Raw genomic sequence first — 54676 nt, forward strand, 5'->3', positions numbered from 1 at the left:
GGTCCAGTTCAGTGCGGCGGCGGTCCGCCGCGTCCCGTGCGGAGGCCGCCTCGCGCAGCCGCCGTGCCGCCTCGGCCGCCGTCCGCTCCGCGGCGTCCGGGTCGGCGGGGGGCTGTTGGGCGGCGGCAGCGGTGCCGGCCTCGGCCAGCACGGCGCGTACCGCCGCTTCCTCGGTCTGCCGGGCGTCCAGGCGGTGCTGGAGTTGGCGGTGGGCCGCGTCGTCGAGGAGGGCGGCGGCCGCGGCACGAGGGGTCTCGAAGCCGGCGCGGTAGGCGGCGTCGGCGAGGCGGGCGTCGGCGTCCTTGAGCCGCTGGGCGGCGTCCTCGGCCGCGCGGGCGGCGTCGGCGGCCTCGGTCAGCCGGGCCGTCAGCCGCTCCAGCTCAGCGGCCCGGGCGGACACGCTGGAGGCGGACCCGCGCGCCTGGATCAACTCCTTTTCCAGGGCGGCCTGTTCGCGTTCCAGGACCTCGCGCCGGGTCAGGCGTGCGGCGGTGCGTACGGCGGCCCGCTGGCGCTCGTCGAGGCGCCGCTCGCGCTCCTGCTCGGCCCGGCGCAGCTCCTCGTGGGCGGCGTGCAGGACGGAGGCGTCCCGGCGGGCACTCGTGTGCTCGCGCTCCAGGTCGTCGGCCTCGGCGGCGAGCCGCTCCGTGGGCGTGTCGCCGGCCTCGGCGGTGGCGGCGGCCAGCGCCTCGCGGACGGCGCCGAGGCGCCGCTCGTCCTCGGCGTGCCGCTCCTCGGCCCGCCGGGAGTCGGTGAGGGCGCGCTCCTCGGTCTCGCGGTCGACATGTCCGGCGACCTTGCCGGCGGGCGCGGGATGCTCGGTGGCTCCGCAGACGGCGCAGGGCTCGCCGTCGGTGAGCTGCGCGGCCAGCTCGGCGGCGATGCCGTTGAGGCGCTGTTCCTTGAGGTCGAGCCAGTGGGCGCGGGCGTCCCCGGCCTGCTGCCGTGAGGCCAGTGCCCGGTCCCGGGCCCGCTCCAGCTCGGAGGCGAGTTCGTCCCGGGTGCGGGCCGCGGCGAGGCACCGCTGCGCGGGTTCGCGCCGGACGGCGAGCTGTTCGGCACGGGTGGCCGCCTCCTGGGCGGACTCGACGCGGGACCGCAGGGCCGCGCGGGTGGTGTCCCAGTCGGCGAGCCAGGCGTCGGCCTCGCGCAGCACGTCCTCGTCGGCGCGCTCCTGCTGGTCGAGACCGGCCCGCTCCTCGGCGGCCTCGGTGAGCCGCCGTTCGGCGCGCCGCGCCGACTCCAGGCCGCCGAGTTCCTCGCTGGCCCGGCGGGCGGCGGCCGCGAGGCCCGCGGGTCCGTCGCCGGCGTGCGAGCCGGGCAGGCCGACACGCGCGCGTGCCTCGATTCCGGCGGCCTCGCGGTGCTCGTCCTCGGCCGCGTTCCGCAGGTCCAGCGCGGGCGCCACCGTCTCGGCCTTGCGCGCACGCGCCATCCGTTCCTGTGCCTCCAGGTGCGCGTCGGCCCCCTCCTGGAGGCGTTCCGCCCGCTGCCGGGCCTCGGCGAACCGGCTCTGCAGCCGGGCGAGTTCACGTGCCTCGTCCAGGGCGTGCCGGGCCGCGTCGTGGGCGGACTCGGCGGCGGTGAGGCGGCACCGGGCGACGGTGAGGCGCTCGCGCGCGGTGCTGCGGGCCAGGGCGGCGGCTTCGAGCACGGCCTCGGCGAGACCCGGATCCCCGGGGCTCAGCTCGGGCAGCTCCATGGCGTCGCCGGCCTCCTGCTGCATGCGGTGGGCGCCGGCGAGCAGCGCGGCGTCGCCGTCGCGCACCCGGGCCTCGCTCGCTCGCCGGCGCTCCGCGAGCCGCTTCTCCACGTCGGCGAAGCGCTGGGTGTCGAAGAGCCGGCCGAGCAGCCGGCCCCGGGCCTCGGCGTCGGCGCGCAGGAAGCGCGCGAAGTCGCCCTGGGGCAGCAGGACCACCTGGCAGAACTGCTCGCGGCTCATGCCGAGGAGCTGGGTGATCTCCTCGCCGATCTCCTGGTGGGAGCGGCTGAGGTCCTTCCATGTGCCGGCCGGGGCGTCGTACTCGCGCAGCCAGGTCTGCGCCTTGTCGACGGTCGTGCCGGTGCCGCGCAGCTTGGGCCGCTCCCACGGCGGCTGCCGGGTGATCTCCAGCCGCCGTCCGGCGACGGTGAGTTCGAGGCGGATCCCGGTGCGCGTGCCGGGTTCGGCGTGGTCGCTGCGCAGGTTCATGCCCTGGCCGGTCTGCCGGGCGCCGGGCACGGTGCCGTAGAGGGCGTAGCAGACGGCGTCCAGGACGGAGGTCTTGCCCGCGCCGGTGGGGCCGTGCAGCAGGAACAGCCCGGCGGCGGAGAGCGCGTCGAAATCGACGCTCTGGGAGCCGCCGAAGGGCCCGAAGGCGGTGATGTCGAGCCGGTGCAGCCTCACCGCGCCACCTCCCGCACGGCGTCGTGGGCGCGCGCCGCGTCGAAGGCGTCGCGGAGCACGGCCGCCTCCCGCTCGTCGGGTCCGGCGCCGCGCACATGGGCGACGAAGTCCTCGGCGATCTCCTGGTCGCCGCGGCCGGCGAGCCGCCGGGCGTACGACACCCGCGGGTCGTCGGCCTCCCGGTCCGGGGCGAAGACCAGGCTGAGGGTGTGCGGGAAGCGCTCGGCGAGGCGGGCCATGGGGTCGGCCGGGCGGACCGGGTCGGTGAGGGTGGCCTCGATCCAGGCGTCCTCGTGGCGGGTGAGGCCGGGGTCGGCGAGCAGTTCCTCCAGGGTGCCCCGGATACGGGCCAGCGGGCGCGGGACCGGGCAGTCGAGGCGCTCGGCGGTGACGGAGCCGTCGGCGGCCAGGTCGACGAGCCACATGCTCTTGCGGTGGCCGGCCTCGGAGAAGGAGTAGGCGAGCGGGGAGCCCGAGTAGCGCACGCGCTCGATGAGGGTCTGGCAGCCGTGCAGGTGCCCGAGCGCCACGTAGTCGACGCCGTCGAAGACCCCGGCCGGCACGGCGGCCACCCCGCCGACGGTGATGTCCCGTTCGCTGTCGCTGGCCCGGCCGCCGGTCACAAAGGCGTGGGCGAGGACGACGGAACGCGTGCCCGGCGCGCGGCCGGCGAGGTCGGCGCGGACCCGCTCCATGGCGGCGGCCAGCACGGCCTCGTGGCCCGCCTTCTCCACCGCGAACTCCTCCTTCACCAGGGCGGGTTCGAGATAGGGCAGGCCGTAGAAGGCGACGTCCCCGTGGGCGTCCCGCAGCACCACCGGGGTGCCGACGGCGGACGGCTCGGTGCGCAGGTGGATGCCCGCTCGGTCGATGAGACCGGCGCCGACGCCGAGGCGGCGGGCCGAGTCGTGGTTGCCGGAGATCATCACCGTGGGCACCCCGAGCTCCGCGAGGCGGTGCAGGGCGTCGTCGAAGAGCTCGACCGCGGCGAGCGGGGGCACCGCGCGGTCGTACACGTCACCGGACACGACCACCGCGTCCACCGCGTGCTCACGCACGGTGTCGACGAGGTGCCCGATGAACCCGGCCTGGGCGCCGAGCATGTTCACCCGGTGGAAGGCCCGGCCCAGGTGCCAGTCGGACGTGTGCAGGAGTCTCATGATCCCCGAGACTAACGGCCGGGTCTGACATCACGGGCGGTTACTCCCGTATCGGCCCGTCACGACCCGCCCCACCGGCGGGCGTTATGTCCGATTAAGACTGAACTTCCGTTATGAGGGCGGTGAACGTCACGCGTCCCCGTAGGCCTCCCCGCCCAGTTCGAGGACGGCCGTGCCCGCCGTCGCGTCGGCCAGCCAGGCGCGGAACGCGTCGACATCGGCGTCCGGCAGACCGATCTCGATGGTGACGGCCTCGCCGTAGCGGACGTCCCGGACCTCGCGTCCGGTGGCGCGCAGGTCGTTCTGGACCTTGCCCGCGCGCTGGTGGTCGACGGTCACCGTGGCGAGCCGGAACCGGCGCCGGGTGATCGTGCCGAGCGCGTCCAGGGCCTCGCCGACGGCACCGCCGTAGGCCCGGATGAGACCGCCGGCGCCGAGTTTGACGCCGCCGTAGTAGCGGGTGACGACGGCGACCACGTACCGCATGTCGCGGCGCAGCAGCATCTGCAGCATCGGGACGCCGGCCGTGCCGCCCGGTTCGCCGTCGTCACTCGCCTTCTGGACGGCCGCGTCGGCGCCGATGACGTACGCCCAGCAGTTGTGCGTGGCGTCGGCGTGCTCCTTGCGGACGGCGGCGAGGAATTCCTGGGCCTCCCGTTCGCCGGCCGCCGGGGCGAGGGCGCACAGGAAGCGGGAGCGGTTGACCTCGGTCTCGTGCACGCCCGCGCGGGCGACTGTGCGGTACTCGTCCTGCATCCCGCCAGCCTATGTGAGCACCGCCGCGGCCCGGCTCGCGGTGTCCGGCCGCGCGCTCCGGGCTACCGCTTCCTCCCCTTCTTCTTCCCGCGCGGCACGGTGTACGACGTCAGCAGGGCCGCGCCCGGGGCGAGGGCCGGCCAGCCGGTGCCGCGCCAGGCCAGCACGGCGATCGCGGAGGTCGGGAACTTGGCGCGCACCCGCTCGAGGGTGTCGTCGAGACCGTCCCCGGCCAGTGCGAGGACCAGTTCCTCCAGTCCCGGGTTGTGCCCGACCAGCAGCAGGGTCTCCACCTCGCGCGGCGTCTCGCGCACGGCCTCCAGCAGGTCCGGTACGGCGGCGCCGTACAGCCTCGGGTCATGGCGGACCGGCGGCGGGGTGCCCCACTGGGCGGAGGCCAGCTCCCAGGTGCGGCGGGCCCGCAGGGCGGTGGAGCACAGGGCGAGGTCGGGCAGGCAGTCGGCCTCGGCGAGCGCGCGGCCGGCGGCCGGGGCGTCCCTCAGACCGCGCGGCGCCAGCGGACGCCGGTGGTCCGCGACCCCCTCCGGCCAGGCGGACTTGGCGTGCCGCAGCACGACCAGCCGCCGCAGCGGGCCCGCGCCCGCCCGCTCGATCACCCGAGGCTCCCGAGGTCCCGCGGGAGATCGAGGGCGAGCAGGCGGTCGGCGTACGCGTACGTCTCGAAACGGGCGCCGTCCGGGATGTCCGGGGCCTGCTCCACATCGCGCAGCACGGCCAGCACACCGGGCAGATCGAGATCGTCCTCCCAGGCGGCCCGCAACCGGGTCCGCACCTCCTCCGGCACCGGCCGCGAGGGCTGCCGCGCCCACCCGGCCACGGCCCGCCGCCACCGGGCGAGCGTCCGCGCGGCCTCACCCAGCCGTTCGGCGTCCAGCGACGCGTGCGCGCGGCGCGGGACGGAGAGGAGGGCCAGGCGGAGGGCGCCGGAGTCGGCGTCGGCGGAGAGCAGGGCACCCAGCGCCGCGTCGGAAACCGAAGCGTCGGACGGCGCCGTCACGGCCCGCCCCGGCGGCTCCCCCGTCCAGGTCACCGGAGCGACGGCCACCACCGTTCCCCCGCCCGGCGTCCCGTCCCGCTCCCCCGTCACATGCAGGACCTGGGACTCCCCCAGGCCCGACGCCAGGTCCCGGCCGTCCTCGAAGGGGCGGATGGACAGGGTGGTGGCGGCCGCGCGGAGTTCGGCGAGCCGGTGGGGCGCGGTGAGGATCGTCCAGACGGGGGTGCCGCCGAGTTCCAGGGCGCGGACGAGGACATCGGCGGTGAGCAGGACCCGCAGGGCCGTCAGGTCCATGCCGGAGGCGTAGGCCTCGATCCGGGTCAGGCCCCGGCGGGCGGGCGCGGCGGAGACGGACTCACCGGTTCGGGCGTCGAGGATGCGCAGCACGGCCCGAGCGTAGGCGCGCCGACGGCCGTACGCGGGCACCTTGCGCCGATTCCGGACACCGTGGCGGGGAACCGGGGGGAATCAGCACCCGGTGGGTGCTGTTGCCCCGACGACAGTTCCCCGCGGCCCGAGGAGGCGGCCTTGTACGGCGACGAAGCGACGATCCGCAGGATCCTGACCGGACTGGGAGACACCTGGGCCGTGGTCGGCCTGTCCGCGAACCAGCGGCGGGCCGCCTACGGGGTGGCCCAGGTGCTGCAGCGGTTCGGCAAGCGGATCGTGCCGGTGCATCCGAAGGCGGAGACGGTGCACGGCGAGCCGGGCTACGCCTCCCTCGCGGAGATCCCCTTCGAGGTCGACGTCGTGGACGTGTTCGTCAACAGCGAGCTGGCCGGCGCGGTCGCCGACGAGGCGGTGAAGAAGGGCGCGAAGGCGGTGTGGTTCCAGCTCGGCGTCGTCGACGAGAACGCCGGGGAGCGGGTCCGGGCCGCTGGGCTGGACATGGTGATGGACCGCTGCCCGGCGATCGAGATTCCCCGCCTGCATTGAGCTGTCTCACCTTCTTCTCACAATTCACCGCTGAATATTGACATTCCACCTGAGCCTTGACCTGCGGGAAGACTCTTGTCAAGACAGTCAAGATCCCGGGTCAAGTTTTGGGAAACAGTCTTTTGCGGCGACGGAACGCGTTCCTAGCCTGTGGCCTCCTTGCTCGTTAATTTCCACGTTCACGATCTGAGAGGCCACCAGACATGGTGAAAGTCGACCATGCCGTGCCACAGGCCACGACGGACTCCGGCGGCGGTCTGCGCCGGGACGTCGGGCTGATCGGACTGATGTGGGCCTCGGTGGGCTCCATCATCGGGTCCGGCTGGCTGTACGGAGCCGAGAAGGCGGTGGTCGTGGCCGGCCCCGCGGCGATCGTCTCGTGGGTGATCGGCGCGGTCGCCATCGTCCTGCTGGCGCTCGTGCACGCCGAACTCGGCGGCATGTTCCCGGTCGCCGGCGGCACCGCCCGCTACCCGCACTACGCCTTCGGCGGCCTGGCGGGCATGTCGTTCGGCTGGTTCGCCTGGCTCCAGGCGGCCACCGTGGCCCCGATCGAGGTCGAGGCCATGATCGGTTACGCCGGTCACTGGGGCTGGGCCCAGGGCCTGCAGCACGCCGACGGCACGCTGACGACCGGCGGTCTCGTCACCGCCGTCGTCCTCATGGCCGTCTTCGTCGGCGTCAACTTCTTCGGCGTCCGGGCCCTGGCGCACACCAACAGCGCCGCGACCTGGTGGAAGATCGCGGTCCCGCTCGGGGCGATCTTCATCATCGCCGTGGGCAACTTCCACCCCGGCAACTTCACCTCGGAGGGCTTCGCTCCCTTCGGCGCCAAGGGTGTGCTGGGCGCGATCAGCTCCAGCGGCATCATCTTCGCGCTGCTCGGCTTCGAGCAGGCGATCCAGCTCGCGGGCGAGAGCCGCAACCCCAAGCGCGACCTGCCGCGGGCGACGCTCGGCTCGGTGGCGATCGGCGCCGTGATCTACATCCTGCTGCAGGTCGTGTTCATCGGCGCGCTGCCGCACACCTCCTTCGCGCACGGCTGGGCCAAGCTGGACTTCGCCGGCATCAGCGGCCCGTGGGCGGGTCTGGCGACCCTGGTGGGCCTGGGCTGGCTGGGCTGGGTGCTCTACGTCGACGCGATCATCTCCCCCGGCGGCACCGGCCTGATCTACACGACCGCCACCTCGCGCGTCTCCTACGGCCTGGCCAAGAACGGCTACGCGCCGAAGGCGTTCGCGAAGACCGACGCGCGCGGCGTGCCGTGGTTCGGTCTCATCATGTCCTTCGTGACCGGCGTGGTCTGCTTCCTGCCGTTCCCGAGCTGGCAGGAGCTGGTCGGCTTCATCACCTCGGCGAGCGTGCTGATGTACGCGGGCGCGCCCCTGGCGTACGGCGTCTTCGCCGACCGGCTGCCGCACCACGAGCGCCCCTACCGGCTGCCCTTCGGCAAGGTGATCTCGCCGCTGTCGTTCGTGGTCGCCAACCTCATCATCTACTGGGCCGGCTGGGACACCCTGTGGCGGCTGGGCTTCGCGATCCTGCTCGGCTACGTGCTGCTCGGCTCCTACGCCTGGTACGCCGTCCGCAAGAACCTGCCCGACGCGCCCCGGCTGGACTTCAAGGCCGCGCAGTGGCTCCCCGGCTACCTGCTGGGCCTGGGTCTGATCTCCTGGCTGGGCGGCTTCGGCGGCCGTGGCTACATCGGCCTGTGGTGGGACATCGTGGTCGTCGCGGCGTTCTCGCTCGGCGTCTACTACTGGGCCAAGGCCACCGCGTCGAAGACCGAGGCGATCGAGCGCAGCATCGAGGAGGTCGTGGTCACGGACGCTCCGGCGCACTGACCCGCTCGCGGGGCACCGTCATAATGCGGAGGTGACAGACCCTTCCCCCCACCCCGACTCCGCGCCCGACGACGGCCGTACGGAACAGCGTACGGTCGTCGTCGTGGGTGCCGGGCCCGCCGGGCTCACCGTCGCCGCCCTGCTGCGGGCCGCCTCCGTCGACTGCGTGGTCCTGGAGACCGAGAGCAGACGGTTCATCGAGACCCGGCCGCGGGCGGGCGTCCTCGAGGAATGGGCGGTCCGCGAACTCGGGCGGCGGGGCCTGGCGGAACGCCTGCTGGAGCGCGCCGAGTCGCACGACGCCTGCGAGTTCCGCTTCGACGGCGAGCGGTACCGCTTCCCCTACGGCGAACTGACGGGCCATCACCACTACGTGTACCCGCAGCCGCTGCTGGTGACGGACCTGGTGCGGGAGTACGCCGACGTACGCGGCGGCGACATCCGCTTCGGAGTGAGCGACGTACGGCTGCACGACCTGGACTCGGACCGGCCCGCTGTGTCGTACCGGTGCCCGCGGACGGGTGAACGGCTGCTGCTGCGCTGCGACTTCGTCGCCGGCTGCGACGGTGCGCGCGGGGTGACGAGGGACGCGATACCCCCGGAGCGGGCCCGGATCGCCCGGCAGGACGACGGCATCGGCTGGCTTGCGCTGCTCGCCGAGACCCCGCCCTCCGCCGACTGCGTCGTGTTCGGCGTCCATCCGCGCGGTTTCGCCGGGCACATGCCCCGCGGTCCGGAGGTCACCCGCTACTACCTGCAGTGCCCGCCCGGGGACGATCCGGAGAACTGGCCGCACGACCGGGTCTGGGCCGAGCTGCGGACCCGGCTCGGCGCGGCCGGGGCGCCACCGCTCACCGAAGGGCGGCTGATCGAGAAGCGGGTGCTGGACATGCACCACTACGTCGTCGAACCCCTGGCCCACGGACGGCTGTTGCTGGCCGGTGACGCCGGTCATCTCACGGCGCCGATCGCCGCGAAGGGCATGAACCTGGCCCTGCACGACGCGTTCCTGCTGGGCGACGCGCTCGCCGCGTACGTCACCCGGAGCGACGGGAGCGGCCTGGCGGGCTACTCGGCGGCGGCGCTGCGCAGGGTGTGGGACTACCAGGAGTTCTCGCAGTGGCTGTCGGACATCTACCACGGGGTGGCGTCCGGCGATCCGTTCCGGGCCGGCACCACGCTGGCCCGGCTGCGCCGGCTGTTCGGCTCGCCCGCCGCCGCCGCGGCCTTCGCCGAGCAGTACCTGGGCTCGGCCGCTGTGTTCTGAACGGGCGGGAAGGGGTGCGGGGCCCGCGTCCGGCGCGGGCCCGCCGCCCTCCCGTTGTCAGGCGATGCCGAGCCCTTCGACCACCTCCGCGCCGGGCAGTTCGGCCAGCGCCTTGCCCGGCAGCAGCAGCTTGCCGCGCCGGCGTCCGCTGCCCACCAGGACGTACGGCAGGTCGGCCACGGCCGCGTCGATCAGGACCGGCCAGCCGGCGGGCAGTCCGACCGGGGTGATCCCGCCGTACTCCATGCCGGTCTCGCCGGTCGCGGTGTCCATCGAGGCGAAGGAAGCCTTGCGGGCGCCGAGCCGGCGGCGTACCACACCGTTGACGTCGACCCGGGTGGTGGAGAGCACCAGGCAGGCGGCGAGGGTCGTCCCACCGCCCCGCTTGCCCGCGACCACCACGCAGTTCGCCGACCGCTCCAGCAGGTCGCGCCCGTAGTGCTCCACGAAGACGGCCGTGTCGGCCCAGCGCGGGTCGGTGTCCACCCAGACGATCCGGTCGGCGGGGACGCTGCCCCGCCAGTGGCGTACGGCGTCGGCGACGGGCGCCGTGAGCTCGTCCAGGCAGTCCGGGGCGGGAACGGCGGTCTCGAAGTCTCCGATGGGTGCGCGCATGGCCGCACGCTAACAAGCCGCCCCCGGCCGGTGTGCCCGTGTCTCAGTGGACGGGCGGCACCGAGACGGCCATCATCATCTCCATCGGCACGTCGCCCCGGTTGACGTACAGGTGCGGCACATTGGCCTCGAAGGAGGCGCTCGCGCCGGCCGGGACGCGGTGCTCCTCGCCGTCCACGGTGAGCGTCAGCTCGCCCGCGGTGACATGGACCAGCTCCACGGTTCCGGCGGGGTGCGGCTCGGAGGGGCTGCTCTCGCCCGGCATCAGCCGCCAGTCCCAGATCTCCAGCGGCCCGGGCGCCTCGGTCCCGGCGAGCAGCCGGTTGTAGCCTCCGGCCTCGGTGTGCCACAGCCGTACGGCGCGCTCGGCGGGGACGACGCGCACCTTCGGGCCCCGCTCGTAGTCGAGGAGGGTGGTGACGCTCACGCCGAGCGCGTCGCCGATCTTGACGACGGTGCCGATGCTCGGGTTGGTGCGGGCCTGCTCGATCTGGATGAGCATGCCGCGGCTGACACCGGCCCGGGCGGCGAGGACGTCCAGTGTGAAGCCGCGCACGGCGCGCCAGTGCCGCACGTTGCGGGCCAGGGACTGGGTCAGGAGTTCGAGGTCCGACACGATCCGTCCAATGTCCGGGGTTCAGCAAACTGTACTGAGCAGTATCTCCCGGCGACCCGTCGCGTCAGCCCTCGGCCTCCAGCCGCGCCAGCTCCTCGACCCCTTCCTCGTCCAGGTCCGCGAGCACGCGCAGCTGCTGGGCGGTGATCCCCTCCGGAGGCGGCACCGGGGCCGGGGTCCGCAGCGGCGGCTGCCAGCCTCCGTCGGGCGTCCAGCGCCGTACGACGCGGGCGGGCGCCCCCGCCACCACGGCGTGGTCGGGCACCGTGCCGCGCACCACCGCGCCGGCAGCCACCACCACGTTCCGGCCGATCCGCGCGCCGGGCAGGATCACCGCGCCGGTGCCGATCCAGCAGCCCGGGCCGATCTCCACCGGCTCCATGCGCGGCCACTGCCTGCCGATGGGCTCGTGCGGGTCGTCGTAGGAGTGGTTGGTTGAGGTCACGTAGACGTACGGCCCGAAGTAGCAGTCGCTGCCGATGGTGACCGTCGTGTCGGCGATGACGTGGCTGCCGCGGCCGAGGACGACCCCGTCGCCGATGCGCAGGATCGGGTCGGGACCGAGGTCGAGGTCCGGCATCAGGCCGGCGGTCAGCGTGACCTGCTCGGCGATGATGCAGTGCGAGCCGATGTGGATCCAGGGCTCGCCGAAGACGGTGCCGAGCGGGAAGGCCAGCCTGGTGACCGGACCGAGCGAGCCGAAGCGGAACCGCCCGGGGTGCTCCGCGCTGACGGACCCCGCGCGCTGCGCCCACGCCCAGGCCGCGTGGACGGCGCGCTGGGCGAGGCCCCGCCGCCGGGATGAGAACGTGTTCTTGCGCTTCGGCACGGGCTCACGTTACTCAGCGGGGGCCCCGGGCGACGGCGTGGGCCGCTGTGATCTTTGCCCCAGTCCTGACGTACCGTGCGCAGTAGTACGGCGGACGAGGAGACGGTGATGACGCACAAGGCGCTGATCGTGGGCATCGCAGGGAAGGAACCGCAGGTCGACGCGGAGGCGTTCGTGGCGCCCACGGCCTCGGTGATCGGGGACGTCACGCTGCGCGCCGGGGCCAGCGTCTGGTACGGCGCCGTGGTCCGCGGGGACGTCGAGCGGATCACCGTGGGCGCCGACGCGAACGTGCAGGACAACGTCACGCTGCACGCCGACCCCGGCTTCCCGGTGACCGTCGGGGAGCGGGTCTCCATCGGGCACAACGCGGTGGTGCACGGGGCGACCGTGGAGGACGACTGCCTGGTCGGGATGGGGGCGACCGTGCTGAACGGAGCGGTGATCGGGGCGGGCTCGCTGGTCGCGGCCCAGGCGCTGGTCCCGCAGGGAATGGTCGTGCCGCCGGGGTCGCTGGTGGCGGGGGTGCCCGCCAAGGTGAGGCGGGAGCTGTCCGAGGAGGAACGGCAGGGGGTCACCCTCAACGGCACGCTGTACGCGGAGCTGGCGAAGACCCATCGTGGGGTGCACGAGTAGACGGGTCCCGGGCGGCTCAGTCCCCGGCGGGCACCGGCTCCGGCTCCTGCGCCTGGGCCTGGGCCTGGGCCTGGGCCTTCTTGGCGCGGCGCTTGATGACCAGCATCGACGCCAGCCCGATCAGGACCGCCGCGGCCAGGCCCACGTACGAGAAGCGCTTCAGCCAGTCCTCGGCGACGACGCCCACGTAGTAGATGACGGCGGTGGTGCCGCCGGCCCAGCAGATGCCGCCGAGGACGTTGGCGATCAGGAACTTCCAGTACGGCATGTGGAGCACGCCCGCGAGCGGTCCGGCGAAGATGCGCAGCAGGGCGATGAAGCGGCCGAAGAACACCGCCCACATGCCCCACTTCTCGAAGGACCGCTCGGCGGTGGCGACATGGCCCTCGCCGAAGTGCCTCGGGAACTTTCTCCCCAGCCAGGCCAGCAGCGGGCGTCCGCCCTTGCGGCCGATGGCGTAGCCGATGGAGTCGCCGATGACGGCGCCGGCGGTCGCGCAGGCGCCGAGCACGACCGGGTCGATGCCCGTGTGCTGGGAGGACATCAGCGCCGCCGAGACCAGGACGATCTCGCCCGGCAGCGGGATGCCCAGGCTCTCCAGACCGATCACCAGGGCCACCACGGCGTAGACGGCGGCCGCGGGCACCGTGTCGAGCCATTCCTGGACGTGCACCGCCGGTTCCTCCCGAGTCGCTTTCCCTGTCCGAGCGCGGGGCGTGGCTTGCGCAGCGTGCCCCATGGGAAGGCTACCTGGTCGGCGGTGAACGGCGGCCTGCGCGCAGGGGCCGCAGGGCACCACCGCGCCCTCGCCCCGTCACTTCCCGGCCACTGCGGTGTCACGCGGGAGGGAAAGGCTCCCCGAGGTTCTGCCGGTCCGCCTCCCCTGGCCCTCGCCGCTCTTCCGCCGGGCCCGATGCGGAAGGACGTCGTCCCCCGTGTCCTCACCGTCCCCGCTCCCGCCGCTCTCCCCGCCGTCCTGCCCACCGCCGCGCCCTCCCGCGCGCGGCGCCGGCCTGCTCGCGGCCCGGCCCGTCCGGCTCGCCCTGTGCCTGTCCCCCGTGCTGCTCGCCGGGTGCTGGGCGCTGGCCAACCGGCCGGTGGCGTCCGAGGGGGCCGCCCGGCTGGCCGCCGCCGACCCGGGATGGCTGCTGGCCGGGGCCGGTCTCACCTGCCTCACCTGGGTGGCGGCCGCCTGTGTACGGCAGGGCGCGCTGCCGGACCGGTTGCCACCCGGGCTGCTGCTGGCTTCGCAGTTCGCCGGGGGCGCGGCGAACCACGTGCTGCCCGGCGGCCTCGGCGCGCACGCCGTCACGCTGCGCTTCCTGCGCACCCGGGGTGTGCCGCTGGACCGGGCGACCGCGTCGATCGGCCTGTATTCGCTGGCGCGGTCCGTGGCGAGGACGCTGGTACTGCTGGCCTTCCTGGTGGCCTGCCCGGCCCGCCGCCGGCTCGGTGAGCTGGTCCCGGACGGGCCGGTGCCGGTGCCCGCCGCCGCGGCAGCCGGCGGCGCGCTCGCCGTCGCCGGCGTGCTGCTGACAGTCGTACGGCCGGTGCGGCGTCCGCTGTCGGGCCTGGTGCGGGCTGCCCTCGCCGATGTCCGGGCGGTGCACGGTCGGCCCTGCCGGGCGCTCGCCCTGTGGGGCGGGTCGGTGGCGATGCCGCTGGTCCAGGCGGGCACGCTGGTCTGTGTCGGAACCTCGCTGGGTTTGGGGCTGCCCTGGGAGCAGGTGGTGCTCGCCCATCTCGCGGCGGGCACCGCCGTGGGGGCCGTGCCGGCGCCGGGAGGCCTGGCGGTGGACGCGGCCCTGGTCTGGACGCTGGTGTCGTTCGGCGCCGTGCCGGCGGTGGCCGCCGCGAGCGTGATCGGTTACCGGGTGCTGAACGACTGGCTGCCGCTGCTGCCGGGCGCCCTGACGCTGTCGGCGCTGATCCGCGCCGAGGCTCTTTGAGTGCGGCACCGGCACGTCGCGAGCACGGCGGTTCTGGGCAGGTCCCGTACGCCGGCACCTGGCTGGACCCCGGTGGTCCCGCGTGTCCGCGGGCACGATCCGGTGGGGCGGTCGCGCAGGTTGCCGTGGGCGATCCGGACCGGGGCGGCGGCCGGGGGCGCGGCCGAGGGAATGACGCGTGGCCGTTTGCCGGCGGCGGCCGGGCTCCCCGGGCGCCCGGCGGGGGCGCCCAGGGTGGCCGCGCGGTGCGGGACACCGTTGTCGTCGGGCCGGCCCATGGCCACGAGGACGGAGGCGAGCAGCCCCAGCGAGGCGAGGCCGACACCGACCGCGAGGGTGGTACGGCGTCCGCTCTGCGGTGCGGCGCCGGGCCGGCCGATCGTCGCCGCCGGGCGCCGCGCCGGCGCCCGCGGCTCCTCGCGGGCGGCGCGGCCGGGACGGGAGTCGAGATAGCGCCGGGCGCCCCAGCCGAGCACGCTCTCGGCGATCAGGACGCCGGGTCCGCCCTCGAAACGGCTCAGTTGCTCGGCGGCGTGCCGGCAGTGCGAGCAGGCGGTGAGATGCCGCCGCGCATCCGGGAGCGGGGCTGCGCCCTCGTGAAGGGAACCGTCCAGCAGGTGGTTGTAGAAACGGCATTCCGCGGAGGGCGCGAGTTCCCGGTGGGCGCGCAGGCAGCCCGCCCGGAATTCCGCCCGGGCCCGGCGCAGTCCGGTCTCCGCGGTGGCCGTGTCCATACCCAGCAGACCAGCGGGTATGTTTATGCATTCCGCCTCGACCTCGGTATGCCACAGAAGGCATTGGGAAGCCACGGGAAGGGCGTGGAAAGCGCGTTCGGCGACTCGTCGCCTTTCGGGCGTGCGGGGCGCCGTCGCGCGCAGACCACGGCCACCGGCGGGCTTGCGCAGTTCCGGCAGGACCACGCACGCCGCCTCGTCGGCGGCCCAGGCGCGGACGGTGTCCCGGACGGCCGCCAGCAGTCGCGGGCGCAGGGCGCCGCCGGCCGCTCCGGTCACGGGCCGGCCGAGGACCTGCTGGAAGGCGGCGGAGGCCACCAGCCGCGCCGACGGGCCGGCGGCGGCCAGGCAGACGACGGCGTAGTCGAAGGTCGCCCGCCAGTGCCGCGCCAGCAGCAGGGCGACGGCATCGTGACGGCCGGCCGGGGGGCCGCCCAGCCGGGCGGCGAGGGTGTGGTCGGACTCCCCGGACGGGGAACCGGGGCGGGACGGGAACTGCGGGTGTGGGGGGTGGGGGGAGTGCACGGAACCCATTCCTTTCCAGCCGCGGGACGGCGGCATACGGATTGGCGTCCTGTCGGAAAGCGGCACCGTATCGGTGCGTACCTGGAGGGTCCGGCCGCGCCTCAGGCTCCGGCCCTTACCCCTCGAGGGAGGGCTCACCTTGGCACAATCGTCTCACAGGAAACAAGGAGTTCGAATGGACCCGACGGCAACGCCCGGGAAATGAACATTAGTTACCCGCGGTATCCACAGACATGGGTGAAGCCCGGGTCGCACAACGGTCAACTTCCGCGTGCCAAAGGGACGATGACACACCGAATCTCCGGCTCCCCGGCGGCCCGCGGACAGCCACCCACAGCGGGCTCCGAGGTTTCTCCGGGCGCGCTCTCATCCTCGTACCGCAGCCTGGCCGCATGATCGCCCCCCACCCCCCAGCCGACCCCGCCTCCCCCCGCCCGGTGCGCAAGGCGGTCGTCCCGGCCGCCGGGCTCGGCACCCGGTTCCTGCCCGCGACCAAGGCGACGCCGAAGGAGATGCTGCCGGTGGTCGACAAGCCGGCCATCCAGTACGTCGTCGAGGAGGCCGCCGCGGCCGGGCTCGACGACGTCCTGATGGTCACCGGCCGGCACAAGCGGGCCATCGAGGACCACTTCGACCACGCCTTCGAACTGGAACAGGCCCTGGCCGCGAAGGGCGACACCGTGCGCCCGGACGCCGTCCGCGACCCCGCGCGGCTCGCCGACATCCACCACATCCGGCAGGGCGACCCGCTCGGCCTCGGCCACGCGGTGCTGTGCGCCCGCCACCACGCCGGCGACCAGCCCTTCGCCGTGCTGCTCGGGGACGATCTGATCGACCCGAGCGAGACACTGCTCAGCCGGATGCTGGACGTCCGCGACCGGCACGCGGGCAGCGTGGTGGCGCTGATGGAGGTCGACCCGGCGCAGATCCACCTCTACGGCTGCGCGGCGGTCGAGGAGCCCGGTGAGGACGGCGTCGTGCGCGTCACCGGCCTGGTCGAGAAGCCGTCGCGCGAGGAGGCGCCGAGCCGGTACGCGGTCATCGGCCGCTACGTCCTCGACCCGGCCGTCTTCGGCGTCCTGGAGCGCACCCGGCCCGGCCGCGGCGGCGAGATCCAGCTCACCGACGCCCTGCGGGAGCTGGCGGCGGCCGGCACGGTGCGCGGAGTCGTCTTCGACGGCGCGCGCTACGACACCGGCGACAAGGCCGGCTATCTGCGTTCGGTGGTCCGCCTTGCCCGCGCCCGCCCCGACCTCGGTCCCGGATTCCGGTCCTGGCTCGGGAAGTTCGTGGCCGCGCTGGAGGACGGCGCGGACCAGGGGGCCGTCCGGGCCGGCGGCCGGGAGCGGCGCCGGGCGGCCTGAGACGACGCGGGAGGAGAGGGCTTCGGACCGACCGGGCGCGGCCGACGTCCAGGGCCCCTCCCCCAAGTGCCCGATCAGTCCTGCTGGTTGGGGCGCAGGGTCCACACGACCTGCATCTCGCCGGTCACGGCCCCGTCCGCGCGCCGGATCTCGATCGTCACCGGGAACTCGGGCCGCTTGCCCGCGTCCAGTTCGGCCACGACCTCGGCGGCCGGGCGGCCCAGGGTGGCGGTCGCGGTGACGGTGCCCATCGCCAGCTTCTTGTAGGCGATCTCGGCGCGGACGGCGAGCGGCACGGCGCGCGAGAGCTGGTCGCCGAACGCGGCCAGCACGATGGCGCCGCTGGCCGACTCCCCGAGCGTGAACATCGCGCCGGCGTGCGGGCCGCCCACGTGGTTGTGGTAATCACCCTGGTCCGGCAGGAGCACCACGGCCCGCTCCGGAGAGGTCTCCTGGAACTCCAGGTTCAGCGTCCGGGCCATCGGCACGGTGGCGGCGAGCATCTCGCCGATCGACATCTGGTCTGCGCTCATGCGGGCATGTTACTCACGAGTAGCAGTACTGGCCAGTGCCGTGGTGATCACCGCTGTATCGTTGCGGCCCATGTGGCCAGGGGAACAGCCGCCAGGAAGCGGCCAGCAGCACAACCCGTACCACCAGCCGGGATACCAGCAGTACCCGCAGGCGAACCCCTACGGGCAGCAGCCGCAGTGGGGACAGCCCGGGCCCGCCGGAGCACCGCAGCCGCAGCCCCCGCGGAGCGGCGGCGGTGGCGGTGGCGGTGGCGGCCGGACAAAACTGGTCGCGATCGTCGCGGCTACCGCCGTGGTCGTCGCGGCCGGCGTCACCGGATTCCTGCTGCTCGGCGGCGGTAAGGACGACGAGGCCCGCCCCGGCCCGACCGCGTCCTCCGCCTCTCCCACGGCCTCCGCCTCCGCCTCGCCCTCCGGGGAGGACGACCCGCGTTCGGCCGGCAGCGCCGAGAAGCCGGCCGTCGCCGGCTGGAAGGTCGTGGTGAACCCGGACACGGGCGTCGCCTTCGACGTTCCCCCCGAGTGGCAGGTGCGGGCCAAGACCTGGGTCACCTACGTCACCGACGACTCCGACCCCGACGAGAAGGTGCTGGCCGGAATGAAGGCCCCCGCCGTGCTCAAGGAGAAGTGGTGCGGTTCGGACGACGACAAGGACGGCCGGACCGACTACGACCCACTGGCAAACGTCGGCACGCGCGGCGACAAGGACGCCACGGGCACCGCGAAGATGGCCCGCGAGCAGTCGGCGAACTGGGTCTACGGCTGGTACACCCAGCCGGACCGCGAGACGGTGAGAACCGGTCCGGTCACCTCGTACACCACCGCGTCCGGCGTCACGGGCAGCGTCGCCACCTCACGCTCGTCCGGGGTGCCGAAGCACGGCAAGTGCGACTACGACGGCAAGGCGACCACGTTCGCCTTCAAGGACGCGGACGGCGCGTTCCTCGCGTGGTCCTTCGTCGGTGCGGCCGGCGTCTCGGAGGAGGTCCCGGACACGACCGTGCGCAAGATCATGGCGACGGTCCGGCTCTACAAGGAGTAGGGGCACCGCGGTTTCGGTACGTCCCTGACAAGGGCCGGTGACCGAATCGTTTCCGTCGGCCCACTAGGGTTACTGGCCATGTGGCCAGGAGAGCAGCCGCCCGGGGGCGCGCAGAACCCGCAGAACAACCCTTATCAGCAGCCGGGTTACCAGCAGCCGAATCCGTACCAGCAGCCCGGGTACCAGCAGTACCCGCAGGCGAACCCGTACGGGCAGCAGCCGCAGTGGGGACAGCCCGGGCCCGCCGGAGCACCGCAGCCGCAGCCCCCGCAGGGCGGCGGCGGTGGCGGCGGCCGGACGAAGCTGATCGCGATCGTCGCGGCCACCGCCGTGGTCGTCGCGGCCGGCGTCACCGGCTACCTGGTCCTCGGGGGCTCGAAGGACGACGAGGCCGGCAACGGCAAGGGCAAGCAGAAGACCAGCCAGTCACCGGCCCCCGAGCCGTCGGTGTCCTCGTCCGCGCCGGACGACAACCCGCGCGGCGACGCCACCGAGAAGCCCACCGTCGCGGGGTGGAAGGTCGTCGTCAATCCGAAGTTCGGCACGGCGTTCGACGTCCCGGCGGACTGGGAGCTCGAGTCCACAGACGTCTCCATCTTCATGGAGGACCACGCCGACGACGACAAGCTGATCACCTCCGTGTCCGCTCCGGCCTCGTACAAGTCGAAGTGGTGCACGACCGACAGCGACAAGGACGGCAAGACCGAGGACTCCGCGCTCGCGGTCGCCGGCACCCGCGGCGAGAGCGGCGCGAAGAGCCCGGAGCAGGCGGCGGTCACCCGGGTGCCCTGGTACGTCTACGGCGGCTACACCCAGCCGGACAAGAAGACCATCACCTACGACAAGAAGGCCACGGCGTACAAGACCGCGTCGGGGGTCGAGGGCGCCTACGCGTGGGCCCGCTCCAGCGGCAGTCCGCAGAAGGGCAAGTGCGCGAGCGACGGCAAGGCCCTGTCGTTCGCCTTCAAGAACTCGGCCGACGACATCGTGTCGTTCGACTTCTACGGCGCCAAGGGCGTGAACGACGAGGTCGACACCAAGACGATCATGAAGATCCTCAGCACGGTGCGGCTGCACGGCGACCCGACGGGGGGCTGAGCCGGCGGCCCCGGCGGCGGTCGGGGGCGGGGAATCCGTTTGGCAAGCCGGGGGGCGAGCGGCGATAGTCACCCGGTGAACTCCGCCGACGGCTCCAACACCCGCCCGCGCAGACCCGCCTGGGCCGGCCGCAACTACTCGCTGCTGACCACCGCGGCCATCGTGACGAGCCTCGGCGCCAACGGGTCGCTGATCGCTGCCGCGTTCGCGGTGCTGGACGCGGGCGGGGACGGGGGCGACGTCGGTCTGGTGGCCGCGTCCCGGACCCTGCCGCTGGTGGTGTTCCTGCTCATCGGCGGCGCGGTCGCGGACCGGCTGCCCCGGCACCGGGTGATGGTCGCCGCCAACGCGCTCAACTGCCTCTCCCAGACGGCCTTCGCGGTGCTGGTGCTGACCGGTGAGCCCCGGATGTGGCAGATGATGCTGCTCACCGCGCTCGGCGGCACCGGCCAGGCGTTCTTCGGCCCGGCGGCCGAGGGCATGCTGATGTCCTCCGTGGAAGGGGAACAGGCGGGCCGGGCCTTCGCCCTGTTCCGCATGGCCACCCAGGGTGCGGCCCTGGGCGGCGCGGCCCTCGGCGGCGCGCTGGTCGCGGCCGTCGGTCCCGGCTGGGTCCTCGCCATCGACGCGGCGGCCTTCGCCCTCGCCGGAGCGCTGCGCGCCTTCCTCGACGTCGGTCATATTCCGCCGCGCACGCCGGGCGAGGGCCTGCTGGCCGATCTCCGGGAGGGCTGGCGGGAGTTCGTCGGACGGCCCTGGCTGTGGGGCATCGTCGTGCAGTTCTCGATCGCCAACGCGGTCGTCGCCGCCGCCGACGCCGTCTACGGCCCGCTGGTCGCCCGCGACAGCCTGGGCGGGGCGGGACCCTGGGGACTCGCGCTGGCCACGTTCGGCGCCGGCACGGTGGCCGGCGCCCTGCTGATGACCCGCTGGAGACCGCGGCGCCTGCTGCTGGCCGGCACGCTGTGCGTGTTCCCGCTGGCCCTGCCCTCGGCCGCGCTGGCCGTACCGGTGCCGGTGGGCGTCCTGTTCGTCGTCATGTTCGTCGCGGGTGCGACGGTGGAGGTGTTCGGCGTCTCCTGGATGACCGCGCTGCACCAGGAGATCCCCGAGGACAAGCTCTCCCGGGTCTCGGCGTACGACTGGTTCGGCTCGGTGTCCCTGATGCCGCTGGCCACCGCGCTGGCCGGCCCGGCGGAGGCCGCCTTCGGCCGGACAGCCTCGCTGTGGGGCTGCGCGGGCCTGGTCGTCGTGGTCACCGCGCTGGTTCTGCTGGTCCCGGACGTGCGCACGCTTACCCGGCGCACCGCACGGACGAGCACGCCCCGACGTCCCTCAGCCGATGCCGAAAGCCCCGTCGGGGGGCTCGGGTGAGGCGACGGCCTCGGCGTCCCGGACCGGCCGCGCGCCACCGGTGAAGTCCCGCAGCGCCGCGCCGTGTTCGACGCGGGCCGGGAACGCGTCGGCGGCGGCCCGCCGGGCCAGGCCGGCCGTGTCGAAGGGCCGGTGCGAGGCCACGAGGACCGCGTTGCCGAACCGCCGCCCGCGCAGCACACCCGGCTCGGCGATCAGCGCGAGCTGCTCGAAGACGGCCGCGAACGTGGCCAGTTGGGACCGAAGGAAGGCGAACGGCGCCCCGTCGGCCAGGTTGGCCAGATAGACCCCGCCGGGCCGCAGCACCCGCTCGGCCTCGCGCGCGTAGGCGAGCGAGGTGAGGTGGGCCGGGACCCGGGAGCCCCCGAAGACGTCGGCGACCATCACGTCGGCCGAGTCGTCCGGCGCGGCCTCGAGCCAGGCCCGCGCGTCGGCGGCGTGCAGCGTGACCCCCGAGCCCTCGGGCAGCGGCAAGCGTTCGACGACCAGCTCCAGCAGCGCCCGGTCGGCCTCGACGACATGCTGCCGGGAGCCGGGCCGGGTGGCGGCGAGGTAGCGGGGCAGCGTGAGCGCTCCCCCGCCGAGGTGCACCGCGTCCACCGGGCGCCCGGGCCCGTCCACCAGGTCGAGGGTGAACCCGAGGCGCCGCGCGTACTCGAACTCCAGGTGACCGGGCTCGTCGAGATCGACGTACGACTGCGGCGCCCCGTCCACGGTCAGCAGCCAGGCCCGCTCCCGGTCGACGTCGGGCATCAGCTTGGCGGTGCCGTGATCGACGGTCCGGGTCACGGGTATGGCTTCACTCACGCCACCATTGTCACCGGCGCGGGGCACCCCCGGGCGCGAGGGGCCGCGAGGCCCGCGGACCGGCCACGACCGGTCCGCGGGCCCCGCGCCCCGTGACTCCTACCGGCCGACGGAGAGGACGGTACCGGCGCCCACCGTCCGGCCACCCTCACGGATGGCGAACCCGAGCCCGGGCTCCAACGGCACCTCCCGCCCCAGCTCCACGGTCATCTCGACCGTCTCCCCGGGCCGGGCGACCGCCGCCTCCCCGAGGTCGACGTCCCCGACCACGTCCGCGGTGCGGATGTAGAACTGCGGCCGGTAGCCCGTGGACAGCGCGGTCGTACGGCCGCCCTCCCGCGTCGACAGCACGTACACCCGCGCCACGAAGGCGCGCGCGGGCACCACGCTTCCCGGCGCCGCCACGACATGCCCCCGCCGCACCGCGTCCCGGGGCACGCCCCGCAGCAGCAGCGCCACGTTGTCCCCGGCCTGCGCCTCCTCCATCGGCCTGCCGAAGGTCTCCAGCCCGGTGACCACGCTCTCCACGTCCGCGCCGAGCACCGCGACCCGGTCCCCCAGGCGCACCGTCCCGCGTTCGACGGCTCCGGTGACGACCGTGCCCCGGCCGGTGATGGTGAGCACGTTCTCCACCGGCAGCAGGAACGGCGCGTCGAGATAGCGCTCGGGCATCGGCACATAGGTGTCCACCGCGTCGAGCAGCGCCTCGACGGACGCCGTCCAGCGCGGGTCGCCCTCCAGCGCCCGCAGTCCCGAGACCCGTACGACGGGTACCGAGTCACCCGGGTACCCCTGCGCGCTGAGCAGCTCGCGGACCTCCAGCTCGACCAGGTCGGTGAGCTCCTCGTCGCCGGCGTCGGCCTTGTTGAGGGCGACGACGATGTGGTCGACGCCCACCTGCCGGGCCAGCAGTACGTGTTCGGCGGTCTGCGGCATGATCCCGTCGAGCGCGGAGACGACGAGGATCGCCCCGTCGAGCTGCGCGGCGCCGGTGACCATGTTCTTGACGTAGTCGGCGTGGCCCGGCATGTCGACGTGGGCGTAGTGCCGGGTGTCGGTCTCGTACTCGACGTGCGCGATGTTGATGGTGATACCGCGGGCGGCCTCCTCCGGAGCGCGGTCGATGCGCTCGAAGGGGACGAACGTCCCGGTGCCGCGCCCGGCCAGGACCTTGGTGATGGCGGCGGTCAGGGTGGTCTTGCCGTGGTCGACGTGGCCCATCGTGCCGATGTTCAGGTGCGGCTTGGTGCGCACGTATGCCGTTTTGGACATGGCTGTACCTCGAAGCCTCTCAGCCGTAAAGGAGTCCGGGACCCCGAGGAACCGGCCGACCCTCCCCCTGCGGGGTCCGCCGGTCGATCCGGAGAGGGTCAGCTTCGGGCGCCGTCGGCAGCGGCCACGAGGAGCGGGACGGCAGCCTTCGGCGCATCCGCGACGGCGGATGCTGCGAGGAGGAAGGCGTACCGGAACATGACGACGATCATCGCCGACGGTTCGTCCGGCGTCGAATGGTTTTCCGTGCCGCGCGAACCTCGCCGCCGTCAGGGCGCGATGTCCGTCGGGGCACGATGTCTCGCGAGGCCCGGGGTCGTCAGGGCCCGATGTTCTTCAGCGCCTCACGGACCGTCAGCCGGGCGAACCGGCCCCGCTCCCGCGCCAGGAAGTCCCGTACGGCTGCGGGGTCGGTCTTGGCGTACTCGCGCAGCGCCCAGCCGATGGCCTTGCGGACGAAGAAGTCGGGGTGCCCGGACTGCAGCAGGCAGTGGGCGAACAGCCGGACGGCGTCGGTGCGCTCCTTGTACCGGAGCTGGTGCAGCAGGGCCGTGCGCACCACCCAGAGGTCGCCGTCGGCGATCCAGTCGTCCATGTCGGCGGTGAGCGCCGGCTCGGCCGCGACCAGGGCGCCGACGAGGTGCGCGGCGAGCGCGTCGACGGTGTCCCACCACGGGACGGTGGTGACCAGGTGCCGGGCCACGGGCAGGAACGCGGAGGAGCAGCGGGCCGCGTGCCGGCGCAGGTAGTCCGCCGCGAAGTAGTGGTACTCGCGCTCGGGCAGCCGCCAGCAGCGCAGGGCGATCGCGGCGCAGTCGGACTCGTCGGGACGGGGGGTGCCGGCCAGGACGGTGCGCGACAGCGCGCGGCGGTCCGGGGTGGGAATACCGAGGAAGGGCGCCACGTCCTTCATGTACGCCCGCATCGCCGCCGCCCGCTCCGGGTCGGCCGCGGCGGCGTAGGTGGCGGTCAGCCGCTCCAGCACGGCGTCGGCCAGGGCGCTGCGCGGCACGTGCGGCGGGGCGGGCGGGGCTGCGGTCATGGGCCGAACGATACGGCGGTCGCCGCGGCCGGGCGGGGCGGTGGTGACCGCGGGCGGGGGCGCGGCGCGTCGTGCGTGGAGGGTTCCGCCACCCGGCTGTCCCGCCGCCGGTGAGACGGACCATACGGCGATCACATGTGTCCGTCGGTTAGTGTCGCCGGATGCTCGATGCCACCAACCGCTCTGGGGGCACCGCCACGGTCTCTCCCCGGGCCGCCGCCACGGAGCTCGCCGTCCCCGCGGTCGCAGCCGTACCGTCCCTGTCCCACACGGGGTTCGCCGTCCGTTGCACCCGCGCGGCGCTGTCGCCGTACGCCCGCCTGTCCCTGCTGCTCGTGCTGCTCGCGGGCGCCGCGGCGGGGGTGCTGGCGTTCGAGCCGCAGCGGCTCCTGACGCACGGCTGGCCGCCGCACCTCGGCGGGGCGGCGGCGGCCGTGGCGTTCGCGGCGGCGTACGGGCTGTGCACGGTGGCGTTCGTGCCGCGGCCGCTGCTGAACCTCGCGGCGGGGGCGCTGTTCGGCTCCGGGCTGGGGGTGGCGACGGCGCTGGCGGGCACGGTGCTCGGGGCGGGGCTGGCCTTCGGGCTCGGCCGGCTGCTCGGGCAGGAGGCGCTGCGGCCGCTGCTGCGGGGGCGTTGGCTGAAGGCCGCCGACGGACAGCTCAGCCGGCACGGCTTCCGGTCCATGATGGTGGCCCGGCTCTTCCCGGGTGTGCCGTTCTGGGCGGCGAACTACTGTGCCGCCGTCTCCCGTATGGGCTGGCTGCCGTTCCTGCTGGCGACGGCGCTCGGCTCGATCCCGAACACCGCCGCCTACGCGGTGGCCGGCGCCCGTGCCTCGGCGCCGACCTCCCCGGCCTTCCTGATCGCGATGGCCTGCATCGCCTTCCCGGCGCTGGTGGGCACGGTGGTGGCCTGGCGCAAGCGCCACCAGCTGCGCGCCGGCTGACCCGCCGCGGGGACCGTCAGACGGCCTCCAGGATCATGGCGTTGGCGAGTCCGCCCGCCTCGCACATGGTCTGCAGGGCGTAGCGGGCGCCGCGCTCGCGCATGGCGTGGACCAGCGTCGTGGTGAGCCGGGTGCCGCTCGCGCCGAGCGGGTGGCCGAGGGCGATGGCGCCGCCGTGCACGTTGACCCTGGCGAGATCGGCGCCCGTCTCCTGCTGCCAGGCCAGGACCACGCTGGAGAAGGCCTCGTTGACCTCGAAGAGGTCGATGTCGTCCAGGCCGAGCCCCGCGCGGCGCAGCACCTTCTCGGTCGCCGGGACGACTCCGGTGAGCATCAGCAGCGGATCGGAGCCGGTGACGGCGAAGCTGTGCAGCCGGGCGAGCGGGCGCAGGCCGAGGCGGGCGGCGGTCTCACTGGAGGTGATCAGCACGGCCGAGGCGCCGTCGTTGACGGGGCTCGCGTTGCCCGCGGTGACGTTCCACTCGATCTGCGGGAAGCGCTCGGCGAAGGCGGCGTCGTAGTAGGCGGGCTTGAGACCGGCGAGGATCTCCGGGGTGCTGCCGGGCCGTACGCACTCGTCGCGGGCGACGCCGTCCAGGGGCGCCACCTCGGCGTCGAACAGGCCGGCCTGCCACGCGGCGGCGGCCTTGCGGTGCGAGGAGACCGCGAACTCGTCCATCCGCGCACGCGTGAGGGACCACTTGGCGGCGATGAGTTCAGCGCTGATGCCCTGCGGGACCAGGCCTTCCGGATAGCGCTCGGCGACACCCGGCCCGAACGGGTCCTTGCCGGCCGGCACGTTGGACCACATCGGCACCCGGCTCATCGACTCCACGCCGCAGGCGACGGCGAGGTCGTACGCGCCCGAGATGACGCCCTGCGCGGCGAAGTGCACGGCCTGCTGGGAGGAGCCGCACTGGCGGTCCACCGTGGTCGCCGGGACCGTCTCGGGCAGGCCGGCCGCGAGGACGGCGTACCGCGTGGTGTTCATGGCCTGCTCGCCGACCTGGTCGACGGTGCCGCCGATGACGTCGTCGATCAGGGCCGGGTCGACGCCGGAGCGCTCTACCAGGGTGCGCAGGGTGTGGGCGAGGAGCTGGACCGGGTGGACGTGGGCGAGGGAGCCGTTCGGCCTGCCCTTGCCGATGGGGGTGCGTACGGCTTCGACGATGACTGCGTCGCGCATGGTGCGGGCCTCCCGCGATGGCTGAGCGTTCGCACGCTCGACTACTGGTGAGTAGGAATTCCCAACTCACCATAGCCCAGCGAGTTGGAAAATCAAACCCTCCCCTAGACTGGGCCGCATGGCCGCCACGAAGGATCCGCGCCCCTGCTCCATCGCCGACGCCCTCGCGCTGGTCGGCGAGAAGTACTCGCTGCTCGTACTGCGGGAGGTGTGCCTGGGCAACGGCCGCTTCGACCAACTGGTGCGCAACATCGGCGCGCCGCGCGACATCCTCGCCACCCGGCTGCGCCGGCTCGTGGACGCCGGGATCCTCACCAAGCGCGTCTACAGCGAGCGCCCGCAGCGCTTCGAGTACCGGCCGACCCGGGCGGGGCTGGAGCTTGAACCGGTCCTGATGACCCTGAAGGAGTGGGGCGACCGCCATCTGCGCGACGGCGTCGACCTCCCCATGGTCGTCGAGCACAGCTGCGGCAGCGAACTGGTCCCCCAGGTGACGTGCCGGGCCTGCGGCGACCCGGTCCGGCACGAGGAACTGACGGCCCACCCGCAGTCCCCCGGCTGGACGGTCGCCGGACCGGTCACCGTGTGAGACACCCGGACCGGGCGGCGGCCGGGGCGCCTGGAGCGCCTGCCGGGTTCCGCCGGCGGGCCGGTCGTGGCCGCCGCGCGACGGCGGCCCCGCCCGGCAGACCCGTGAACTCCCCGGCGCTCACGACGGATGGGCCTCCAGGTACCGGGCCACGTCCTCCCGGTCCCAGGCGCCGTCGGCCACGACGACCCGGTAACGGCGCCGCAGCGTGGCGCCGGGGGGCGAGTTCCAGCTCGTCGAAGAAGGCCCAGGACGGGGCGACCGCGGCGAACGGCTCGGCACGGACGAACCAGTGGGCGGGGTGGCCGCCCCCGGTGCCCGCATGGTCGTTCTCCGGGGCGTGCGCGAAGACGAGGGTCGCGTGGCCGTCCCTGCCGACGTGCTCCCCGGAATAGGCGAGCCAGGGCGCCTTCGTGCCCATCAGTTCCGCCCCCTCCCCCTCGGGCCCGAGGATCCGGCCGCCGCGGAAGGACCTCGGCCCGCGCCAGAACAGCCCCGTGCAGCCCGCCAGTTCGCGCCCGGCGGTGGTGGGACTGCCGAGGCGCAGCGGCTCGGCGCGCCGGTTGGCGACGGCGCTGGTCCAGGTCAGCCCCCAGGTACCCGCCCCGGGGTCGACGTCGTGGACCTCGATCCGGCGCTCCTCGGCCGCCCACACCTCACCGTCGTACGGGGTGCCAGGTCAGCCGCTCGGCGATGACCGCGCGTCTCCACCGCGCTGGCCCGCTTCGCGGGCGGCGCGCTCGCGACCGTCGTCAACATCGAAGTCGGCCAGTGAGGGCACCGGCGGCTTCTCGCACCACACCCAGGCCCCGGCGCGCAGCGCGGCCACCGTCTGCGCGCGGTGCAGCGTCGGCGGGGTGGAGATGGTGACCAGGTCGGGCCGCCGCTCGGCCAGCATCAGGTCGAGGTCGGTGTAGGCGTGCGGGATCCGGGCGTCGGCGCAGAACGCCGCCACGGCGTCCGCGTCGATGTCGACGGCGGCGACCACCGCAGTGTCGCCCTCCTCAGCGAGGCGGGCCAGGGCGGGCAGATGGGAGCCGCGCGCGATGGCGCCGGTGCCGACTACGGCGGTCCGCAGGGGCCGGCCGGTGAACGGGGCCGTCGGGCGAGAAGAGCGGGGCATGGGCGGGTTCGGCACTCCTCGGTACGGCGGCGGGCACGGCGGGGTCCGGGCGTCTCGCACAGAGTGCAGCAAGCGCTTTCTCCCGTGCGGCAACGTAAGCGGCGGCGCCCGGGCGGGCGAACACCCGGTTCCGGGACGCCTGCCGAACCCCTGTGCCCGGCCGGTCACCGGCGCCCGCTACGCTGCCCTCGTCACATGATCACCACGTATCCCCCTCAGCACTTGGACGCCTCACCTCCATGTCTTGGTTTGAATCCCTCGTCCTCGGACTCGTCCAGGGGCTGACCGAGTTCCTCCCCGTCTCCTCCAGCGCGCACCTGCGGCTGACCGCGGCCTTCTCGGGCTGGGAGGACCCGGGGGCGGCCTTCACGGCGATCACCCAGATCGGCACGGAGGCGGCGGTACTGATCTACTTCCGCAAGGACATCGGCCGGATCATCTCCGCCTGGTTCCGGTCGCTGTTCGACAAGTCGATGCGGCGGGACCACGACGCCCAGATGGGCTGGCTGGTGATCGTCGGCTCGATCCCGATCGGCCTGCTCGGCGTGACACTGAAGGACCAGATCGAGGGGCCGTTCCGCGATCTGCGGATCACCGCGACGATGCTCATCGTCGTCGGCGTGGTCATAGGCATAGCCGACCGGCTGGCGGCCCGTGACGAGCAGGGCGGCCGGCACCGCGCGCCCAAGCAGCGCAAGACGCTGGAGAACCTGGGCGTCAAAGACGGCCTGATCTTCGGCCTCTGCCAGGCCTGCGCCCTCATCCCCGGTGTCTCCCGTTCCGGCGCCACCATCAGCGGCGGCCTGTTCATGGGCTACCGGCGTGAGGCCGCGGCCCGTTACTCCTTCCTGCTGGCCATCCCGGCGGTGCTGGCGTCCGGCGTGTTCGAGGTGAAGGACTCGGTGGGCGGCGGCGAAGTGGCCTGGGGCCCCACCCTGTTCGCGACGGTGATCGCCTTCGCCTCGGGATACGCGGTGATCGCCTGGTTCATGAAGTGGATTTCCAGCAAGAGCTTCATGCCGTTCGTCTGGTACCGGATCGCCCTCGGCATCGTCATCATCGCGCTGGTGGCAGCGGGTGTACTGAGCCCGCACGCGGCCGAATCCGCGAGCTGAGCACACCGGGCACCGGCCAACCACCGCGGCATGAGTAGCCGTTCGGTAGCGCAGCGTCAGTGTTTGCCCCTAGGCTGGGCCGCATGTCCCCCGATTTCATGCCCCGTGGTTCCGTGCGCTCCGCCGCCGAGCTGAACGAGCGGATCCGGGCGCTCTGGCTGCGCGCGGGCGGCACCCTGTCGCCTCAGGAACGCGCGGAGTACGAGCTGTTGGTGGTCGAGTGGGCCCAGGCCGTCCGCGGCCGCGTCATCGAGGCCGCCTGAGGCGTCGGCCCGGGACCCGGAGGGGCGCCGCCGCCCACCTCGGTATGTTCTGCGGATGCGAAGGCTCACGGAGATCGAGGACCTGTCGGGGCTGGTGCGTGAGGCGCTCGGGCCGGGCTCCCGCGCGGTCGCGGCGGAGCGGTTGCGCGGCGGCAGCAGGAAGGGTGTGTACCGGGTCCGGGTCGACGGCGCCCCGGTGACCCGGGTGATCGTCTACAGCTGGGCCGAGGCGGAGAACTTCTGGCCGGGACAGGCCGGTGCCGGCCCGGGCGACCCGTTCGCCCCGGCCTCGGGCCTGGTCCCGTTCCTGGCCGCCCGGCGCGCTCTGGACGACTTGGGCGTACGGGTTCCGCGGGTCCTGCTGGCGGACGGCGGACGACGCCGGCACCCGGCGGACGTGGCCGTGGTCGAGGACGTCTCCGAGGACACCCTCGAAAGGCTCTTCGAGGCCGACCCCGCCCGCGCGGCGGCCGCCCTGGACGACCTGGCCGCGGCGACGGACACCATGCACCGACACCGCGCCCCGCGGTACGGCCGGCTGGACCTGCCGCGGGAGGACGGCACCGCGAGCGGGGTCTCCTGCGAGCGACTGGTCCGCGACCGCGCCCTGGCCGATCTGGCGGAGGCCTCGGGCCGCGATCGCCGGATCGCCGCGGAGGCGGACCGCCTGCGCGACCGTCTCCATCACCTGGCCGCGCTGGTGGCGCCGCGCGCCGAGTACGGGCTGATCCACGGAGAGCTGGGCCCCGACCACGTCCTGGTGGACGCCGACGGCCGCGCGGTGCTGATCGACATCGAGGGCGTCATGCACTTCGACGTCGAGTGGGAGCACGTCTTCCTCCGGCTCCGCTTCGGCGACCGCTACCCCGTGCTGTCCCGCCCCGGCCTCGACCCCCGGCGGATGGACCTCTACGCCCTCGCGATGCGCCTCTCGCTGGTCGCGGGCCCGCTGCGGCTGCTCGACGGCGACTTTCCCGACCGGGCTGCCATGGCGGGGATCGCCGAGCACAACCTGACCGCGGCCCTGGCGCTCCTGCCCTGAGCGCCGCGCCCGCCGGGCCGCTCCCAGGTGCGCCTCTCGGCCATATGTGCGCACCCCCAATATCGCCCGCGCACTTGGCACCCGGCCTCCCGTGGCCAACACTGTGCCGATGACGCAGCGTGTGGAGCTCGCGACCGTGATGGACCGGCTGGCCGTGGACGAGACGGTCACCGAGTACGCGGTGGCCGTGGACGACGGGGACTGGACCGCCTACCAGGGGCTGTTCACGGCGGACGGGCGGGCCGACTACCGCTCCGCCGGCGGCATCGAGGGCGAGGCCGGCCGGGTGGCCGGGTGGCTCGCCCAGAGCCTGGAGTCGTTCGGGACGCGCCAGCATCTGATCGTCAACCGCCGGGTGCGGTTCGGGATCCACGAGCACGACACCGGGGACACCGCCCGGGTGCGGGCCGACTACGTCAACCCGATGCGCCTCACCGGCGACGGCGGCTCGGGCGGCCCCGACCTGGTGTGCGGCGGCCGGTACGAGTTCGGGCTGCTGCGCACGCCGGACGGCTGGCGGCTGAGCCGCGTCGTCGCGCACGAGAAGTGGCGCCGGACGCCCGGGCCCGCCCCGGCGGCCGTTCCCGGCTGAGCCGCGTGCCCCGGCGCGCCCTGTCGGAGATCGCTTCCGGCGCGCACACTGGAGGCAGTGCTGGGTAGGGAGACTCCCTATGAGGACGATCGACCACTGGCTCACCTCCCCCTGGCGGCGCTCCGGCGTCGCCGCCCTGGCGGGCGCCGTACCCGTGTTCGCGTTCCCGGCGCCCGCGCTGTGGTGGTTCGCGTACGTGGCCCTGGTGCCCTGGATCCTGCTGGCGCGCTCCGCGCCGACCGCGCGGCGGGCGGCGTACGACGGCTGGTGCGGCGGCTTCGGGTTCATGGTGGCCGTGCACCACTGGCTGCTGCCGAGCCTGCACGTGTTCATCTTCCTGATAGCCGGGCTGCTGGGCGTGCTCTGGGCACCCTGGGGCTGGCTGGTCCGCCGGTTCCTCGGCGGCGTCGCGTCACCGGGTCGGGGCGCGGTCGCGCTGCTGGCGCTGCCCTCGGCATGGCTGGCGGTGGAGCTGGTCCGCTCCTGGCAGGGCCTCGGCGGCCCCTGGGGGATGCTCGGCTCCAGCCAGTGGCAGGTGGGGCCGGCGCTGCGACTGGCCTCGGTGGGCGGGGTGTGGCTGCTCAGCTTCCTGGTCGTGGCCGTCAACGTGGCGGTGGCGGTACTGGTGTCGGTGCGCGAGTCGCGGATGCCGGCGGTGGCCTCCCTGGTCGCCACCGCCGCCGCCACGTCGGCCGCCTGGGCGTGGGCGCCCCGCCCGGACGTCGACGGCGTGACGCGGATCGCCGTCGTCCAGCCGGGCGTCGTCGGCGGGACGGACAGCGCCGACCGGCGCTTCGACCGCGAGGAGCAACTGACCAGGCGACTCGCCGGGCAGGGCGTCGACCTGATCGTGTGGGGCGAGAGCAGCGTCGGCTTCGATCTGGACGACCGGCCCGACCTGGCCCGGCGGATCGCCGCGCTGTCCCGGCGGACCGGCGCCGACCTGCTGGTCAACGTGGACGCACGCCGCTCCGACCAGCCCGGTATCTACAAGAGCTCGGTCCTCGTCGGGGCGCACGGCCCGACGGGTCAGCGCTACGACAAGATGCGGCTCATCCCCTTCGGCGAGTACATCCCGGCCCGCTCCGTGCTGGGCTGGGCCACCTCGGTGGGCAGGGCCGCCGGTGAGGACCGGCGGCGCGGCACCGAGCAGGTCGTGATGAACGTCGGGCACGGCCTGCGGGTCGGCCCGCTGGTGTGCTTCGAGACGGCGTTCCCCGACATGAGCCGGCGGCTCGCGAGGGACGGCGCGGACGTGCTGCTCGGCCAGTCCTCCACGTCGTCCTTCCAGGGCAGCTGGGCCCCGGAGCAGCACGCCTCGCTGGCCGCGCTCCGGGCCGCCGAGACCGGCCGCCCGATGGTGCACTCGACCCTGACCGGTGTCTCCGCGGTCTACGGCCCGGCCGGGCAGCGCCTCGGCCCGTGGCTCGGCACCGGCGCGAGCACCGCCCAGGTCTACGAGGTACCGCTGGCCCACGGGGTCACCCCGTACGTCCGCTACGGCGACTGGCCGGTGCACGGCGCGCTGCTGGTGCTGGCCGCGCTGTGCGTGGGCGAGGGCGTCCGGGCGCTCAGGCTCCGGCGGACCGGTCCCGAACCGCTCGTACCACGCGCTCGCAGAGCTCATGGGTCGCCAGTGCGTCCCGGGCGCTGAGCACCTTCCGGCCGCGCACCGCGTCGAGGAAGGCGAGCACCGCCTGCTCGATGCCTCGCTGCCGGGCCACCGGCACCCAGTCGCCGCGCCGGCGCACCGTCGGCTGCCCCTTGTGGTCGATCACCTCGGCCAGATTGAGCACCTGACGCTTGGTGTCCTGCCCGGAGACCTCGAGGATCTCCTCGGCCGAGCCGCTGAGCCGGTTCATCACGCCGAGCGCGGTGAAGCCGTCCCCGGCGAGCTGGAGCACCACGTGGTGGAGCAGCCCGCCCTCGACGCGGGCGCGCACGGTCACGTCGTCGATCACGCCCGGCACCAGGAAACGCAGTGTGTCGACGACGTGGATGAAGTCGTCGAGGATCAGCGAGCGCGGTTCCTCGGGCAGCCCGATCCGGTTCTTCTGCATGAGGATCAGCTCGCGCGGATGGTCCAGGCACTGCGCGTACGCCGGGGCGTGGCGGCGGTTGAAGCCGACGGAGAGCGAGACGTTCCGGCGCTCGGCGAGCGCCACCAGCCGCTCGGAGTCGGCGAGTTCGTAGGCGAGCGGCTTGTCCACGTAGGTGGGCACGCCCGCCTCCAGCAGCCGGGTGACGATGTCCGGGTGGACGGCGGTCGGCGCGTGCACGAAGGCCGCGTCCGGGCCGGCCGCGAGCAGGGAGTCCAGGGTGGTGTGCCGCTGCCCGGCAGGCAGGTGGAGCGAGTCGGCGACGCGGCTGAGGGTGGCGGCCGTCCGGGTCTGCAGGTGCAGTTCGACGCCCGGCAGGGTGCCCAGCACCGGCAGGTACGCCTTCTGCGCGATGTCCCCGAGTCCGATGCAGCCGACCTTCACGTGCTCTCCCCTACCGGTTGCCTGCGGATGCCCTGCCGGAAGCATACGGTGGCGGCCCACGCCCCTCCGGCGCGAGCACTCCGGGGCCGGAAATTCCCTGGTGGGGAAGGCCGCCGTCGGGTGAGGATGCGGGAATGACCTATGAACGCCGGGAACCCGCGACCGACGCCGACGAACGCACCATGCTGGAGGGCTGGCTCGACTACCACCGGCAGACCCTGGCATGGAAGTGCGAGGGCCTGACCGACGCGCAGTTGCGGACGGCTTCGGTGCCGCCGTCCACGCTGTCGCTGATGGGGCTGGTGCGGCACATGGCGGAAGTGGAGCGGTCCTGGTTCCGCAGGGTCCTCGCGGACGAGGACGCGAAGCCGCTCTACTACGGCGAGGCCGACCCGGACGGCGAGTTCCGGCTCACCGAGGCGGACACCTGGGCCGAGGCGTACGCCACCTGGCAGGCCGAGATCGACGCGGCCCGCCGTCACGCGGCCGGCTTCGCCCTGGACGACCCGTCCCGGGCCAGGCACCGGCACACCGGTGAGCGGCACAGCCTCCGCTGGATCTACACCCACATGATCGAGGAGTACGCCCGGCACAACGGCCACGCCGACCTGGTCCGCGAGCGGATCGACGGCGCCACCGGCGACTGAGCGTCACCCTGGGGACGCCGGGGCCCTCCGTACGGGGCACGAGATCACCCGTGCGGGGCATCAACCTCCCGTACACGGTGTCAACTCGGCGGCCGAACCAGCAGAGTTGCACGGGTGCATCGAACGACGACCACCGCAGCGCTTCTGGTCACCGTGGCCGTCTCGGCCCTCTCCGGCTGTGTCACGGTACAGCGCCAGGCGACCCCCGGCCCCCCGTCGGACACCGTGTCCTCGCAACGGACGGGGCCCCGCCCGGACGGCAGTGCCGTGCCACGGGTGGTGCAGGCACCGGCGCGGGAGGCGCTGGAGATGGTCGGCCCGTCCCGGCGGCCGCGGCACGGCGAGCCGGCCGCGCCGCGCCGGACGCCCGCGGCACCGCCGGTCACGCACCGCCCGCCCGCCCCGCCCGCACCCGCCGCTCCGCACCGGGAGCGCCCACGGCAGCGGGGCGGCGGCCTGCCGGGCGCGGCGCAGCCGGTGCCGCAGGCCCCGGACCTGTGCGCCCTGGGCAGGCAGTACGGCGGCTGGCGCGGCGGCAGTCCCGAGTCGGAGATCTGCGAGCAGGCCTACGGTCACTGATCCCCGCGGTCACCGGCCCGGCTAGCCGGTGGGCCGCTGTCGCGGCGGCCCCCAGGAGTCACCCGGGGTGCCCTCGTCCCCCAGCCGCAGCTCCAGGCGGCTGATCGCCGCCCGCACCCCGTCGCCGTAGCCGTCGTCGGACAGCGAGCCGGCGGTGCGGCGGGCCCGGCCCAGATGGCTGCGGGCGGCCTCGGCCCGGCCCAGTCTCGCGTAGTCGGCGGCCAGGTTGAGATGGAGCGAGGGCAGGAAGGCACGGACGCTGACCGGGTCACCGGCGCCCCGGCCGTCCGTCAGCTCCTCGGCCGCGGACAACGCCCGCAGGTCCCAGGCCAGTTCGTCGGCCGGATCGTCCTGGGTGTCGGCCAGGTAGTGGGCCAGGGTGCAGCGGTGCAGCGGGGCGCCGTCCTCGCCGATCTCCGCCCACAGCAGGAGGAGGCGACGGCGGGCCTCCTCACGGTCGCCGCCGTGATGCAGCATCACGACCTGGCCGATCCGCGTCAGCACGGCGTCCGGCGCCGCCTGCTCCTGTCGCTCCGCCACCACGTCCTCCGGCCGTCGTCGGCTGTCGGGTCACCGTCCGCACCGACGCTAGCCGCAGGCACCGGAGATCCGGGGCAGGCGGCCCCGTACGACACGGGGCCGCGCGGGCCGATCGGGTCAGCCCAGGTCGGGGATCCGCCAGTCGACGGGCTCGTGCCCCTGACCGGCCACGGCCTCGTTGATCCGGGTGAAGGGACGGGAGCCGAAGAACCTCTTCGCGGACAGCGGCGAGGGGTGCGCGCCCTTCACCACCACGTGGCGGGTCTCGTCGATCAGCGGGAGCTTCTTCTGCGCGTAGTTGCCCCACAGCACGAAGACCGCCGGGTCGGGACGGGAGGCCACGGCGCGGATCACCGCGTCCGTGAACTTCTCCCAGCCCTTGCCCTTGTGCGAGTTCGCCTCCCCGGCCCGGACCGTGAGCACCGCGTTGAGCAGCAGCACGCCCTGTTCGGCCCAGGGCATCAGATAGCCGTTGTCCGGGACGGGCAGGCCCAGCTCCTCCTTCATCTCCTTGTAGATGTTCCGCAGGGAGGGCGGGGTCTTCACACCGGGACGGACCGAGAAGCACAGACCGTGGCCCTGGCCCTCGCCGTGGTACGGGTCCTGGCCGAGGACCAGGACCTTGACCTTGTCGTACGGCGTCGCGGCCAGCGCGGCGAAGACCTCCTCGCGCGGCGGGTAGACGGGACCCCTCGCCCGCTCGTCCTCGACGAACTCGGTCAGCTCCTTGAAGTAGGGCTGCTGCAGTTCGTCGCCCAGAACCCCGCGCCAGGACTCGGGCAGCATGGCGATGTCGGTCACGTCAACGTCCTCACGATATGCGGTCACTTCAGGTCTCAGAACCTACAGGCGACCACTGACAGCCGGCGGCGGGAGGACCGTCACCAGCTCGTCTTGCGGTGCAGCTCCCACATCATCATGATCGTCGACGGGTCGAGGGCGCGCTCGCCGCCCGAGATGTCGTCGCTCGCCGCGACGTACTGCCGGCCCTGCCACAGCGGGATCAGCCGGGCGTCGTTCACCATGAGCTGCTGGGCGGCCTCCAGGTCCTTGACCACCTTGCCGCGGTCGCTCTCGGCGCGCGAGCGGGGCAGCAGCACATTGGTGATCTGCTTGGACGGGTAGGGCGTCCCCAGGGCGTTGTGCTCGCCGACGAACGGGGCGATGAAGTTGTCCGCGTCGGGGAAGTCCGGGAACCAGCCGCGGCCGAACACCGGGTACTCGCCCTTCTGGTAGCCGACCACATAGGTCTTCCAGGGGCGGCTCTTGAGGGTGACGCTGAACAGCCCGGAGGCGTCGAGCTGCCGCTTCAGCTCCTGGAACATCACGGCCGTCTCGGAGCCGTAGCGGTCGGTGGTGTACCAGAGGGTGAGCGGGACGCGCTGGGTGATGCCCGCGTCGGTGAGGATCCTGCGCGCCTTGGACACGCTCGGGTCGCCGAAGTCGTCGAAGTAGCTGGTGGCGTGGCCGGTCAGGCCCGCCGGGACCATCGAGTACAGCGGGACGACGGTGTCCTTGTAGACCTTGTGCGCGATCGCGCCCCGGTCGACGACCTGGGCGACGGCCTTGCGCACGGCGGGCTGCTTGGTCCACGAGTCCTTGGGGTTGAACACCAGGTAGCTGATGTCCGTGCCGGTGCCGTCCACCAGTTGCAGGTCGGTGGTGCCGGCCCGCTGCAGGGTGAGGATGTCGTCGGCGGCGAGGCCTCGGTAGGTGACGTCGATCTGCTTGTCGCGCAGCGCCTTCACCATGGTGGCCGAGTCCTGGTAGTACCGGATGGTCACCGCGCTGTTCTGCCGCTTGGCGAAGCCCTGGTAGTGGTCGTTGCGCGCCAGGACGGCCTGCTTGCCCTCCTCGTAGGACTGCAGCGTGTACGGCCCGGAGCCGAAGACCTTGTTGTCCTTGCGCAGCGAGCTCGCCGGGTAGTCGTCGGGGTCGACGATGGACATGGCCGGGGTGGCGAGCACGAACGGGAAGGTGGCGTCGGACTGGTTGAGGTGGAAGACCACCTCGTTGTCGCCGACGGCCTCCACGCTGTCCAGGCTGCCGAGCAGTCCGGCGGGGCCGCCAGGGGCGTCGATGGTGCGGATGCGGTTGATGGAGTGCTGGACGGCCTCGGCGTTCAGCGGGTCGCCGTCGGCGAACTTCATGTCCGGGCGCAGCTTGCAGCGGTAGGTGCGGCTGTCGGGCCCGGTGAAGGAGCAGCTCTGCGCGGCGTCCGGCTGGGGCGTGGTGGCGCCGTTCGGGTAGGCCAGGAGCGTCTGGTAGATGTTCCGGTAGAGCTCCCAGGAGCCGTCCCAGGCGCCTGCCGGGTCCAGTGTGCTGGGCGCGCTGGTGGTCCCGACGACGATCGGGCCCTTGCCGTCGGGATCCCCGTCCGAGAACAGACCGCAGCCGGCCACCAGGGATATGGACGCGATCGCCGCGACTCTCCGCAGGAATCGGTTCCGGTTGAACACGCGCACGCTCCTCGATCTGCCATACCAAGGGTCGGCAGACCATACCGCAGCGTCCGGCCCCGTGAACCTCCCCTGGAGCGACCTTCTTGATCGATTGCGCGATGACTACGTTGTCAATCCGCTGTGCGCGTTTTGGACGGCGTTTCGGGCGCCGTTCCGCTGGGAAACGGCGCCCGAAAAAGACGGCCGGACGGTACCGGTCAGCCCACGCCGGCGTTGAGGAAGATGCCGCCGTCCACGACGAGCGTCTGACCGGTGACCCAGTCGGACTGCCCGGAGGTGAGGAAGGCCGCGGCCCCGCCGATGTCGGAGGGCACACCGAGCCGGCCGAGCGGGTAGGAGGCGGCCGCCTCGGCCTCGCGGCCCTCGTAGAGCGCCTGGGCGAACTGGGTCTTCACGACGGCCGGGGCGATCGCGTTGACCCGCACGCGGGGCGCGAACTCGTGCGCCAGCTGCTGGGTCAGGTTGATCATCGCGGCCTTGCTGACGCCGTAGGCGCCGATGAACGGCGAGGGCGCGAGACCCGCGACCGAGGCGATGTTGACGATCGCGCCGCCGTTGTCCTTCTGCCAGGCGTGCCAGGTCTTCTGGGCGAAGCCGAGCGCCGAGATCACGTTGGTCTCGAACACCTTGCGGGCGACGTCCAGGTCGAGGTCGGCGATGGGCCCGAAGACGGGGTTGGTGCCGGCGTTGTTGACCAGGAAGTCGACGCGGCCGAAGGCCTCCATGGTCCGCTCGACGGCCTCCGCCTGGTGGCCGAGGTCGTGGGCCTTGCCGGCGACGCCGATGACCCGGTCGGCGCCGAGCCGTTCGACGGCCTCCTTCAGGGCGTCCTCGTTCCGCCCGGTGATGCACACCCGGTCACCGCGGGCGACGAGCGCCTCGGCGATGCCGTAACCGATGCCGCGGCTGGCGCCGGTGACGAGGGCGGTCTTGCCGGAGAGCTCCGGGAGTTCAGTCATGTCCGTGATTCCCCAGACTTCCTAGTCGAGCGGTCCGCCGGCGACGTACAGCACCTGGCCGGAGACGAAGCCGGCCGCCTCGCCGGTGAAGAAGGCGATGGCGTTGGCGATGTCCTCGGGCTCGCCCACGCGCTGGACCGGGATCTGGGTGGCGGCGGCGTTCTTGAAGTCGTCGAAGCCCATGCCGACCCGGTCGGCGGTGGCCTTGGTCATCTCGGTGGCGATGAAGCCGGGGGCGACGGCGTTGGCGGTGATGCCGAACTTGCCCAGCTCGATGGCGAGGGTCTTGGTGAAGCCCTGCAGACCCGCCTTGGCGGCCGAGTAGTTGGCCTGGCCGCGGTTGCCGAGCGCGGAGGACGAGGACAGGTTGACGACCCGGCCGAAGCCCGCGTCGACCATGTGCTTCTGGACCGCCTTGGTCATCAGGAACGAGCCGCGCAGGTGCACGTTCAGGACGGTGTCCCAGTCGGAGACGCTCATCTTGAACAGCAGGTTGTCGCGCAGCACGCCGGCGTTGTTGACCAGGATGGTCGGGGCGCCCAGCTCCTCGACGACCCGGGCGACGGCGGCCTCGACCTGCGCTTCGTCGGAGACGTCCGCGCCGACCGCGATCGCCCGGCCGCCGGCCGCGGTGATCTTCTCGACGGTGTCCTTGCAGGCGGCCTCGTCGAGGTCGATCACGGCGACCGCGCGACCCTCGGCGGCCAGCCGTACGGCGGTGGCCGCGCCGATGCCGCGTGCCGCGCCGGTGACTACCGCGACCCGCTGTTCAGTGGTGGACATTGCTGCTTCTCCTCGCCCTTGAGAGAACCCTGTGCCCGCTCCTGGCGGAGCCGGCAGGTGCGGTGAGCGACCGCTTAGTACCTTCAGCACCCGCGACGCTAGAAGCCCTGGCACCCGGTGTCAACGGGACACCGGGCCGGTGTGATCCATTACCTCACCAGGAGGTCCAGCAGACGCTCGGTCTCGGCCGCCGGATCGGTGGTGAGCCCGGTGTGCACGGGCCCCGGCTGCACGACGGTGGAGCGGGGCGCGATCAGCCAGCGGAAGCGCCGCCCGGCGTCGTCGCGGGCCGCCTGCCCGGCCTCCTCGCCGCCGGCGCAGACCCGTTCGACGGCCCCGAGCGCGGCCCGCACTCCCGCCACGTCCGCCCCGGGGTCCAGGGCGAGCAGCCGGGCCTCGTCCAGGTGGGTAAGGGCGCCGACATAGGCCTGGGCGCGGCAGTAGACCACCACGCCGGCGTTGACGCACTCGCCACGCTCGACGCGCGGGACGACCCGCAGCAGGGCGTACTCGAACACGTCCCGGTCACCGCCCTGGCCCGCCCGGGTGATGTGGCGCTCGGTCACATGGCCGGCCATGTGGATGTGACGCTCGCTCACTTGCCCTCCTCGATGCCGGTGATGCGCTCGGCGATGACGGCCGCCCGGGCGAGCAGCGGGCGCGCGTAGGCGTCCCTGAGTTCGTCCGGGGTGCCGAAGCCCGGCTCGTCGGCCAGCCATGCGTCGGGGATCTCGGCGGTGACCTCGGCGAGGAGGTCCCCGGTGACCCTGGGTGCCAGTTCGGCCGCGGCGGCCGTGACGTCCGGCGCGAAGCGGGCGAGGGCGTGGTCGGCGGCGTCGTACGGACGGGCCGCGGAGGCCTCGACGGAGGGCCAGTTGTGGTGCCAGATCATCGTGGCGCCGTGGTCGATGAGCCACAGTTCGCCGCGGTGCATCAGCAGGTTGGGGTTGCGCCAGGACCGGTCGACGTTGTTGATCAGCGCGTCGAACCAGACGATCCGCCCGGCCTCGGCGGGGCTCACCGGGAAGGCGAGCGGGTCGTAACCGAGGGCGCCGGAGAGGAAGTCCATGCCGAGGTTGGTGCCGCCGCTGGACCTGAGCAGGTCCTGCACCTGCTGCTCGGGCTCGCCCAGGCCCAGTACGGGGTCCAGCCGGACCGTCACCAGCCGGGGCATCCGGAACCCGAGCCGGCGGGCGAGTTCACCGCACACCACCTCGGCGACCAGGGTCTTGCGGCCCTGTCCGGCACCGGTGAACTTCATGACGTACGTACCGAAGTCGTCGGCCTCGACGAGTCCCGGCAGCGAGCCGCCCTCACGCAAAGGGGTGATGTAGCGGGTGGCGGTGACTTCCTTGAGCATCGCCCCAGGCTACTGGGGCGGGGGCTGGTCCGGCCGGCTGGCGGGCGGCCGGTGCGCGGCGGTGTTCCCGGTATCCGGCCGGCGGCCGTGATTTCATGCCCGCCAGACCTCCGGAGGGCAAGGATCCGGTCGCCCTTCTGAACAGGCGGCGGCCGGGGACCGTACCCCTGGACGGATCACGAGACGCTCCGCGGAAGGGAACCACGTCATGACCAGCGCATCGTTCAAGCCCGAAACGGGACCGGCCCGCCGTACCGTCGTGGCGGCGGCCGGAGCGGCCGGGCTCGCCGCCGCGCTGACCGCCTGCGGTTCGGGCGACGACTCCTCGGACACCGTCGACACCGGGTCAGGGACCGCGGGCACGACCGGGTCCACCGGCTCGTCGCAGGACGGGGGTTCCGCGGGCTCCGGCGACTCGGCCGGTGGCACGGCCCTGGCCCGGACCTCGGACATCCCGGAGGGCGGCGGCAAGATCTTCAAGGACCGGGGTGTGGTGGTCACCCAGCCGGCGGCGGGCACCTACAAGGCGTTCTCCGCCAAGTGCACCCACCAGGGCTGCGCCGTGTCCAGCATCTCGGGCGGCGCGATCGTCTGCCCGTGTCACAACAGCCACTTCTCCGTGGAGGACGGCAGCGTGAAGCAGGGACCCGCGACCCAGCCGCTGGCCGCCCGGAAGATCACCGTCTCGGGCGACGAGATCAAGCTGGCCTGAGGCGGGGGCGGACGAGGCAGGCGGACCCGTCCTGTTCCCTTTCCCGGTGCGATCTCGGAGGATCACGCCAGGGGCGGGTTCCGCCGGTTCGACGTGGGAGAAGAGGGGGCCGTATGACCGTGACGCAGCAGCGTCGGGGCCGGAAGATCATGATGACGCCCGGGGAGCTGGACGACTTCCTGACCAGCCGGCGCACCTGCCGGGTCGCGACCGTCTCGGCGGACGGCGCGCCGCACGTCAGCGCGCTGTGGTTCGCCTGGGACGGCACCTCGCTGTGGCTGTACTCCGTGGTGCGCAGCCGGCGCTGGGCGCAGTTGTGCCGCGATCCCCGGGTGGCGGTCGTGGTCGACTCGGGCGAGGAGTACGACCAGTTGCGCGGGGCCGAGCTGTCCGGACGGGTGGAGTTCGTGGGCGAGGTGCCCCGGACCGGGGAACTGCGCGCCGAACTCGACACACCGGAAACGGTGTTCGCGCGCAAGTACTTCGGCCTGGACGAGATGCCGCACGACGGCCGGCACGCCTGGGCCCGGCTGACCCCGGACAAGATCGTCTCCTGGGACTTCCGCAAGCTCGGCGCGGTCCGGTGAGGTCCGGAACCCGGCGGGACATGCGGGGGTTGGGACGGGCCTAGGGTCTTTCGTCCGGCCTGATCCGAACGAGAGGCCCTAGACCTCGCTCACCCGCGCGGCCGCCGCCCGCAGCGCCTCGACCGCGGCGCGGATCGAGGGGCGGCGGTCGGCGTCCGCGCGCCAGACGACGTAGACGTGCCGCCGCACCCGCTGACTGAGCGGGATCATGACGATGCCCGGCGGCACCGGGTGCCGGCCCAGCAGCGGCGCGATGCACACGCCGAGCCCGGCGGCGACCAGCCCGAGCTGGGTGTGGGTCTCGCCGGCCCGGTGCCCGACGATCGGCTCGATGCCCTTGGAGCGCAGGGTGAACATCAGCCACTCGTGACAGAACTCGCCCTCGCCCCAGGTGATCCACTCGTCCTCCGCGAACTCGGCGAGGTCCACCTCGTCCCGGTCCGCGAGCGGATGTCCGGCCGGCATGGCGACATCGGCCGGATCGTCCAGCAGAGGCGCCTTGACCAGGCCGTCGGGCACGGGCATCGGCTTGTTGTACCAGTCGAGGACCACGGCCAGGTCGAGGTCGCCGCGCACGACGGCGGCGATGCCGTGCTCCGGCTCCAGTTCGCTGGAGCGCACCCTCAGGCCCGGGTGCCGGCCGCGCAGGTCGGCGAGCGCGGCGGGGAACAGGCCGCGGGCCGCGGTGGGGAACGCCGAGACACGCAGCTCGCCGGCGACCTGGCCGCGGTGCGCCTCGAGATCGGCCTGGGCGAGTTCGACCTGCGACAGGATGCGGGCCGCGTGCTCCGACAGCAGCCGCCCGGCGTCCGTGAGGCGGACACCCCGGCCGTTCTTCGCCAGCAGCCGCTGCCCGGCCTCCCGCTCCAGCTTGCCGAGCTGCTGGGAGACCGCGGACGTCGTGACGTGCAGGGCGTCGGCTGCGGCGCTGACCGAACCGTGCCGGGCGAGGGCGTCCAGGGTGCGCAGGCGCTCCAGGTTCAACATGTAAGGGATTCTAAGAGGTATCCGGTGAAAATTCTCGATTGTGCTACGTGGTTGCGTACCGCATCGTTGACGTCATGAGCACGGTCACCTCACCGCGGACGCAGTCCCCCGAAACGCCCGCCCCGCCCCGCGCCCGCCTCGACTGGCGGCTGCGCTTCGGCGCCCTCTCGCTGATCTGGGGCTTCAGCTTCCTGCTCATCAAGGTGGGCACGGACGGCTACGCACCGTTCCAGGTCACCCTCGGCCGGCTGGTCTTCGGTACGGCGGTGCTGGCTGCGGCGATGGCCGTGAAGCGGGAGCGGCTGCCGCGCGGGGCCCGGCTGTGGGGTCACATGGCGGTCGCCGCGTTCTTCCTGAACGCCCTGCCGTTCTCCCTCTTCGCGTACTCGGAGCTGACCATCCCCTCCACGCTGGCCGGCATCTGCAACGCCACCTCGCCGCTGTGGGGCATGGCCCTGTCGATGGTCGCGCTCTCCGAGGACCGGCCCACCCGGGTGCGCGTCGCGGGGCTCGGCCTCGGCTTCCTCGGTGTACTGACGGTGCTGGGCGCCTGGCAGGGCTTCCACGGGCTGGACGCGACGGGCACGGCGATGGCGCTGCTCGCCTCGCTGAGCTACCCGATCGGCTGGATCTACGTCCGCCGCACCCTGGCCGGGACCGGCACCTCGCATCTGTCCATGACAGGGGCCCAGCTCCTGCTGGCGACGGTGCAACTGGCCGTCGTGACCCCGCTGTTCACCCCGTTCCCGGACCACTTCCCGGTCGTCCCGCTGCTGGCCGTGGCCGCGCTGGGCGCTCTGGGCACGGGGCTGGCGGTGCTCATCCAGTACGGCCTCGTCGCCGAGGTCGGGCCCACCACGGCGCAGATGGTCACGTACTTCATCCCGGTCATCGCCACGGCGGCGGGCGTCGCGATCCTCGGGGAGTCGCTGCGCTGGACCACTCCGGTCGGCGCGGTGGTCGTGCTCGCCGGGGCCGCGCTCACCCAGGTCAGGCCCAGGGCCTGAGCCGCCGCCACCTGGCCCCGGCGCGGTCCTCAGCCGTAGGAGCGGGCCGGGGAAGGGCGTACCGCCGCCGCGACCGCCTCCGCCAGCGGGACGATGTCACGCGGGGCGAGGGCCGAGACCGTGACGCGGATGCCCGGCGGTGAGCCCAGCCGGAACCGCGCGCCCGGGGCGACCGCCCAGCCCGCGTGCAGCAGACGGGCCACCACGCCCGTCTCGTCGGGCACCGGCACCCAGACGTTCATGCCGCTGCGGCCGTGTGCCGCCACGCCGCGCGCGGCCAGCGCCTCGACGAGGGCCTCCCGGCGGGCGCCGTACGAGGCCGCCACCTCGCGGGGGTCCACCGCGCCGCCGCGCCACAGTTCGACCACGGCCCGCTGCACGAGCAGGCTCACCCATCCGGGGCCCAGCCGCTGCCGCCCGCGCACCCGGTCGACGGTGCCGGCGTCCCCGGTGAACACCGCGAGGCGCAGGTCCGGCCCCCAGGCCTTCGCGACGGAGCGGACGAAGGCCCAGTGGCGGGTGACACCGGCCAGCGGACGCAGCGGCACATCCACGATGCCGTGACCGTGGTCGTCCTCGATCAGCAAGGTCGCGGGGTGGTCCCGGAGGACCGAGCGCAGCGCACGCGCGCGCGTGGCGGTCAGCGCGGCGCCGGTCGGGTTCTGCGCCCGATCGGTGACGATCAGCGCCCGCGCCCCGGACTCCAGCGCGCCGCGGACGTCGCCGGGAAGCGGCCCCTCGTCGTCGACGCCGACGGGGACCGTCCGCAGGCCGAGTGCCGGGACCAGGTCCAGCACGCTGCCCCAGCCGGGGTCCTCCACCGCCACCCGGTCGCCGGGCTTGAGGTGGGCCGCGAGCACTCGTTCTATGACGTCCAGGGAACCGGAGGCCACGGCCACGGGGCCGTCCGGCACCCCGTCGGCGTCCAGAGCGGCGCGGGCCAGCCGGGCCAGCTCCGGCTCCACCGGATCGTGCCCGTAGAGCACCGGCTCCCGGTCGCCGTGCGCGGCGGCCGCCGCGAAAGCATCCGCAAGGCGGGGCAGCAGCGCGGGGTCCGGGTTGCCGTCGGCCGCGTCCCGCACGCCCGCCGGCACCTCCACCCGGATCTGCTCGCGTCCCGTCGTGGCCGGCTTGGGGCGTACCCGGCTGCCGCGCCGACCCGCGGTCTCGATCACTCCGCGTTCACGCAGGGTGCGGTAGGCGGCCGCGACCGTGTTCGGGTTCACCCCGAGCCGGGTCGCCAAGTCCCGCATGGGCGGCAGATGCTGGCCGGGCTCCAGCTCCCCGGCGCCGACCGCCCGCTCCACACTGGCCGCGATCTCCGCTGCGCCCCGGCCCTGGATCCGATACTCTCCTAGCACAAAGTCAATTATGCACTAGTGCAATGGAGACCGCCATGCAGGGGACCCGGGAAGCCTCGTCGCCGTCCGCCGCTTACACGCCTACCGACCGCACCGTGCCCACGCGTTCCGCGAACCGGGCGTCGTACGACCGGGACGTGGTGCACGCGATACTCGACGAGGGTTACGTCTGCCACCTCGGCTTCGTCCGCGACGGCGCGCCGGTGGTGCTGCCGACCCTGTACGGCCGGGTCGGAGAGCGGCTGTACGTCCACGGGTCCACCGGTTCGCGCCCGCTGCGGATGACCGGCGAGGCGGATCCTGGCCTCGAGGTGTGCCTGACGGTCACCCACGTCGACGGGCTGGTGCTGGCCCGCTCCGCCTTCCACCACTCGATGAACTACCGCTCGGTGGTGGTGCACGGCACCGCCCACGAGGTCACCGACCCCGAGGAGCGGCGGCTGGCCCTGGACGCGCTGGTGGACCAGGTCGTACCGGGCCGGGCCGCCGACTCCCGGCCCGCGAACAAGAAGGAGCTGGCCGCCACCGCGGTCATCCGCCTCGACCTCGACCAGGTCTCCGCGAAGATCCGCACCGGCGGGGCCAACGACGAGCCGGAGGACCTGGCCCTGCCGCACTGGGCCGGGGTCGTGCCGCTCCGCAAGGGCTACGAGGCCCCCGTCCCCAACCCGGACCTGGCCCCCGGCATCGGGCTCCCGGACTATCTGACGCCGTGAGCTAGGAGGTCAGGGGAACGGGCTCGCGGCGACCGGCCTGGCGGGCCTCGCCCAGTGCCAGGCCCGCGACGGCGCCGAGCATCAGCAGCGTGCCGGCCAGGGTGGCCGCCGTGAGGTGCTCGCCGAGCAGCGCCACGGCGAGCACGGCCGCCGTCACCGGCTCCAGCAGCATGATCACGGAGACGGTGGCGGACCGGACGACGGCGGCGCCCGCGAAGTACAGGGCGTAGGCGAGGGCGGTGGGCACGGACGCGATGTACGCGATCAGGACGAGCAGCCGCACCGGGTGTCCGGTGTGCGGGAACAGCCCCTCGCCCAGGGCGAACGGCAGCAGGCACAGGGTGGTGACGGCGAAGGCGCCGATGGTGGTGCCGGAGGCGTCGGCGGCGCCGTCGCGCCCCCAGCGGCGGGTCAGCAGTGTCATGCCGCTGTAGCCCGCCGCCGACGCCAGCGCGTACAGCACACCGAGCGGCCGGACGGTCGCGGCGGAGCCGCCGAGGGTGAGCACGGCCAGCCCGGTGAGCGCTCCGGCGACGGCGAGGGCGCCGCCCGCGCCGAGGCGCTCCCCCAGGGTGAGCCGGGCGCCCAGCGCGATCAGCACGGGGCCCGCGCCCAGGGTGACCACCGTGGCCACGGCGAGCCCGGTCGACCCCACGGCGGCGAAGTAGGCGGTCTGGAACACGGCAAGACCGATGCCGGTGGCGGCGGCCTTAGCGGCCCTGCGGCGCAGCGGTTCCGGCGCGGCCGCCCGGGTGCGGCCACGCAGCAGCCGGCCGGCCAGCAGCAGTACGAGTCCGACGGCACAGCGCCAGAAGGAGAGGGTGAAGGCACCCATCTCGCTGGTCCGGTAGACCAGCGAGGCGACGGCGCCCGCGGTGCCCCAGGTGGCACCGGTGACGATCAGATAGAGCAGGCCACGCCCGACGGGCAGGCCCGAGACAGGGTTCGACACGAGAATTCTCTCCGCAGAAGCGCACCGGAGTGCGGAAGTTCGGAAGGCGGCCCGGCTCAGCGGGGCGCGCGGACTTCGTCTGCGGGCAGCACCGTCCCGCCCGGCGCTGCGCGCCGGGCGTTCATCCCGGAGGCCCGCCTCAGGCGGCGGGCGGCGAAAGGACGAGCGCGTCGGACATCATGACCAGCACTCTAGGCAGCCGTGCCGCGTGCCGACAACTCCCGTTCCGCGCCGCCGCCCGCGGCCACCGGCTCCCCCGCGCCCTTGGCGGGCGCGGAGGACTGGGCGATGTACGCGCCGAGGAGGACCACCGCTCCGCCGATGATCTGCGGCGCGGACAGGTGCTCGCCGAGCAGCACCCAGGCCAGCACGGTCGCGATGACCGCTTCGAGGCACGCGACGACCCCCGCGACCTGCGGGGACAGCCGGCGCACGGACAGCACGCCGGTGATGTACGCGACGACCGTGGCGACGAGGACGATCCAGGCCAGCAGGGCGACGGCCGGGACGGTGGTGCCGTCCATCCGCGCGGAGCCGGTCAGCACCGACCAGTCCATCGTCCACGGGCGGGCCACGGCGGTCAGCACGAGGGCGCCGACGAGCAGGCCGTAGGCGATGACGCCGAGCGGGTCCGGCGCCTGGCCGCCCGCCTCGCTGCCCTGGTCGGACAGGACAAAGTAGCCGACCTGGCAGCAGGCGGCGCCGAGAGCGAGCAGCAGGCCGAACGCGTCGAAGCTCAGCCCGGACCACACCTCGACCACGCAGGCGAGACCGCCGGCCGCGAGGACCACACCGAGTGCGGCGGCGCGGGTCACCGGCCGCCGCTGCACAAACCGGACCCAGCCGAGCACGAGGGCGGGGGCCAGGTACTCGACGAGCAGCGCCACGCCGACCGGGATGCGGGAGAGCGCGGCGAAGTAGCAGGCCTGGACGCCGGCCACGGCCAGCAGCCCGAACCCGGCGAGCAGCGCGGGGCGGCGGAGCGGCAGCGTGCGGTGCCGCACGGCGAGCGGCAGCATGACCACGGCGGCGCCCGCCACCCGTAGCCACACCACGTGGAGCGGGTCGAGCCCCGCCTCGATCAGCGGCTTCGCCGCGACTCCGGACCCGCCGAAGGCCAGCGCGGACAGGAGCGCGAGACCCAGCCCGACGCCCTTGCCGTGGCTGCCCCGGCTGCTTGCAGATATAGGCACCGGCACATGATGACAGGCGTTGACATGAGCGTCACCCCCGTTGACACCTGTCTCAGGGGGTGGACGGTGTCACGGCCCGGCGTCCGCCACCCGGCCGTCGAGCCGGGCGCTCAGTTCGCGGGTCCGGACGCCGGCACGCTCGAGGACCTCGACCGCCCGGGACCGCGGGTCCCCGACGAGCCCGGCGAGCAGGTCGGTGCCGCCGGTCCGGGCCGCTCCGCGCCGCCGTGCGCGCCGTCGGGCCTCCTCGACGGCGACGGCCGCGACGGGCGACCAGTGACCGGTGTCGCGGTGCGCGCCGCCGCCCGCCCGCTCACCGCCCCGGGGGGCGGGACCGGGCACGACGGCGAGCGCGCCGGAGCCCTCCACGGCGTTCTGCCAGCGCAGCCCGTAGCCGATGCTGCGCTGCACGAGGTAGCCGAGCAGCCGGGCGAGCCGCGGGGCCCCGCCGACGGCGGCCCGGACCTCGGGGTCGTGCTCCAGGAGCGAGTGCAGCAGATGGGCGGTGTCGATCTGACGGTCCCCGTCGCGCACCGCCCGACGGCGGGCACCCGCGACCACCGCCGCCAGCTCGGCACCGAGCCCGGCATCGTCGTCCGTGTGCGGGACTCCCTGCTCGGGGATGCTCCAGCGGGCTGTACGGGGATGCACACCGCCACCTCATCAGTCCCGGGCGGCCCGGTCATCCGCGAGGGGAACCATCTTCGCGTCCCGCACGGAGTGGACATCCCCCGCCGGGATCTCATCCTCAGGGAGGAGATCAGGCCGTCAGGGAGGAGATCAGGCCGTCGAAGCCGCGGAGGTTCCGCGGGGCGCCCCGGTGCCGTACGTGACTCAGTCCTCGTCGGCGAGGATGAGGTAGAGCTTCTTCCGGGCGTCGGTGACGACGGCCAGCGCCTTCTCGCGCTGCTCCTTGGTCCCGGTGTTCCACACCTGCCCGAAGGCCTGCATCAGCCCCATGCCGGCCTGCCGGACCTCACCGAGGGCCGCCCAGTCGACCCCGCGCGAGGCCTCTTCCCAGGGAGCCTCCGGGCCGTCCTCGGCGGCCGTGCGGCCGCTGTCGGTCAGGGCGAACAGCTTCTTGCCGCCCTCGCTCTCACTGACGATCAGCCCCTCGTCCTCCAGCAGCTGGAGGGTGGGGTAGACCGAGCCGGGACTGGGCTTCCAGGCGCCGCCGCTGCGCTCGGCGATCTCCTGGATCATCTCGTAGCCGTGCATGGGCCGTTCCTTGAGCAGGGCCAGGATCGAGGCGCGCACATCACCGCGCCGCGCCCGCCCCCTCGGTCCGCCGCGCCCTCGCGGCCCCCACGGTCCCGGTCCGAAGCCGGGCCCGCCGGGTCCCCAGCCGGGGCCACCCGGGCCGAAGGGCCCGAAGGCGGCCCGCCGCCCCTCGAACCCGCCGAACCCGCCCCGGCCGTGCCGGCCCGGGCCGTCCTGACGATGTCCACGCTCGAATCCGTGGCTGCGCATCGTGATCACTCCATTCCATGGTTGATCTGTCACGTTCGCATCCGTTCTTACGCGATGCCTCAACGATATATCGGAACCGATCGGACGACAAGACCCTCCCGCACCCGTCCGAAAAGTGGCGTCCGGCGGGCCCTCCGCCCGCGCCGCCCGGCCGAAATCGGTCCAGGACTCGCGGATTGGCCTTGGTGACCGGGCCTGCCACGGCCCTAGCGTCCGCGCCATGCGCATCCGAATCGTCGACGCCTTCACCGACCGCCCCTTCGCCGGCAACCCGGCCGGCGTCCTGCTCCTGGACGACGTCTTCCCGGACGACGACTGGCTCCAGAACGTCGCCATGGAGGTGAACCACGCCGAGACGGCGTTCGCGCACCGGCTGCCCGCGGGCGGCGAGGCGGACTGGGCGCTGCGCTGGTTCACGCCCGTCGCAGAGGTCGCGATGTGCGGACACGCCACGCTCGCCACCGCGCACGTCCTGCACACCACCGGTGCCCACGAGGGGCCGGTCCGGTTCGCCACCCGCAGCGGTGTCCTCGTCGCCACGCCGGGCCCGGACGGCTGGATCACCATGGACTTCCCGACCGCCCCGCTCACCGCGGTGGAGATCCCGGACGGCGTCGGCAAGGCGCTGGGCGCCGACCCGCTCGCCGCCTACGACACCGGGCCCCACGTGGGCGACCTGCTGGTGGAGCTGGCCGACGAGCGGACGGTGCTCGGCCTCGCCCCCGACCACAAGGCCCTGATGGCGCACTCCACGCGGGGCGTCATCGCCACCGCCCGCGCCGACGACCCGTCCCTCGGCCACGACTTCGTCTCGCGCTGCTTCTTCCCGAACGTCGGCATCGACGAGGACCCGGTCACCGGCAGCGCCCACACCGCGCTGGCCCCGCACTGGTCCGCCCGCCTCGGCAGGGACGATCTCACGGGGCTGCAGGCCTCCCGTCGCTCCGGCCTGGTGCGCACCGGTCTGCGGGGCGACCGCACCCTGCTGACCGGCCGCGCGGTCACCGTCATCGAGGGTGAACTGCTCGCCTGAGCGGCCCGGGCCGGTCAGGCACCCTCAGGCCGTCGGCAGCCAGTCCACCTTGCCCGCGAGCAGGGCGTATCCGACGAAGGCGCCGATGTCGAGCAGGGAGTGGGCGACCACCAGCGGTCCGACCCGGCCCCAGCGGCGGTAGAGCCAGACGAAGACCACACCCATCACCATGTTGCCGATGAAGCCGCCGATGCCCTGGTAGAGGTGGTACGAGCCGCGCAGGACGGCGCTGGCCACCAGCGCGGTCCCCGCCGTCCAGCCGAGCTGCCCCAGCCTGCGCAGCAGATAGCCGACGACGATGACCTCCTCGAGGATCGCGTTCTGCACCGCGGACAGGATGAGCACGGGGAACTTCCACCACACCTCGGGCAGGGCCTCGGGCACCACGGTGAGGTTGAAGCCGAGGCCGCGGGCGGCCAGATAGAAGGCGATCCCGGTGCTGCCGATCACCGCGGCGACGCCGGCGCCCCGGCCGAGGTCGGGCCAGGGGCGGCTGCGGTCGAAGCCCAGCGTGCGCAGGCTCTCGCCCTCGCGCATCAGCAGGTGGGCGACCAGGGCCACGGGCACCAGCGCGGAGGCGATGCCGAAGAGCTGCCAGGCCAGGTCGAGCCAGGGACGCCCCGGTGCGGCCGACGCGTTGAGGGTGGCCGCCTGGTCCTTGAGCCCGCCCGGTTTCGTGACCGACCCGACGAAGCTGATCAGCGCGGACACCCCGCTCGCACCGAGCGAGAGCGCCAGCACGAGCAGTGTCTCGTCCCGGAAGATCCGTCGCGGGAACCGCCCCCGCGAAGGGCCCTCGGCCGCCGGGTCCGCCTCCACGTGCACTCCTGTCGTCGCTCCGGCCGTGCGAGCTCACAGCATGCCGGATCGCCTCGTGGAGCGCTTACCCGGGCCCGTCTCGACGCGGGAGCGGACGGCCGCGCCCTCTCCTCAGCCGAGCAGCACCGGCTCCGGAAGCCCCACCGGCCAGGTGTGCACCGGCTCGCCCGCGTGCATCAGCTCGGCGTAGCGGCGCGTCGTCGCGGCCAGCGCGGCCCCGCGGCCGAGGCCCTGCTCCAGGGCCCGGTGGAAGGTGGCCGACTGCCAGGCCGCCCCGTTCACCCGGCGCCGGCAGCGCTCCTCGATGACGCCCAGGTAGAGGTCGCGGTCAGCGGCCTCCACACCCCACGCGTCGAGCCCGGCGGAGGCGAGCGGCAGCAGTTCGTCCCGGACCAGGGTGACGGCGTCGACCTCGCCCGTACCGCCGTAGCGGCCCCGGCGCGGCCAGACGAAGCGGGCGTCGATACCCTCCCGGCAGGCCGCGTCGAAGTTGGCCTCGGCCGCCTCGAACGGCAGCCGGGTCCACACCGGGCGCGACTCCTCGGCGAGGGCCCGCACCAGGCCGTAGTAGAAGGCCGCGTTGGCGATCACGTCGGTGATGGTCGGCCCGGCCGGCAGCACCCGGTTCTCCACCCGCAGGTGCGGCACGCCGTCCGCGATGTCGTAGACGGGCCGGTTCCAGCGGTACACCGTGCCGTTGTGCAGCACCAGTTCCGCGAGCTTCGGTATGCCCCCGGCGTCGAGGACCTCCAGCGGGTCCTCGTCGTCGCAGATCGGCAGCAGCGCCGGGAAGTAGCGCAGGTTCTCCTCGAACAGGTCGTGGGCGGAGGAGATCCACCGCTCGCCGAACCAGGTGCGCGGCCGTACGCCCTGCGCCTGAAGTTCCGGCGGGCGGGTGTCGGTGGCCTGCAGGAACAGCGGCGGCCTGGACTCGCGCCACAGCTCGCGCCCGAACAGGAACGGCGAGTTGGCACCGACCGCGATCTGTGCCGCGGACGCCACCTGGGCGGCGTTCCACACATCGGCGAAGCGGGCCGGGGTGACCTGGAGGTGGAGCTGCACGGAGGTGCAGGCCGCCTCGGGGGCGATGGACTTCGAGGTGCAGCTCAGGTGCTCCACGCCATCGATGTCGAGCCGGAAGTCCTCACCGCGCGCCGCCACGATCTGGTCGTTGAGCAGCCTGTAGCGGTCCACCTCGGAGAGGTTCGAGGAGACGAGGTCGTCGCGGTCGAGCGTGGGCAGAATGCCGATCATCACGATGCCGGCGTCCACCTCGCCGGCCTTTCGGTCGGCGTACGCCAGCGACGTCCGCAGTTCCTCGGCGAGCCGGTCGAAAACCCGGCCGCCCAGCCGGTGCGGGGCGATGTTCACCTCGAGGTTGAACATCGCGAGTTCCGTTTGGAAATCGCGGCTCGCGATGCGCTCCAGTACCTGCCCGTTCAACATTTTCGGCATGCCGTCGCGGCCGGCGAGATTCAATTCGATCTCGACGCCCATGAGGTTCTTGGCGCGGTCGAACCGCTTCTCGTCCAGCAGCCGCTCGAGTCCTGTCAGGCACTTCTGGAGCTTTTCGCGGTAGCGCTGGCGATCGGACAGGTCGAACTGCCCTGCCACGACCTTCTCCCCCATCTGGGTTTCCCTCCTCGGATGGGCGGGCCGCAGACCGGCCGCCGGGGTCCCGGGTCTGGATGATGCCCAGCGGAAGCGATCGATAACGTCCCGCGCGGGACCGGCGCCCGCTACTCTGTCGCAATGTTCCCGGCGGCACATTCACGGGGCATGCCGCATCACGCACGTTCGTGTGCCCCGATCGCCTCGTGAAAAACGCCGACGACAATCGGCCGACCGCGATGACGGCGTAGAGCGAGGTCAGCGAGGCCTCCCGGGAGCGAAAAGCGGGAGGTATGCATGCGAATCAGCGGCTGAATGACGCCTTGCCGGGTCGGCCGGAATGCGGTAGACGAAACATCGTCTGAACACGCGTCGTATAAACTTCGCGAACAAGGCCTAAGGTTGGTGCCCGCGGTCCCGGTTTCTGTCGTGTTCCTGCCGTCGATTCAGCGGCAGGCCACAGCCGCACCCTCGTTCATCGAACCGGGCCCCACCTCTCAGGCCACCCGTGAGCTGACAGCGCCGTCCGCCCTACCCTCCTCGCGCCGCCGCGCCTGTCGAACGAGAGGCGACCCACCATGCCCCTGCACGCGCCCGCCGCACCCGCGCCCGCACTCCGTTCCGTCCTCACAGCCCTCGGTTCCCCCACCGCGGTCCGCGAGGCCCGAACTCCCTCCCTGCGCGCCGCTCAGGGACCCACGACGCCCGAACTCCCGCTCCCGGTGCACGTGTTGGACCGGATCACCGCCCAGGGCATGTCCGCGACGAGGCCGGCCGGCTGGCGCTTCGTGATCCGCTGCGGCGATCGCGCGGTGGCCGCCGCCGACACCAAGCTGACCCCGGACGGCTGGGCCTTCTCGCACTTCTTCGAGGGCCCCTGGATCGCCTCCACCGAGCGCGCCCTGCAGCAGGCCGAGGCGCTGACGCAGCCGTACCAGCCGCGTCTGCTGTCCGTGCCCGGCCTGTACATGCTCACCCTGTGGCTGCACGGCGACGTCGCCGCCGACGCCGCCGAGGGGCATCCGGCCGCCACCGACCTGCTCGTACCCCTGGCCCCGGCGCCACCCGGTATCCCGGCCCACCGGCCGCACCGCGTCGCCGAGTTGCTTCCGGTGCTGACCCATCGGGCGACTCCCGTACCGCTGCTCGGTTCCATCCCTGCCTGAACGACGCGCGCGTACCCCGTTCCCCGGAAGGGAAGCGGGGTACGACTGTTTTTCCGGAAGCCGCTCGCTCGTACGAGCAATAAACCGCTCCTACGAGCCGGAAAAGGATCTCTGCCGTCCGGACTAGCCCTATCCGGCCCCCCAGAACCACCCGAACTGACAGTGCAGTTGGAATGAACCGTCCGCACGGGTGACGCGTCATGAACCTGTGAGAAGCGGTGCCGTGAAATCCCTGCGGATTGACGCCCGGAGGGCAACACTGGGTTCCGACCGACCTATTCACCACGGGGGGACGGACATGACCACGACAGAGCGAGAGATCCCATCCATGTGCCAGCACCAGCCACCGTGTCCGCAAGCCGAGTCCGCCGACCGGGAGTCCGCCCGCCTCGTGGCGCACCACCCGGAGCAGGGTTGGAGTCTGCTGTGCAACGGCGTCCTGCTCTTCGAGGACACCGGTGAGCTTCTGCCCGACGGCCGCGTCATCGCCCCGCACCGCCCGCTCGGTGCGGACCAGGTGATGACCGCCGCCTAGGCGAGCGTTCCGGGCGGTTCCGCCGCGCCGCCCGGCGACCTGAGGGGCCGGCCG

The 54676-nt window shown here is 73.4% G+C and carries 56 protein-coding genes and 2 pseudogenes (1 of these 58 running past the window's edge); 25 read left to right on the forward strand and 33 right to left on the reverse strand.

Going from position 1 to position 54676, the window contains the following annotated elements:
* From AB0924_RS18950 to AB0924_RS18970, 5 genes are all read right to left on the reverse strand, one after another.
* Positions 1-2386: the 5' portion of an SMC family ATPase gene (locus AB0924_RS18950; RefSeq protein ID WP_366911983.1), read on the reverse strand. The gene continues 605 nt to the left of window position 1, outside the view; 2386 of the gene's 2991 nt are visible here — the first part of the coding sequence; it begins with the start codon at positions 2384-2386; its stop codon lies beyond the left edge, outside the window.
* Positions 2383-3546, reverse strand: a complete 1164-nt coding sequence (locus AB0924_RS18955; RefSeq protein WP_358929995.1) for an exonuclease SbcCD subunit D — start codon at positions 3544-3546, stop codon at positions 2383-2385. The genes AB0924_RS18950 and AB0924_RS18955 overlap by 4 nt, the downstream gene beginning before the upstream one ends.
* Positions 3547-3675: 129 nt before the next feature.
* Positions 3676-4302 (reverse strand): YigZ family protein, encoded by a 627-nt coding sequence (locus AB0924_RS18960; RefSeq protein WP_358929993.1) that lies wholly within the window; start codon positions 4300-4302, stop codon positions 3676-3678.
* 62 nt (positions 4303-4364) lie between these two features.
* Positions 4365-4919, reverse strand: a complete 555-nt coding sequence (locus AB0924_RS18965; protein ID WP_358929991.1) for a histidine phosphatase family protein — start codon at positions 4917-4919, stop codon at positions 4365-4367.
* Positions 4916-5707 carry a hypothetical protein gene (locus AB0924_RS18970; RefSeq protein WP_358929989.1) on the reverse strand — a complete coding sequence of 264 codons (792 nt, stop codon included), beginning with the start codon at positions 5705-5707 and terminating at the stop codon, positions 4916-4918. The genes AB0924_RS18965 and AB0924_RS18970 overlap by 4 nt, the downstream gene beginning before the upstream one ends.
* 141 nt (positions 5708-5848) lie before the next feature.
* Here AB0924_RS18970 and AB0924_RS18975 point away from each other — a divergent pair, with 141 nt between their 5' ends.
* The 3 genes from AB0924_RS18975 to AB0924_RS18985 all read left to right on the forward strand — a co-directional run bounded on the left by AB0924_RS18975 (position 5849) and on the right by AB0924_RS18985 (position 9367).
* Positions 5849-6256 carry a CoA-binding protein gene (locus AB0924_RS18975; RefSeq protein WP_358929987.1) on the forward strand — a complete coding sequence of 136 codons (408 nt, stop codon included), beginning with the start codon at positions 5849-5851 and terminating at the stop codon, positions 6254-6256.
* Between the two features lie 203 nt (positions 6257-6459).
* Positions 6460-8100 carry an APC family permease gene (locus AB0924_RS18980; protein WP_358929985.1) on the forward strand — a complete coding sequence of 547 codons (1641 nt, stop codon included), beginning with the start codon at positions 6460-6462 and terminating at the stop codon, positions 8098-8100.
* 31 nt (positions 8101-8131) lie between these two features.
* A complete protein-coding gene (locus AB0924_RS18985) occupies positions 8132-9367 on the forward strand; it encodes a 4-hydroxybenzoate 3-monooxygenase (protein WP_358929983.1) in 1236 nt (411 codons plus the stop codon).
* A gap of 57 nt (positions 9368-9424) precedes the next feature.
* Here AB0924_RS18985 and AB0924_RS18990 read toward each other — a convergent pair whose 3' ends face one another.
* The 3 genes from AB0924_RS18990 to AB0924_RS19000 form a co-directional block, all read right to left on the reverse strand.
* Positions 9425-9982 (reverse strand): YbaK/EbsC family protein, encoded by a 558-nt coding sequence (locus AB0924_RS18990; RefSeq protein WP_358929981.1) that lies wholly within the window; start codon positions 9980-9982, stop codon positions 9425-9427.
* Between the two features lie 43 nt (positions 9983-10025).
* Complete coding sequence (locus AB0924_RS18995) at positions 10026-10598, reverse strand: XRE family transcriptional regulator (protein ID WP_366911984.1); 573 nt, start codon at positions 10596-10598, stop codon at positions 10026-10028.
* 64 nt (positions 10599-10662) lie between these two features.
* Entirely contained in the window at positions 10663-11427 is a 765-nt protein-coding gene (locus AB0924_RS19000; protein WP_358929977.1) for an acyltransferase, read from the reverse strand.
* A 108-nt stretch (positions 11428-11535) separates the two neighbouring features.
* On the opposite strand from AB0924_RS19000, the gene AB0924_RS19005 reads away from it, so the two are divergent.
* Entirely contained in the window at positions 11536-12063 is a 528-nt protein-coding gene (locus AB0924_RS19005; RefSeq protein WP_358930231.1) for a gamma carbonic anhydrase family protein, read from the forward strand.
* 16 nt (positions 12064-12079) lie between these two features.
* Here the strand turns inward: AB0924_RS19005 and AB0924_RS19010 are convergent, their stop codons facing one another.
* Positions 12080-12736 carry a DedA family protein gene (locus AB0924_RS19010; protein WP_366911985.1) on the reverse strand — a complete coding sequence of 219 codons (657 nt, stop codon included), beginning with the start codon at positions 12734-12736 and terminating at the stop codon, positions 12080-12082.
* A 262-nt stretch (positions 12737-12998) separates the two neighbouring features.
* On the opposite strand from AB0924_RS19010, the gene AB0924_RS19015 reads away from it, so the two are divergent.
* Positions 12999-14012, forward strand: a complete 1014-nt coding sequence (locus tag AB0924_RS19015; protein WP_358929972.1) for a lysylphosphatidylglycerol synthase domain-containing protein — start codon at positions 12999-13001, stop codon at positions 14010-14012.
* Here AB0924_RS19015 and AB0924_RS19020 read toward each other — a convergent pair.
* Positions 13931-15271, reverse strand: a complete 1341-nt coding sequence (locus AB0924_RS19020; RefSeq protein ID WP_366911986.1) for a hydrolase — start codon at positions 15269-15271, stop codon at positions 13931-13933. The two genes, AB0924_RS19015 and AB0924_RS19020, sit on opposite strands and share 82 nt — an antisense overlap.
* 392 nt (positions 15272-15663) lie before the next feature.
* On the opposite strand from AB0924_RS19020, the gene galU reads away from it, so the two are divergent.
* A complete protein-coding gene (galU, locus tag AB0924_RS19025; RefSeq protein WP_366911987.1) occupies positions 15664-16635 on the forward strand; it encodes a UTP--glucose-1-phosphate uridylyltransferase GalU in 972 nt (323 codons plus the stop codon).
* A 74-nt stretch (positions 16636-16709) separates the two neighbouring features.
* Here the strand turns inward: galU and AB0924_RS19030 are convergent, their stop codons facing one another.
* Positions 16710-17168, reverse strand: a complete 459-nt coding sequence (locus AB0924_RS19030) for a DUF4442 domain-containing protein (protein ID WP_358929970.1) — start codon at positions 17166-17168, stop codon at positions 16710-16712.
* A 70-nt stretch (positions 17169-17238) separates the two neighbouring features.
* On the opposite strand from AB0924_RS19030, the gene AB0924_RS19035 reads away from it, so the two are divergent.
* The 3 genes from AB0924_RS19035 (at position 17239) to AB0924_RS19045 (ending at position 20682) form a co-directional block, all read left to right on the forward strand.
* Positions 17239-18210 carry a hypothetical protein gene (locus AB0924_RS19035; RefSeq protein ID WP_366911988.1) on the forward strand — a complete coding sequence of 324 codons (972 nt, stop codon included), beginning with the start codon at positions 17239-17241 and terminating at the stop codon, positions 18208-18210.
* 78 nt (positions 18211-18288) lie between these two features.
* Positions 18289-19308, forward strand: a complete 1020-nt coding sequence (locus tag AB0924_RS19040; RefSeq protein ID WP_358929966.1) for a hypothetical protein — start codon at positions 18289-18291, stop codon at positions 19306-19308.
* Between the two features lie 75 nt (positions 19309-19383).
* On the forward strand, positions 19384-20682 hold the full coding sequence (locus AB0924_RS19045) for an MFS transporter (RefSeq protein ID WP_366911989.1): 1299 nt from the start codon (positions 19384-19386) through the stop codon (positions 20680-20682).
* Here AB0924_RS19045 and AB0924_RS19050 read toward each other — a convergent pair.
* The 3 genes from AB0924_RS19050 to AB0924_RS19060 form a co-directional block, all read right to left on the reverse strand.
* The gene (locus AB0924_RS19050) at positions 20644-21489 is read right to left on the reverse strand and encodes a fused MFS/spermidine synthase (protein WP_366911990.1); all 846 of its coding nucleotides are present in this window, start codon (positions 21487-21489) and stop codon (positions 20644-20646) included. The genes AB0924_RS19045 and AB0924_RS19050 overlap by 39 nt on opposite strands.
* A gap of 99 nt (positions 21490-21588) precedes the next feature.
* The gene (gene tuf / locus AB0924_RS19055) at positions 21589-22761 is read right to left on the reverse strand and encodes an elongation factor Tu (RefSeq protein WP_358929960.1); all 1173 of its coding nucleotides are present in this window, start codon (positions 22759-22761) and stop codon (positions 21589-21591) included.
* Positions 22762-23080: 319 nt separating this feature from the next.
* Entirely contained in the window at positions 23081-23803 is a 723-nt protein-coding gene (locus tag AB0924_RS19060; RefSeq protein WP_366911991.1) for a DNA alkylation repair protein, read from the reverse strand.
* Between the two features lie 161 nt (positions 23804-23964).
* Between AB0924_RS19060 and AB0924_RS19065 the strand changes: the two genes are divergently transcribed.
* A complete protein-coding gene (locus AB0924_RS19065) occupies positions 23965-24750 on the forward strand; it encodes a VTT domain-containing protein (protein WP_358929956.1) in 786 nt (261 codons plus the stop codon).
* 16 nt (positions 24751-24766) lie between these two features.
* Here the strand turns inward: AB0924_RS19065 and AB0924_RS19070 are convergent, their stop codons facing one another.
* Positions 24767-25936 (reverse strand): thiolase family protein, encoded by a 1170-nt coding sequence (locus AB0924_RS19070; protein WP_358929954.1) that lies wholly within the window; start codon positions 25934-25936, stop codon positions 24767-24769.
* A gap of 118 nt (positions 25937-26054) precedes the next feature.
* Here AB0924_RS19070 and AB0924_RS19075 point away from each other — a divergent pair, with 118 nt between their 5' ends.
* Positions 26055-26525 carry a helix-turn-helix domain-containing protein gene (locus tag AB0924_RS19075; RefSeq protein ID WP_366911992.1) on the forward strand — a complete coding sequence of 157 codons (471 nt, stop codon included), beginning with the start codon at positions 26055-26057 and terminating at the stop codon, positions 26523-26525.
* 120 nt (positions 26526-26645) lie between these two features.
* Here AB0924_RS19075 and AB0924_RS19080 read toward each other — a convergent pair.
* Together AB0924_RS19080 and AB0924_RS19085 are read right to left on the reverse strand one after the other, a co-directional pair.
* Positions 26646-27229 (reverse strand): annotated as a pseudogene (locus tag AB0924_RS19080) (DUF6807 family protein); the annotation flags it as partial.
* A gap of 53 nt (positions 27230-27282) precedes the next feature.
* Positions 27283-27648, reverse strand: a pseudogene (locus AB0924_RS19085) (Gfo/Idh/MocA family oxidoreductase); the annotation flags it as partial.
* Between the two features lie 239 nt (positions 27649-27887).
* Here AB0924_RS19085 and AB0924_RS19090 point away from each other — a divergent pair.
* The 5 genes from AB0924_RS19090 to lnt all read left to right on the forward strand — a co-directional run bounded on the left by AB0924_RS19090 (position 27888) and on the right by lnt (position 32314).
* Positions 27888-28763, forward strand: coding sequence for an undecaprenyl-diphosphate phosphatase (locus AB0924_RS19090; RefSeq protein ID WP_366911993.1), 876 nt, complete (start codon positions 27888-27890; stop codon positions 28761-28763).
* 83 nt (positions 28764-28846) lie between these two features.
* Positions 28847-29026 (forward strand): hypothetical protein, encoded by a 180-nt coding sequence (locus tag AB0924_RS19095; protein ID WP_358929948.1) that lies wholly within the window; start codon positions 28847-28849, stop codon positions 29024-29026.
* A 55-nt stretch (positions 29027-29081) separates the two neighbouring features.
* Positions 29082-30068, forward strand: coding sequence for a phosphotransferase (locus tag AB0924_RS19100; protein WP_358929946.1), 987 nt, complete (start codon positions 29082-29084; stop codon positions 30066-30068).
* A gap of 109 nt (positions 30069-30177) precedes the next feature.
* On the forward strand, positions 30178-30660 hold the full coding sequence (locus AB0924_RS19105) for a nuclear transport factor 2 family protein (RefSeq protein ID WP_358929944.1): 483 nt from the start codon (positions 30178-30180) through the stop codon (positions 30658-30660).
* A 79-nt stretch (positions 30661-30739) separates the two neighbouring features.
* Positions 30740-32314, forward strand: coding sequence for an apolipoprotein N-acyltransferase (gene lnt / locus AB0924_RS19110; protein WP_366911994.1), 1575 nt, complete (start codon positions 30740-30742; stop codon positions 32312-32314).
* Here lnt and AB0924_RS19115 read toward each other — a convergent pair.
* Entirely contained in the window at positions 32232-33143 is a 912-nt protein-coding gene (locus tag AB0924_RS19115; protein WP_358929940.1) for a Gfo/Idh/MocA family oxidoreductase, read from the reverse strand. The two genes, lnt and AB0924_RS19115, sit on opposite strands and share 83 nt — an antisense overlap.
* A gap of 134 nt (positions 33144-33277) precedes the next feature.
* Here AB0924_RS19115 and AB0924_RS19120 point away from each other — a divergent pair, with 134 nt between their 5' ends.
* Both AB0924_RS19120 and AB0924_RS19125 read left to right on the forward strand, forming a co-directional pair.
* Entirely contained in the window at positions 33278-33790 is a 513-nt protein-coding gene (locus AB0924_RS19120) for a DinB family protein (protein WP_358929938.1), read from the forward strand.
* Between the two features lie 114 nt (positions 33791-33904).
* On the forward strand, positions 33905-34369 hold the full coding sequence (locus tag AB0924_RS19125; RefSeq protein ID WP_366911995.1) for a hypothetical protein: 465 nt from the start codon (positions 33905-33907) through the stop codon (positions 34367-34369).
* A gap of 21 nt (positions 34370-34390) precedes the next feature.
* Here the strand turns inward: AB0924_RS19125 and AB0924_RS19130 are convergent, their stop codons facing one another.
* The 7 genes from AB0924_RS19130 to AB0924_RS19160 all read right to left on the reverse strand — a co-directional run bounded on the left by AB0924_RS19130 (position 34391) and on the right by AB0924_RS19160 (position 40473).
* Positions 34391-34909: a hypothetical protein gene (locus AB0924_RS19130; RefSeq protein ID WP_358929934.1), complete on the reverse strand. Its 519-nt coding sequence runs from the start codon at positions 34907-34909 to the stop codon at positions 34391-34393.
* Positions 34910-35026: 117 nt separating this feature from the next.
* Positions 35027-35710: a uracil-DNA glycosylase gene (gene ung / locus AB0924_RS19135; RefSeq protein ID WP_358929932.1), complete on the reverse strand. Its 684-nt coding sequence runs from the start codon at positions 35708-35710 to the stop codon at positions 35027-35029.
* Between the two features lie 80 nt (positions 35711-35790).
* Positions 35791-37368, reverse strand: coding sequence for an ABC transporter substrate-binding protein (locus tag AB0924_RS19140; RefSeq protein ID WP_358929930.1), 1578 nt, complete (start codon positions 37366-37368; stop codon positions 35791-35793).
* Positions 37369-37568: 200 nt separating this feature from the next.
* Positions 37569-38330, reverse strand: a complete 762-nt coding sequence (locus AB0924_RS19145; protein WP_358929928.1) for an SDR family oxidoreductase — start codon at positions 38328-38330, stop codon at positions 37569-37571.
* A gap of 21 nt (positions 38331-38351) precedes the next feature.
* Positions 38352-39113, reverse strand: a complete 762-nt coding sequence (gene fabG, locus AB0924_RS19150) for a 3-oxoacyl-ACP reductase FabG (protein ID WP_358929926.1) — start codon at positions 39111-39113, stop codon at positions 38352-38354.
* A 149-nt stretch (positions 39114-39262) separates the two neighbouring features.
* Positions 39263-39712 (reverse strand): DUF3037 domain-containing protein, encoded by a 450-nt coding sequence (locus AB0924_RS19155; RefSeq protein ID WP_358929924.1) that lies wholly within the window; start codon positions 39710-39712, stop codon positions 39263-39265.
* Positions 39709-40473, reverse strand: a complete 765-nt coding sequence (locus tag AB0924_RS19160; protein ID WP_358929922.1) for a HipA family kinase — start codon at positions 40471-40473, stop codon at positions 39709-39711. Before AB0924_RS19160 ends, AB0924_RS19155 begins: the two co-directional genes overlap by 4 nt.
* A 208-nt stretch (positions 40474-40681) precedes the next feature.
* On the opposite strand from AB0924_RS19160, the gene AB0924_RS19165 reads away from it, so the two are divergent.
* Both AB0924_RS19165 and AB0924_RS19170 read left to right on the forward strand, forming a co-directional pair.
* Positions 40682-41185: a Rieske (2Fe-2S) protein gene (locus tag AB0924_RS19165; protein ID WP_358929919.1), complete on the forward strand. Its 504-nt coding sequence runs from the start codon at positions 40682-40684 to the stop codon at positions 41183-41185.
* A 113-nt stretch (positions 41186-41298) separates the two neighbouring features.
* Entirely contained in the window at positions 41299-41772 is a 474-nt protein-coding gene (locus AB0924_RS19170) for a pyridoxamine 5'-phosphate oxidase family protein (protein WP_358929917.1), read from the forward strand.
* A gap of 78 nt (positions 41773-41850) precedes the next feature.
* On the opposite strand, the gene AB0924_RS19175 is transcribed toward AB0924_RS19170, so the two are convergent.
* A complete protein-coding gene (locus AB0924_RS19175; RefSeq protein ID WP_358929915.1) occupies positions 41851-42759 on the reverse strand; it encodes a LysR family transcriptional regulator in 909 nt (302 codons plus the stop codon).
* 74 nt (positions 42760-42833) lie between these two features.
* Here AB0924_RS19175 and AB0924_RS19180 point away from each other — a divergent pair, with 74 nt between their 5' ends.
* Positions 42834-43766: a DMT family transporter gene (locus tag AB0924_RS19180; RefSeq protein WP_358929913.1), complete on the forward strand. Its 933-nt coding sequence runs from the start codon at positions 42834-42836 to the stop codon at positions 43764-43766.
* A gap of 29 nt (positions 43767-43795) precedes the next feature.
* Here the strand turns inward: AB0924_RS19180 and AB0924_RS19185 are convergent, their stop codons facing one another.
* Entirely contained in the window at positions 43796-45127 is a 1332-nt protein-coding gene (locus AB0924_RS19185; RefSeq protein WP_358929911.1) for an aminotransferase class I/II-fold pyridoxal phosphate-dependent enzyme, read from the reverse strand.
* Between the two features lie 35 nt (positions 45128-45162).
* Between AB0924_RS19185 and AB0924_RS19190 the strand changes: the two genes are divergently transcribed.
* On the forward strand, positions 45163-45843 hold the full coding sequence (locus AB0924_RS19190; RefSeq protein WP_358929909.1) for a pyridoxamine 5'-phosphate oxidase family protein: 681 nt from the start codon (positions 45163-45165) through the stop codon (positions 45841-45843).
* Between the two features lies 1 nt (position 45844).
* Here the strand turns inward: AB0924_RS19190 and AB0924_RS19195 are convergent, their stop codons facing one another.
* The 4 genes from AB0924_RS19195 to AB0924_RS19210 form a co-directional block, all read right to left on the reverse strand.
* Positions 45845-46795 (reverse strand): EamA family transporter, encoded by a 951-nt coding sequence (locus AB0924_RS19195; protein WP_358929907.1) that lies wholly within the window; start codon positions 46793-46795, stop codon positions 45845-45847.
* 191 nt (positions 46796-46986) lie between these two features.
* A complete protein-coding gene (locus tag AB0924_RS19200) occupies positions 46987-47994 on the reverse strand; it encodes an EamA family transporter (protein WP_358929905.1) in 1008 nt (335 codons plus the stop codon).
* A 63-nt stretch (positions 47995-48057) separates the two neighbouring features.
* A complete protein-coding gene (locus AB0924_RS19205) occupies positions 48058-48639 on the reverse strand; it encodes a Clp protease N-terminal domain-containing protein (RefSeq protein ID WP_358929903.1) in 582 nt (193 codons plus the stop codon).
* A gap of 183 nt (positions 48640-48822) precedes the next feature.
* The gene (locus AB0924_RS19210; protein WP_366911998.1) at positions 48823-49458 is read right to left on the reverse strand and encodes a PadR family transcriptional regulator; all 636 of its coding nucleotides are present in this window, start codon (positions 49456-49458) and stop codon (positions 48823-48825) included.
* Positions 49459-49678: 220 nt separating this feature from the next.
* Between AB0924_RS19210 and AB0924_RS19215 the strand changes: the two genes are divergently transcribed.
* Positions 49679-50491: a PhzF family phenazine biosynthesis protein gene (locus tag AB0924_RS19215; RefSeq protein ID WP_358929899.1), complete on the forward strand. Its 813-nt coding sequence runs from the start codon at positions 49679-49681 to the stop codon at positions 50489-50491.
* Between the two features lie 24 nt (positions 50492-50515).
* Here the strand turns inward: AB0924_RS19215 and AB0924_RS19220 are convergent, their stop codons facing one another.
* Both AB0924_RS19220 and AB0924_RS19225 read right to left on the reverse strand, forming a co-directional pair.
* Positions 50516-51310 (reverse strand): type II CAAX endopeptidase family protein, encoded by a 795-nt coding sequence (locus AB0924_RS19220; protein WP_358929896.1) that lies wholly within the window; start codon positions 51308-51310, stop codon positions 50516-50518.
* Between the two features lie 111 nt (positions 51311-51421).
* The gene (locus tag AB0924_RS19225; RefSeq protein WP_358929894.1) at positions 51422-52939 is read right to left on the reverse strand and encodes a glutamate--cysteine ligase; all 1518 of its coding nucleotides are present in this window, start codon (positions 52937-52939) and stop codon (positions 51422-51424) included.
* A gap of 560 nt (positions 52940-53499) precedes the next feature.
* On the opposite strand from AB0924_RS19225, the gene AB0924_RS19230 reads away from it, so the two are divergent.
* Together AB0924_RS19230 and AB0924_RS19235 are read left to right on the forward strand one after the other, a co-directional pair.
* A complete protein-coding gene (locus AB0924_RS19230; protein WP_358929892.1) occupies positions 53500-54087 on the forward strand; it encodes a hypothetical protein in 588 nt (195 codons plus the stop codon).
* A gap of 328 nt (positions 54088-54415) precedes the next feature.
* Positions 54416-54622 carry a DUF5999 family protein gene (locus AB0924_RS19235; protein WP_094214367.1) on the forward strand — a complete coding sequence of 69 codons (207 nt, stop codon included), beginning with the start codon at positions 54416-54418 and terminating at the stop codon, positions 54620-54622.
* The last annotated feature ends 54 nt before the right edge of the window (positions 54623-54676 follow it).

Source organism: Streptomyces sp. NPDC047869 (assembly GCF_040704065.1).
Classification (GTDB): domain Bacteria; phylum Actinomycetota; class Actinomycetes; order Streptomycetales; family Streptomycetaceae; genus Streptomyces.

Excerpts from the sequence above, each read along its gene's own strand:
- AB0924_RS18990 (WP_358929981.1), bottom strand. The coding sequence starts at position 9,982 with ATGCGCGCACCCATCGGAGACTTCGAGACCGCCGTTCCCGCCCCGGAC.
- AB0924_RS19100 (WP_358929946.1), top strand. The coding sequence starts at position 29,082 with ATGCGAAGGCTCACGGAGATCGAGGACCTGTCGGGGCTGGTGCGTGAG.
- AB0924_RS19210 (WP_366911998.1), bottom strand. The coding sequence starts at position 49,458 with ATGCGCAGCCACGGATTCGAGCGTGGACATCGTCAGGACGGCCCGGGC.
- galU (WP_366911987.1), top strand. The coding sequence starts at position 15,664 with ATGATCGCCCCCCACCCCCCAGCCGACCCCGCCTCCCCCCGCCCGGTG.
- lnt (WP_366911994.1), top strand. The coding sequence starts at position 30,740 with ATGAGGACGATCGACCACTGGCTCACCTCCCCCTGGCGGCGCTCCGGC.
- AB0924_RS19170 (WP_358929917.1), top strand. The coding sequence starts at position 41,299 with ATGACCGTGACGCAGCAGCGTCGGGGCCGGAAGATCATGATGACGCCC.
- AB0924_RS19070 (WP_358929954.1), bottom strand. The coding sequence starts at position 25,936 with ATGCGCGACGCAGTCATCGTCGAAGCCGTACGCACCCCCATCGGCAAG.
- tuf (WP_358929960.1), bottom strand. The coding sequence starts at position 22,761 with ATGTCCAAAACGGCATACGTGCGCACCAAGCCGCACCTGAACATCGGC.
- AB0924_RS19145 (WP_358929928.1), bottom strand. The coding sequence starts at position 38,330 with ATGACTGAACTCCCGGAGCTCTCCGGCAAGACCGCCCTCGTCACCGGC.
- AB0924_RS18955 (WP_358929995.1), bottom strand. The coding sequence starts at position 3,546 with ATGAGACTCCTGCACACGTCCGACTGGCACCTGGGCCGGGCCTTCCAC.
- AB0924_RS18960 (WP_358929993.1), bottom strand. The coding sequence starts at position 4,302 with ATGCAGGACGAGTACCGCACAGTCGCCCGCGCGGGCGTGCACGAGACC.
- AB0924_RS18980 (WP_358929985.1), top strand. The coding sequence starts at position 6,460 with ATGGTGAAAGTCGACCATGCCGTGCCACAGGCCACGACGGACTCCGGC.
- AB0924_RS19065 (WP_358929956.1), top strand. The coding sequence starts at position 23,965 with ATGCTCGATGCCACCAACCGCTCTGGGGGCACCGCCACGGTCTCTCCC.
- AB0924_RS19165 (WP_358929919.1), top strand. The coding sequence starts at position 40,682 with ATGACCAGCGCATCGTTCAAGCCCGAAACGGGACCGGCCCGCCGTACC.
- AB0924_RS19075 (WP_366911992.1), top strand. The coding sequence starts at position 26,055 with ATGGCCGCCACGAAGGATCCGCGCCCCTGCTCCATCGCCGACGCCCTC.
- AB0924_RS19040 (WP_358929966.1), top strand. The coding sequence starts at position 18,289 with ATGTGGCCAGGAGAGCAGCCGCCCGGGGGCGCGCAGAACCCGCAGAAC.
- fabG (WP_358929926.1), bottom strand. The coding sequence starts at position 39,113 with ATGTCCACCACTGAACAGCGGGTCGCGGTAGTCACCGGCGCGGCACGC.
- AB0924_RS19215 (WP_358929899.1), top strand. The coding sequence starts at position 49,679 with ATGCGCATCCGAATCGTCGACGCCTTCACCGACCGCCCCTTCGCCGGC.
- AB0924_RS19090 (WP_366911993.1), top strand. The coding sequence starts at position 27,888 with ATGTCTTGGTTTGAATCCCTCGTCCTCGGACTCGTCCAGGGGCTGACC.
- AB0924_RS19190 (WP_358929909.1), top strand. The coding sequence starts at position 45,163 with ATGCAGGGGACCCGGGAAGCCTCGTCGCCGTCCGCCGCTTACACGCCT.
- AB0924_RS19225 (WP_358929894.1), bottom strand. The coding sequence starts at position 52,939 with ATGGGGGAGAAGGTCGTGGCAGGGCAGTTCGACCTGTCCGATCGCCAG.
- AB0924_RS19060 (WP_366911991.1), bottom strand. The coding sequence starts at position 23,803 with ATGACCGCAGCCCCGCCCGCCCCGCCGCACGTGCCGCGCAGCGCCCTG.
- AB0924_RS19095 (WP_358929948.1), top strand. The coding sequence starts at position 28,847 with ATGTCCCCCGATTTCATGCCCCGTGGTTCCGTGCGCTCCGCCGCCGAG.
- AB0924_RS19005 (WP_358930231.1), top strand. The coding sequence starts at position 11,536 with ATGACGCACAAGGCGCTGATCGTGGGCATCGCAGGGAAGGAACCGCAG.
- AB0924_RS19175 (WP_358929915.1), bottom strand. The coding sequence starts at position 42,759 with ATGTTGAACCTGGAGCGCCTGCGCACCCTGGACGCCCTCGCCCGGCAC.
- AB0924_RS19160 (WP_358929922.1), bottom strand. The coding sequence starts at position 40,473 with ATGCTCAAGGAAGTCACCGCCACCCGCTACATCACCCCTTTGCGTGAG.
- AB0924_RS19235 (WP_094214367.1), top strand. The coding sequence starts at position 54,416 with ATGTGCCAGCACCAGCCACCGTGTCCGCAAGCCGAGTCCGCCGACCGG.
- AB0924_RS19030 (WP_358929970.1), bottom strand. The coding sequence starts at position 17,168 with ATGAGCGCAGACCAGATGTCGATCGGCGAGATGCTCGCCGCCACCGTG.
- AB0924_RS19120 (WP_358929938.1), top strand. The coding sequence starts at position 33,278 with ATGACCTATGAACGCCGGGAACCCGCGACCGACGCCGACGAACGCACC.
- AB0924_RS19230 (WP_358929892.1), top strand. The coding sequence starts at position 53,500 with ATGCCCCTGCACGCGCCCGCCGCACCCGCGCCCGCACTCCGTTCCGTC.
- AB0924_RS19180 (WP_358929913.1), top strand. The coding sequence starts at position 42,834 with ATGAGCACGGTCACCTCACCGCGGACGCAGTCCCCCGAAACGCCCGCC.
- AB0924_RS19035 (WP_366911988.1), top strand. The coding sequence starts at position 17,239 with ATGTGGCCAGGGGAACAGCCGCCAGGAAGCGGCCAGCAGCACAACCCG.
- AB0924_RS19105 (WP_358929944.1), top strand. The coding sequence starts at position 30,178 with ATGACGCAGCGTGTGGAGCTCGCGACCGTGATGGACCGGCTGGCCGTG.